Source organism: Sphingobium amiense, from assembly GCF_003967075.1.
Taxonomy (GTDB): domain Bacteria; phylum Pseudomonadota; class Alphaproteobacteria; order Sphingomonadales; family Sphingomonadaceae; genus Sphingobium; species Sphingobium amiense.
In genome coordinates this window covers 3322435-3377904 of sequence record NZ_AP018664.1, presented here as the reverse complement: position 1 = coordinate 3377904, position 55470 = coordinate 3322435, and the positions used below count along the sequence as shown (strand labels likewise).

Genomic DNA, 55470 nt, shown 5'->3' with positions numbered 1-55470 from the left:
GCTGGGACGGCAAGTTCCGCCGCCCCGACCTGCTCTGGACACCCGACTTCAATGTGCCGATGCAGGACAATCTCCTCTGGGTCTACGAAGGGCAGACGCAGTTCTGGGGCTATGTGCTCGGCGCGCGGTCGGGGCTGTTCTCCAAGCAGGAGACGCTCGACGCCTATGCCCAGATCGCGGCGAAGCTCGACACGGCGGTCGGCCGCCAGTGGCGTCCGATGGAGGATACCACGCACGATCCCATCATCTCCGCCCGGCGGCCCAAGGGCTGGGTGAGTTGGCAGCGGTCGGAGGATTATTATAACGAAGGGCTGATGATCTGGCTGGAGGCCGACGCGATCATCGCCAAGGCGACGCGGGGCCGGAAGGGTCTGGACGATTTCGCCAAGGCCTTTTTCGGTATCAATCCGGGCGACTGGGGACAGGTCGTCTATAATCGCGGCGACGTCATCCGGACGCTGAACGGCATCGCGCCCTATGACTGGGCGGGCTTCTTCGACAAATATGTCGACCAGCCCACACGTGAGACGCCCAAGGGCGGATTCATCCTCGGCGGATATAATCTCGTCTACGGGGAGGAGCCGAACAGCATCACCAAGGCATCGGAAAGCGCGAACAAGGTCGTCGACCAGAGCTTCGGCATCGGCGCGGTCGTCAAGAATGACGGTGAGGTAGCGAGCGTCGTCTGGGACAGCGCAGCGTTCAGGGCAGGGCTGGCGACGGGTGCCAAGATCATCGCGGTCAATGGCGACGAATTTTCTGGCGATTCATGGAAAGCGGCGATCAGCGCCAAGTCACCCATCCAGATTATCCTCAAACAGGACAAATATTACCGCACATTGACGCTCGATTATTCGGGTGGCCTGCGCTATCCGCGCCTCGAAAAGACAGGAGGGGGCGAAGGCAGTCTCGACCGGCTGCTCAAGCCAAGGACATAATCGCTTTTAACGCAACAGGTAGGACAAGGGCGTTTTTCCATGAATATCGAACTGATTCCCGTCGGCGACGATCCGCCCAACAGCCTCAACGTCGTCATCGAAGTGCCGACCGGCGGCGAGCCGGTAAAATATGAGTTCGACAAGGCGTCGGGCGCACTGTTCGTGGACCGCATCCTGCACACGCCGATGCGCTATCCGGCAAATTATGGCTTCGTGCCGCACACGCTCTCGCCCGATGGCGATCCGCTCGATGCGCTGGTGATCGCGCGCTCGCCCTTCATCCCCGGCGCGGTCGTGGCCGCGCGCCCCATCGCGGTGCTCAATCTGGAAGACGAAGCGGGCGGCGATGAAAAGCTGGTCTGCGTGCCTGCCGACTCGGTCTTCCCCTATTATTCCAACGTGTCGGAAAAGGACGATCTGCCCGGCATCGTCATGGAGCAGATCGAACATTTCTTCACCCACTACAAAGATCTGGAGAAGAAGAAATGGGTCCGCGTCGGCACCTGGGGCGGGGCCGAGGATGCCAAGCGCATCACGATCGAGGCCATCGAACGCTATCAGGCGAACAAGAAGGCGGCGTAATCCGCTTTCTGTGACCGGATGAGAAGGCCGCGCGGACCTTGAGGGTTCGCGCGGCCTTTTCTGTTGTGTTCAGATCAGCCGGTCGGCCTCCAGCGCCATCGCCAGCGAATCGCGCATCCTTGGCATCCGCGCATGCAGGCGGGCGTCCGCCTCCGCCAGCCGCTCGACCGCGACCTCCAGCATCGGCTCGTCGAGCGTAAAGGGCAGGCGCAGGAAACGCTCGAACGCGCCGCCGACGCCGAATTTCGGCCCGGCCGCCACGCGCACGCCCATGCTCTCCGCCAGCGCCGCCAGCGCGGTCGCTTCGGCGCGCGGCAGTTCGGCCCAGAGCGAGAGGCCGCCCGCGGGCACATCGACCTGCCAGTGCGGCAGACGCTGCTCGATCAGGCGGACGAGATGGTCCCGCCGCGCGCGCAGGCTCTGCGCACGGTCGCCCAGCCCCACATCGGCGTCGATCAGATGCGCCGCTGCGATCTGCTCCACGACCGGGCTGGCCATGTCCGTCGTGGTGCGCAGGCGGCCCAGCGCCGCGACGGTCTGCGCATCGGCCCGAACCCAGCCGACGCGAAGGCCGCCCCAGAAGATCTTGCTCGCCGACCCTATCGAAATGACCTGCCGTCCCGCCGGATCGTGGATCGCGACAGGGGGCGGGGGCGCCGAATCGAGACCCATCGCCACCATCGTTTCGTCGATGACGAGCGGCGTGTGGGTCCGGGTCGCGGCGGCGACCAGCGCGCGGCGCGTGGCCGGGTCCATGCTGCGCCCGGTCGGATTATGGAAATCCGCGATCACATAGGCGAAGCGCGGGCTGGTCTGGCGGAACGCCGCTTCCATCGCGTCCACGTCCCAGCCGATGCGGGGCAGGCCCACTGGAACCGGCACGACATGGTTCCGCTGCAACGCCTGAATCGCATTGTGATAGGTCGGATGGTCGATGACGACGCGGTCGCCTGGCCCGGCCAGCCATTTGAGGATCAGCGAAAAGCCCTGCTGCGCGCCGTTCGTCACCATGATCTGATCGGGCGAGGTCGGACAGCCGCGCCGCTCATAATGGGCCGCGATGGAACGGCGCAGCACCGCGAGGCCCAGCGCGTCATAGCCCAGATCGCCGAGATAGGCGGGCAGTGCCTCGACCGCATGGGCATAGGCGCGCGCAACGCCGGGCGCGGCGGGCAGGGCGGCATGGGTCCAGTTGAGGATGTTGCCCCCCGGCGCCATGTCGATGTCGATGGCTGGCGGCGCGACGCCGCCCGCCGGCAGCCGCGTGACGCTGCCCGATCCCTGACGGCTTTCGAGGAAGCCCTCGTCGCGCAGCCGGTCGAAGGCGGCGGCCACCGTGGTGCGCGAAAGGCCCAGGGCTGCGGCCAGTTCCCGCTCGCCGGGCAGCCGGACATTGAGGCCTACGCGCCCGTCGAGCACCAGCATCCGCAGCGCCTGCGCGAGCTGGCGATAGGCAGGCTCCGCGCTGTCATGCGCGCGCCATGCACCCAGCAGGCGGAGAAGGGATGGGGGACGTAGCAGCGAAGTGGACATCGGACTGGCTCCTGCCATCAGGCTTTCGCGCGTCCACTTAGCGGAAAATGGCTTTTGAGGAAAAGGCCAGTTGCGCACAACCAGCCTGATCGCTTCATCCCGCGATCAGCCGCACATAGGCGCTCGACACCCAGCCGCTGGGGCAGGGGCCGTCATAGGGCTGACGGCGATCCACGGGCGAGGACACACCGCAATCGGGCGCTTCCGTGGCATTGCCCTCCGCCGGGGCCGGCTGGACGACGACGCCGAGCCATTTCTGGTCGAGACTGCGGGTGCAGATCCAGGCCCGCTGCCCTTCGCCAAGCCGCGCCAGTTCCTTCGCATCGGCGAAGGGAGCCGCCCGCAGGCTGAGGCCGTTCCCGCCCGCGCGCGCCACCTGCCCCAGTGCGCCGCAGGCATCGAGCCGGGGACCGTCCTCCCCGATCGTCACCGGGCGCGCGACGGGCGCGTCCATCCGGCTTTCGGGCACCTCCTCGCGCGGCGCGCCGGCGAGCGAGCTGTTGGGCAGTTCCTCATAAATGTCATTGCTCCGGGAACAGGCCGACAGCAGCAGGATCGGGATCAGAAGCGCGCGCATTGCATGGTCATAGACCGCCCCGGCCCACGCCGGAAGATGCCATGTTTCGCTTTAGTTTCGTGGGGCTTTTCCCTATATGCTCGTCCATGAGCGAAGAACCCGTGAACACCCCCAACAGCAACGATTATGGCGCGGACAGCATCAAGGTGCTGAAAGGTCTGGACGCCGTGCGCAAGCGGCCCGGCATGTATATCGGCGACACCGACGATGGCAGCGGCCTGCATCACATGGTGTTCGAGGTCAGCGACAACGCCATCGACGAGGCGCTGGCCGGGCATTGCGACCGGATCGTCATCACGCTCAACCCCGATGGGTCGGTCAGCGTAGAGGATAATGGCCGCGGCATTCCGACCGGCATCCACAAGGAAGAGGGCGTATCGGCGGCCGAGGTCATCATGACCCAGCTCCACGCGGGCGGGAAATTCGAAAACACGTCCGACGACAATGCCTACAAAGTGTCGGGCGGCCTGCACGGCGTCGGCGTCTCCGTCGTCAACGCCCTGTCCGAATGGTTGGACCTCAATATCTGGCGGGACGGCAAGGAACATTATATGCGCTTCGCCTATGGCGATGCGACCGCGCCGCTCAAGGTGATCGGCGACGCGCCGGAAGGCAAGAAGGGCACGCGCGTGACCTTCCTCGCCTCGACCGAGAAAGTGCCCGGCGACGGCGGCACCTTCAAGAACCAGACCGACTATGACTTCGACAAGCTGGAACATCGCTATCGCGAGCTGGCTTTCCTCAACAGCGGCGTGCGCCTGTTCCTGGTCGATGCGCGGCATGAGGAGAAGAAGGAAGTCGAACTGTTCTACGAAGGCGGGATCGCGGCCTTCGTCAAATATCTCGACCGCAACAAGAATGCGCTGATGCCCGATCCCATCGCGATCGCGGGCACGCGCGACGATGTGACCATCGACGTCGCGCTGGAATGGAACGACAGCTATTATGAAAATGTGCTGTGTTTCACGAACAACATCCCGCAGCGCGATGGCGGCACGCATCTCGCCGCCTTCCGCGCCGCGCTGACCCGCACGCTCAACAATTATGCGGAGAAGTCGGGCGCGCTGAAGAAGGAGAAGGTCTCTCTCACCGGCGAGGATATGCGCGAGGGGCTGACCGCCATTGTGTCGGTAAAGCTGCCCGATCCCAAATTCTCGTCGCAGACCAAGGACAAGCTGGTTTCATCCGAAGTGCGCCAGCCGCTCGAAAGCCTGATGGCGGACAAGATGGCGGAATGGCTGGAGGAGAATCCGGCGCACGGGAAGATGATCGTGCAGAAGGTGATCGACGCCGCCGCTGCACGCGAAGCCGCCAAGAAGGCGCGCGAACTCACCCGGCGCAAGGGCGCGATGGACATCGCCTCGCTGCCGGGCAAGCTCGCCGACTGTCAGGAGCGCGATCCCGCAAAGTCCGAACTCTTCCTTGTCGAGGGCGATTCGGCGGGCGGATCGGCCAAGCAGGGGCGCAACCGCCACAATCAGGCGATCCTGCCGCTGAAAGGCAAGATCCTCAACGTCGAACGCGCCCGGTTCGACCGGATGCTGTCCTCCAAGGAAGTCGGCACGCTCATCCAGGCGATGGGCACGGGCATCCGCGACGACTTCAATCTGGAAAAGCTGCGCTACCACAAGATCGTCATCATGACCGACGCGGACGTGGACGGCGCCCATATCCGCACGCTGCTGCTGACCTTCTTCTACCGCCAGATGCCGCAGATCATCGAGGCCGGGCATCTCTACATCGCGCAGCCGCCGCTCTACAAGGCGACACGGGGCCGGTCCGAGGTGTATCTCAAGAATGAGGCGGCGCTGGAGCAGTATCTGGTCGACAATGGCGTCGACACGATGGTGCTGGAAACGGGCGGCGGGGCGCGCAGCGGCGATGACCTGCGCCACCTGATCGAACATAGCCGCCGGATGCGCGCGGTGATGCGCTATGTGCCGCGCCGCTACAACCCGCAGATCATCGAGGCGCTGAGCCTCAACGGCGCTCTCGATCCCGAACTGTCGCAGGACGCGCAGGCGGAGCGGCTGGCGGCGACCGTCGCATGGATGGACGCGCAGGATGCCGAAGGCCGCTGGTCGGGTCGCATCGCCGAAGAGGGCGGCTTCCATTTCGAGCGGCTGTGGCGCGGCGTCACCGACCATCATGTGATCGAGGGCGGGTTCATCGGTTCCGCCGAAGCGCGCAAGCTGCACAGCATCGCCAGCGAGGAAGCGGCAAGCTACGCCAGCACGGGAAGGCTCGTCTCTGCCAAGGCGGCGGCGGCAGCCGGAGAGGCGGGCGAGGACGAGCTGCCGATCCCCACCAAGGGCGTGACGATCACCTCGCCCACCGCCCTTCTCGACGCGATCCTCGCCTCGGGCCGCAAGGGTCTGGCCATTCAGCGCTACAAGGGGCTGGGAGAGATGAATGCGGAGCAGTTGTGGGAAACCACGCTTGATCCCGACAATCGTTCGATGCTGCGCGTCGAAGTGGAGCAGGCGGATATTGCCGATGAAATCTTCAGCCAGCTTATGGGCGATGTGGTCGAATCGCGGCGGGAGTTCATTCAGGACAATGCGCTGAACGTCGCCAATCTGGACGTCTAGGCCGTGGAGCGCGTCCGTTGCCGCTGGGCCGGAAGCGACCCGCTTTACTGCGCCTATCATGACGCGGAATGGGGCGTCCCGGAGCATGATTCGCGCATGCTGTGGGAAATGCTGATGCTGGAAGGCTTTCAGGCCGGGCTGTCGTGGATCACGATCCTGCGCAAGCGCGAGGCGTTCCGTGCGGCTTTCGCCGGATTCGACCCGGACAGGGTGGCGACTTATGGCCCGGAGGATGTCGAGCGGCTGATGGGCGATCCGGGCATCGTGCGCGCACGGGCGAAAATCGAGGCCACGATTGCGGGCGCCCGCATCTTCTGCGCCATGCGGGAGGCGGGGAAGGATTTCAGCGCCTATGTCTGGTCCTTCGTCGATGGGAAGCCGATTGAAGGCGACGGCATCCACGTTCCGGCGCAGACAGACCTGTCAGCCGCCATTTCGAAAGATCTCAAGAAGCGCGGTTTCAAGTTCGTCGGGCCGACCATCGTCTATGCGTGGATGCAGGCAATCGGCATGGTCAACGATCACGCAGCGGACTGCTTCCGCCGGACGGAGCTTCAAAGGTGAGGCGCGCGGCGTTCGTCGCCCTGTGCCTTTCGGCCTGCGGCGGAGAATCGCCGCTCCCCACGACGAATGCAACCGCGCCGGGGGCGGGCAAGGCGATCAAAGCGCCGATCGCTGCCGCGCCCTCACCCGCCGTCGCAACGCAACCGCCCCGTCCGACGCCTCCACCACTCGCCAGGTCACCGGTTTCACGTGAAACGCCAGAATCGCAACGGCCAACCCCGAACTATCGCGCCATCGGGACCGAACCCTTCTGGGCCGTCACCGTTCGGGGCGATACGCTGATTCTGGAGCGGCCCGGTCAACCCGCGCGCCGCTATCGGGTCGCGCTCGACGATGACGGACGCGCCCTTCGCTATGTCGGAGATGGCATGACGATGACCGTGACGGAAGGACCGTGCAGCGACGGCATGAGCGACAGCATCTGGTCGGATCGCGCGCAGATCGCCTTCGCGGACGGAGCGCTCAAGGGTTGCGGCGGAGAGCGGGTCGATCCCGACGCCGCGCCTTAATCGGCGCGCATCGCTTCGTTCACCAGCGCTTCGGCCTCCATCAGCAATGCGTCCTCCGCCGCGCTCTGCGCCACCTGCTCTCGCCCGATCAGGATCAGCACCGGCACCGCCAGCGGACTGACCCGGTCGAGCGTCACATGCAGCATCGTGTTCGCCGCCCGGTCGATCAGGTCGCCCAGCCGCCCCACATCGGTCATGCGCGCGCGCGCGTCGGCCCATGCGGCCTTCAGCAGCAGATGATCGGGCTGATATTTGCGCAGCACATCGTAGATGAGGTCGGTCGAAAACGTCACCTGCCGCCCCGTCTTGCGCTTGCCCGGATGCTGCCGTTCGATCAGGCCGGAGATTACCGCCACGTCGCGAAAGGCGCGCTTCAACAGGCTGGACTGCTCTACCCAGTCGATGAACTCATGGTCGAGGATGTCGGCGGAAAACAGGCTTTGGGGATCGGTGACGGGCTTCAGCCCATAGACCGCCAGCGCATAGTCGTTGGACACGAAGCCCAGCGGCATCAGACCCTGGCTCTCCATGCGGCGGGTCAGCAGCATGCCCAGCGACTGATGCGCGTTCCATCCTTCGAAACTGTAACAGACCAGATAATGCCGCCCCTCGTGCGGAAATGTCTCGATCAGGAGCTGGCCGGGCTGGGGCAGGGCGGAACGGAGCTTCTGCATCTCCAGCCATTCGCGCACATCCTGCGGGAAGCGGTGCCATTCATCCGGTTCGGCGAGGAAATGACGGACCCGGTCGGCCAGCCGCGTCGACATCGCCATGCGCGTGCCGCCCCAGCTAGGGATGCGCGCCTGCTTCGACGTCGCACGCACGAGAAGGTCGGTGGTGTCCATCCGCACCACCTCCAGCGCCGCGCCCGAGAAAAAGAAGCTGTCGCCGGGGCGCAACTGCGACGCGAAGCCTTCCTCCACCGTGCCGAGCTTCCGCCCATTGGCGAAACGGACATTGAGCACGGGCTGATCGACGATGATGCCGGCGTTGAGCCGGTGCTGCTGAACGAATCGCGGGTGGGACACGCGCCAGGTGCCATCCCCCTCCTGCGTCAGCCGCTTGAACCGGTCATAGGCGCGCAGGGCATAGCCGCCGCCCTCGATGAAGTGCAGCACATGGTCGAAGGCTTCGTCGGTGAGCGCGCTGTAGGGCGTCGCTGAACGAACCTCCGCCAGCAGCGCCTCCGCGCGAAAGGGACCGGCGCAGGCAAGGCCCATGACATGCTGCGCCAGCACGTCGAGACTGCCGGGCCGGAAGTCATCGGCATCGCGCTCCCCCGCCTCGACCGCATCGAGCGCCGCACGGGCCTCCAGATATTCGAAGCGGTTGCCGGGAATCAGGATCGCCTCGCTCGCCTGATCGAGCCGGTGATTGGCGCGGCCGATGCGCTGGAGCAGGCGGGAACTGCCCTTGGGCGCGCCCATCTGGATCACACAATCCACATTGCCCCAGTCGACACCCAGATCGAGCGACGCCGTTGCAACCAGCGCGCGCAGCCTGCCCGCCGCCATGGCCGATTCAACCTTGCGCCGTGCCTCGATGGACAGGCTGCCATGGTGGATGGCGATAGGCAGATTATTCTCGTTCGCCTGCCACAGTTCCTGAAAGATGAGTTCGGCCAGCCCCCGCGTGTTGCAGAAGACGAGCGTGGTGCGCCGCGCCTCGATTTCCGCCATGACCTGCGCCGCGGCATATTTGCCCGAATGGCCGGACCATGGCACGCGGCCTTCGGGGATGAGGATGGTGACATTCGGGTCCGCGCCGTCTTCGCCCATCACCGGAGTCACGCGGTCGATGTCGCCATCGGGGGCCAGCCACGCGCGATAGGCGTCCACATCGGCGACCGTCGCCGACAGCGCCACGCGGCGCAGATCCGGATTGATCGCCTGCAATCGCGCCATCGACAGGCTGAGCAGGTCACCCCGCTTCTGCGTGGCAAAGGCATGGACCTCATCGACAATCACTGTCTTCAGCCGCTCGAACAGCAGCGCTGCGTCGGGATAGCTGAGCAGCAGCGACAGCGACTCCGGGGTCGTCAGCAGGATGTGCGGCGGCCGGACGCGCTGGCGCGCCTTGCGGTCGGACGGCGTGTCGCCCGTGCGCGTTTCGACCTGGATGGGCAGGCCCATTTCCTCGATGGGCGTCAGCAGGTTGCGCCGCACGTCCACGGCGAGCGCCTTGAGCGGCGACACATAAAGCGTGTGCAGTCCTTCGGCAGGATCGTCGATAAGGTCGGTCAGGGTCGGCAAAAATCCCGCCAGCGTCTTGCCCGCTCCGGTCGCCGCGACCAGCAGCGCATGCTCGCCGCGACCGGCTGCCTCCAGCATGGCGATCTGGTGCCGCCGTGGCTTCCATCCCCGGCTCTCGAACCAGCTTTGCACAATCGGGGGGAGAGCCGTCATAGACCGCATGTAGGGTGCGGGCAGGGCAGCGCAAAGATCATCGGCGGTCGTGCAACATAGATGCCGTCCGGCGAAATATTATGTCTCACCCCTCTGGCATCGATCCGGCCGCCTGCGTTACACTCCGCCTATAGGAGCGGCGCATCAGACGCCGCGAACCCGGATGCAGGAGAATCACATGACTGGCGAAACCGAAGCCGATCTGACCGGCGTCGAGCCGACCCACAACCGCCGCCGCCCCAAGGCTCCAATTATGGAAATCGAAGGCCGCAGGCTGAAGCCCGCGACGCTGATGATGGGCCATGGCTATGATCCCACGCTGTCGGAAGGGTCGCTCAAGCCGCCGATCTTCCTCACCTCTACTTTCGCTTTCGAGAGCGCGGCGGCGGGCAAGCGCCATTTCGAAGGCGTTACGGGCATCCGTCCCGGCGGTGCCGAAGGACTGGTCTATTCGCGCTTCAACGGTCCCAATCAGGAAATCTGCGAGGATCGCCTGTCCGTTTGGGAAGAGGCGGAGGACGCGCTGCTCTTTTCCAGCGGCATGTCCGCCATCGCCACCACCCTGCTGGCGCTGGTGCAGCCGGGCGACGTGATCGTCCATTCCGCTCCCCTCTATGCGGCGACCGAATCGCTGATCGGCCGCATCCTCGGCAAGTTCGGGGTGCAGTGGCTCGATTTTCCGGCCGGCGCGACGGAAGAGGACATCGGCGCAGTCATCGAAAAGGCCAGGGGACTGGGGCGCGTGGCGCTCATCTATCTGGAAAGCCCCGCCAATCCCACCAACGTGCTCGTTGATCTTGAGGCCGTTGTTGCGCGGCGCGACTCGCTGTTCGACGGCGATACCCATGTCCCGCCTATCGCCATCGACAACACTTTTCTGGGGCCGCTTTGGCACAGGCCGCTCGCGCACGGCGCCGATCTCGTCATCTACAGCCTCACCAAATATGCGGGCGGGCACAGCGATCTGGTGGCGGGCGGGGTGCTCGGCAGCAACGCGCTCATCAATGCGATCCGGCTGATGCGGAATACCATCGGCACGATCCTCGACCCGCACAGCGCATGGATGCTGCTGCGCAGCCTCGAAACGCTGGAGCTGCGGATGAGCCGCGCGGGGGAGAATGCGGCGAAGGTCTGCGCCTGGCTCAAGGACCAGCCTCAGGTGGAGAAGGTGGTGTATCTGGGCTTCCCGGAAACGGAGCGGCAGGCGGACATCTATCGTCGCCATTGCACCGGCGCGGGATCGACCTTCTCGCTTTACCTCAAGGGCGGCGAGGCGGAAGCCTTCGCCTTCCTCGACGCCCTCAAGATCGCGAAGCTGGCGGTCAGTCTGGGCGGAACCGAAACGCTGGCGAGCCATCCGGCCGCCATGACGCATCTGTCGGTTCCGGCCGAGCGCAAGAAAGCGCTCGCCATCGGCGACAATATGGTGCGGATTTCCATCGGATGCGAGGATGCCGACGATCTGATCGCCGACTTCGCGCAGGCATTGCGGCAGGTGGGCTGAAGCGATGGCGAAACCCGTTGTGCTGGTGGGCCAGCCCTTGCTGGCCCCCATAGTGCCGCTGTTGCGCTCCGCCTATGACGTCATGGCGCTGTGGGAACAGCCCGATGACGACGTGCTGGCGCGGGTCGATGCGGTCGTCTGGGCGGGCGAATTTCCGCTTGAACGGGCGCTGCTCGACCGCATGCCCGCCCTGCGCCTCATTGCCTGCTTCACCGTGGGCTATGATGGCGTCGATCTCGCCCTTGCGAGGGAGCGCGGCATCATGGTCGCGCATGGCGGCAGCGCCAATGCGGAGGATGTGGCGGACCATGCCATCGGCCTCATGATCGCGTACCGGCGCTGGATCGTCGAAGGCGATCGCCAGTTGCGCGCGGGCCAATGGACGATCGAGGCGAAGACGCGCACGCATTCCATGCGCAGCGCGCGGCTCGGCATCGTGGGCATGGGTTCGATCGGCGTCGCGGTCGCGGAGCGGGCGCAGACCATGAAGATGGCCGTGCGCTGGTGGGCGCCCCACGAAAAACCGGGGCTGGTCTGGCCCCGCGCCGACAGCCTGATCGCACTGGCGAAGGAAAGCGACGTCATGGTGATCGCGGCGCGGGCGGATGAGAGCAATCGCGGCTTCATCGACGCCGCCGTGCTCGATGCGCTCGGCCCGCAGGGGCTTTTGGTCAATGTCGCGCGCGGGCAACTGGTGGATGAAGCTGCACTGATCGCGGCGCTCAGGGCGGGCAGGCTGGGCGGCGCGGCACTCGATGTCTTCGATCCGGAACCCACCGATCCGGGCCGCTGGCGCGATGTGCCCAATGTGGTGCTGACGCCGCATACGGGCGGTGCCACGCATGAAGCGGTGGCGCAGATGGCGGACACCATGATGGGCAATCTGGCGGCGCATTTCGCGGGCCAGAAGCTGCCGTCCCCCGTGCCGGAAATGGCCTGATGCCGGGGACGATGACGGCGCTCTCTCCCTGTCAGGAGAGAGCGGTCATGCTATCAGAATTTGAAGATGGTGCCGAGATAGACGGCCTGGCTGTCCTGCCGCTCGTCGGTCATCGGCGCGAGGCGGCCCGCAACGCTGTTGTTGTAGCGCACACCCGCCGTCACGTTGAGATTGCGGGTCAGCGAATAGGAGCTGGCCAGATCGAGCGAATAATCCTTGTCCGCCGACGGATTGCGAACGGTCGGGGCAGCGCCCGGCTCACGCCGCGTTTCCAGCAGCACCTTGGTGCTGAAACGGTCCTTCTTGCCGTCTTCCAGCGCGAAATTCTTCGCGCTCGCCAGCGTTTCGACCGGCACCGGATCGAGCGCCTTGCGGCCCATGCTGTCGGGCAGGGCGAACTTGCGCCAGTTATGGCCCCCGCCGTTCAGGCTGAAGGCGAAAGGCTTGATGTCCAGTTGCGCCAGCGGCCGGTTCACGGTCCGGTCCTCGCTGGCGCGCACCATCACGGTGATCGAGCGCTGCCCGCTCAGCGATCCGCTGGTCGGCGTGAAACGAAAGCCGTCATTACCCGCGCGCGCAGCGATGCGCGCATAAGCAGCGGCAAGGCGGGGATCGCGGATCGTGGGCGTGAAGGAGGAAATGCTGCCGAGCGCGCCGAGCGAAACGGCTTCGCCGCGTGTGCGGACAAGGTCGGTTGCCGCGCCGAATGCGGGAGACAGCATGAATCCGGCCACGGCGATTGCCGCTCCCGTTCCTGCCAGATGTCCCCGTTTCAGCCGCATGTTACCGAATCCGTCCCCGCTCACACATATCTCATAACGCACTACACCCACAAAGCCGCCAATGACTAGTGCCTCCAACGCCTTTTTTGTCAGGCTGTTGCATGGAACACACAACCCCGCGGCGTGGCCAGCGCGCCCCTGTCGCGCCTCCCGTGCTGCGCCCCCTTGCTCCTCCCCGCACGCCCACTATAGAAGCGGGCAGTTTTTCGTCTTTTCAAGCTAGGACATGCCTGATGGTCCGCCGCCCTTCCAATGCCCTTTCCACCGGCCTGCTGCTGGCCGCGCTCCTGCCGCTTGGCGCGTGCGGCGGCGGATCGAAGGATCGCCCGAAGGCGGATCTCGCCGCGTCGAAGGTGACGACGATCGGCGTCAACGCCTATCTGTGGCGCGCGGCGCTCGACACCCTGTCCTTCATGCCGATGGTGCAGACCGATTCGAACGGCGGCGTCATCGTCACCGACTGGTATGCCAATCCCAACTCGCCGGGTGAACGGATGAAGCTGACCGTGTCGATCCTCGATCAGGATCTGCGCGCCGACGCGGTGCGCGTGGCCGCCAGCCGTCAGGTGAACCAGAACGGCCAGTGGATCGACGCCCCGGTTCAGGCGGCGACGACGCAGAAGCTGGAGGAAATCATCCTCACCAAGGCGCGCGATCTGCGCCGCTCGGCCATCGCGGGCTGATTCCCGCCCCGGCGGAAGGCGCAGGCGCTTTTCGCGACCGACATGATCCGGGGCCGGGCTTTGCGACAAGGCCCGGCCCGTTCGTATTTTGACAAGGACGATACATGCAGAGGCGCTTCAACCCGCTGGAGGCGGACGCCCGCTGGCAGGCGGTCTGGGACGAACGGCAGAGCTTCCGGGCGGACGACGGGTCGCCCAAGCCCCGCTCCTATGTGCTGGAGATGTTCCCCTACCCGTCCGGGCGCATCCATATCGGCCATGTCCGCAACTATTCGATGGGCGATGTGCTGGCCCGATTCCGCCGGATGACGGGGCATGAAGTGCTTCACCCGATGGGCTGGGACGCGTTCGGGATGCCGGCGGAAAACGCCGCGATGGAAAAGAAGGTGCATCCCGGCGAATGGACGCGGTCCAACATCACCAACATGCGCGCGCAGTTGAAGAAACTGGGTTTCGCGATCGACTGGAGCCGCGAACTCGCGACCTGCGAGCCGGACTATTACGGCCACGAACAGGCGCTGTTCCTCGACATGCTGGAAGCAGGCCTCGTCTATCGCAAGGAGAGCGCGGTCAACTGGGACCCGGTCGACATGACCGTGCTGGCGAACGAACAGGTGATCGACGGTCGCGGCTGGCGCTCCGGCGCGCTGGTGGAAAAGCGCAAGCTTTCCCAGTGGTTCCTCAAGATCACCCAGTTCGCCGACGACCTGCTGGAGGGGCTGAAATCGCTCGACCAGTGGCCCGACAAGGTGCGGACCATGCAGGAAAACTGGATCGGCAAGTCGGTCGGGCTTCAGTTCCGCTTCGACTTCGCGCCGTTCCCGGAGCGCGAGGCGCTGGAGGGACTGGACGCGGGCGCGGGGATCGAGGTCTATTCAACCCGCCCCGACACCATCTTCGGCGCGAGCTTCGTTGCCATCGCGGCCGATCATCCGGTGGCGCAGGCGGTGGCGGCGAACGATGCGGACGCCGCCGCGTTCGTCGAAAAGTGCAAGGAAGGCGGCACCACAGCGGCGGAACTGGAAACGGCGGAAAAGCTCGGCTTCGACACCGGGCTTTCGGTCACGCATCCCTTCGATCCCGAATGGCAGTTGCCCGTCTTCATCGCCAATTTCGTGCTGATGGATTATGGCACGGGCGCTGTCATGGGCGTACCCGCGCACGACCAGCGCGACCTCGACTTCGCGCGCAAATATATGCTGCCCGCCGAACGCGTGGTCGCCGCAGAGGGTGAAGCGGACAGGCCCATCCATGACGAGGCCTATACCGGCCCCGGCAAACTGGTGAACAGCCGCTTCCTCGACGGCATGAGCGTGGAAGAAGCCAAGGCCGCCGTCATCGCGCGAGCCGAATCCGAAGGCTGGGGGCAGGGCAAGACCGTGTTTCGCCTGCGCGACTGGGGCGTGTCGCGCCAGCGTTACTGGGGCACGCCGATCCCGGTCATCCATTGCGAGGACTGCGGCGTGGTGCCGGTGCCCAAGGCGCAGCTTCCGGTGGTGCTGCCCGAGGACGTCAGCTTCGACATTCCCGGCAACCCGCTGGACCGGCATCCGACCTGGAAGCATGTCGACTGCCCGCAATGCGGCAAGCCCGCGCGGCGGGAGACCGATACGCTCGACACCTTCGCCGATTCGAGCTGGTATTTCATCCGCTTCGCCAGCCAGCCGGACGACAGGCCGTTCGACCGGGCGACGGTCGAGCAATGGCTGCCGGTCGGGCAGTATATCGGCGGCGTGGAACATGCGATCCTGCACCTGCTCTACGCGCGTTTCTGGACGCGCGCGCTCCGGCATATGGGGCAACTGGGCTTTGCCGAGCCGTTCACGGGCCTCTTCACGCAGGGCATGGTGACGCATGAGACCTACAGGGCCGGGGACGGAAGCTGGCTGTCACCCGGCGAGGTGAAGAAGTCGGGCGACGATTACACCCATATCGAAAGCGGCGCACCGGTCACGGTCGGCCGCGTCGAGAAAATGTCCAAGTCCAAGAAGAATGTCGTCGATCCCGACGATATCATCGCCCAATATGGCGCGGACGCGGTGCGCTGGTTCATGCTGTCCGACAGCCCGCCCGAGCGAGACCTGCCGTGGACCGAAAGCGGCATCGAGGGGAGCTGGCGCTTCGTCAACCGCGTCTGGCGGCTGTTCGGGGAAGCCGACGCGGGCGCGGAAGGTCAGGACAAGGCGCTCGACCGCAAGCTGCACCAGACCATCGACGGCGTGGCGAAAGACATCGAGGCGCTGGGCTTCAACAAGGCCGTCGCCAAGATCTACGAACTGGTGAACGCCATCGAAAAGGCGCAGCCTTCGGCCAGCCGCACCGCCGCGATCCGCGCGCTCGCTTTGCTGGTCGCGCCGATGACGCCGCATCTGGCCGAGGAAGGTTGGGCGGAGATGGGCGGCGAGGGGCTGATCGCCGAAGCAGCATGGCCCGCCGTCGATCCCGCCCTGCTGGTCGAGGATGAAGTCACCATCGCCTGTCAGGTGATGGGCAAGCTGCGCGACACCATCACCGTGCCCAAGGGAACGGCGAAGGAAGAGCTTGAAAAGCTGGCGATGGCCGCACCCAATGTCGCGCGCATCCTCGATGGCGCGACGCCGAAGAAAGTGATCGTCGTGCCGGACCGTCTGGTCAATCTGGTCATTTGATATAGGACTGGCGTCATGAAGCGCATCCTTCCCCTGCTCGTCCTGCCGATGATCCTCACCGCCTGCGGCCTTCGCCCGGTCTATGGCGGCGGGGGTCAGGGTCCGGTGGCGCAGGCGCTCGGCAATGTCGAGGTTGCGCCGATTCAGGGGAAGGGCGGCTGGCTGGTGCGCAATGCGCTCCACGACCGGCTGGCGGCGATGCAGGGCGGCAGCGGCCCGCGCTACCGGCTGGTGGTGAAGCTGGACGACGACATCAGCGGCTTCGGCCTGCGCGCCGACGCCGCCATCACGCGCGAGCGGCGGACGCTGCGCGCGCGCTACCAGCTTATCGACGAAGCGACGGGCGCTCAGGTGCTGGACGACACCGCCGGGTCGGACGCGGGCATCGACGTGACCTCCAGCGAATATGCGACCATCGCAGCGGAGGACACGGCGCTCGAACGCCTGTCTCAGACGGTGGCGGACCAGATCGTGACCCGGCTCGCGCTTTTTTCGCGCCGAGCCGGGCAGTGAAAGCCAATCGCGGGCAGATCGAGCGCGCGCTCGACGCCCCGCCGCCCGACATCCGCTTCTTCTTGCTTTACGGCCCTGACGAAGCGGGCAGCGCCGCCATTGCCAAGAGGCTGGAGCGCGCCATGGGACCGCAGGCCGAGCGCGTCGATCTCGACGGGGCAACGCTGAAGGACGACCCTGCCCGGCTGGCCGACGAGGCCGCCTCCTTTTCCATGTTCGGCGACAAACGCTGGGTGCGGGTCAGCAGCATGGGCGACGAATCCGCCCCCGCGCTGGCCGCGCTGCTGGAGGCGGAAGCGGCGGGGAATCCGGTTATCGCCGTCACCGGCGCGCTCAAGCCCACGTCGAAGCTGCTGAAGCTCGCGCTCGACCACAAGGGCGCGATGGCCTGCATCTCCTACCAGCCCGACGCGCGGGAAGCGGAGCAGATCGCCATCGGCATCGCGCGGGAAGGGGGGCTGCGCCTGTCTACCGAACTGGCGCGCCGCATCGTGGACCTTGCCAATGGCGACCGCGCGCTGATGGCGGGCGAGGTCGAAAAGCTGATCCTCTACCTCGACGCCGTGCCCGATCGCCCGCGCGAAGCGACGGCAGAAGCGCTCGACGCGCTCTCCGCCGACAATCCGGACACGGAGATCGGCCCGCTGGTGAACGCTGTGCTCGGCGGCGACATGAAGGCGATGCACAAGGAAATGCTGCGCCTGACCGAAACCGGCGCGGCGATGGCGTCGGTGATCCGGCCGCTGCTGACCCGCGCGATGCTGATCGCCAATATCCGCGCCGATTTCGACGAAAGCGGGCGGCTGGAGACGGCGGTCGAATCGGCAGGCAAGGCGGTGTTCTGGAAGGAGAAGGGCACCGTATCGCGGCAGGTGCGCATCTGGGACGCGCCGGGCGCCGCGCGAGTGATCCAGCGCCTGCTGGAAGCCGAACGCGCCAGCCGGGGCGGGCGCGGGGCGGGCGACCTCATGGTCCGGCACGAACTGCTCGCCATCGCCCGGCAGGCAGCGAGGGAGCGGGCTTGATCGTTCCTTCGCACGGCACCATATTGCCGCGCATGGACAAGATGACCCTTTCCGAAGCCGAATGGCGCGACCGCCTCTCTCCCGAACAATATCATGTGCTGCGCGAAGCGGGCACGGAACGCGCCTTCACCGGCAAATATAACGGGAATAAGGCGGACGGCGTCTATTATTGCGCGGGCTGCGGCGCGGAACTGTTCGACGCGGACGAAAAATATGACAGCGGATCGGGCTGGCCCAGCTTCACCGCTCCCGTGGACATCGACGCGGTGGAGGAAATCCGCGACAGCAGCCATGGAATGATCCGCACCGAGGTGCGCTGCGCCAAATGCGAGGGGCATCTGGGCCATGTTTTTCCCGACGGTCCGGGCGTCAATGGCCTGCGCTACTGCATGAACAGCGCCAGCCTCGACTTCAAGCCGCGCGACGAGACCGCCTGAACCGGGATCGTTCAGCCTGCATAAAGCGCCATGGCGCATGAAGACGCCCGGCGCGACTTTCGCCCGCCGCGTGATTTGCGCTGGCGAGCGCGGGGATTAGCGCCTATTCGGGGCGGCACAGATGGCTGGATCAGGCAAGAGCAAGGCGGCGCGCACGGGCGTCAGGAAATGGCTGGTGCGCGGGGCCAAGATCGCCCTTGGCGCGGCGGTCGCGGGGCTGCTTGCGATCGTCATCGCCGTGGTGATCGCGATGCAGTCGCTGCCCGGTTACGACAGCCTCAAATCCTCCCCCAACGGCCAGATGATCCGCGTCCACGCCGCCGATGGCAGCGTGATCGTGTCCCTCGGGCCGAGCTTTGGCCAATGGCTCTCCTATGACCAGATCCCGCAGGTGATGGTCGACGCCATGATCTCCACCGAGGACAAGCGCTTCTACCTGCACCCCGGCGTCGATCCGGTCGGCATGGCGCGCGCGGCATGGGTCGCCGTCGAGCGGCGCGGATCGGGCCGCCGCTGGCAGGGCGCGTCGACCATCACGCAACAGGTGACGCGCAACATCTTCCTCAACAACAGCTACAGTTTCGGGCGCAAACTGCGCGAAATGGTGCTGGCGATGGCGATGGAGCGCAAATTCTCGAAGCGCCAGATCCTCGAACTTTACCTCAACAAGGTCTATTTCGGCGGCGGCGCCTATGGCATCGACGCCGCCAGCCGCAAATTCTTCGGTCATCCCGCCACCGGCCTCAGCCTGCCCGAAGCCGCCATTATCGCGGGCCTCGTCAAGGCGCCGTCCAGCTATTCGCCCACCGCCGACGCAGACGCCGCGATCGGGCGCGCGAGCGTGGTGCTCGACCTGATGCAGGAAAATGGCAAGATTTCGGCGTCGCAGCGTGCAGACGCGAATCTGTCCTCCGTGAAGATGGCGCCCGAGCCGCCGCAGAACAGCGTGCGCTACTTCACCGACTGGGCGCTGCCGCAGCTCGACGTGCTGATCGACGAACCCAATGAGCCGCTCGAAGTCTACACGACCATCGACCTTGGCATGCAGAATGCCGCGACCGCCGCGATCAAGGCGAATGTGCCTTCGGGCACGCAGGGCGCGCTCGTCAGCCTCGACCGCGACGGAGCCGTGCGCGCCATGGTCGGCGGCCTCGATTATGTGACCTCCAACTATAACCGCGCCACCACCGCGACGCGCCAGCCCGGATCGGCGTGGAAGATCTTCGTCTATATGGCCGCGCTCGAAGCGGGCTACACGCCCGACACCGGCGTCACGGACGAGCCCGTGACGATCAACGGCTGGAGTCCGCGTAACAGCAATGGCAAGTTCGCGGGTGACATCGACGTGCGCACCGCCTTCGCCTATTCGATCAACACCGTCGCGGCGAAGCTGGGCGTGGAAGTCGGCTTCCCGACCGTCGCCGACATGGCGCGCCGGTTCGGCATCACGACGCCGGTCAACACCCATCCATCCATGGTGCTGGGCACATCGGACGTGCGCCTGATCGACATGACCCGCGCCTTCGCCTCCATCGCGCGCAAGGGGATCGCGGTGACGCCCTATGGCATCACCAGGGTGACGACCGCCGATGGCCGCCTGCTCTACAGTCATCAGGACGACACCAGCCGGGTGCTGGTCGCGCCATGGGTGGCGGCGGGGATGACCGACCTCATGCAGACCGCCGTGTCCACCGGCACCGGCCGCGCCGCGCAGATCGGACGGCCCGTCGCAGGCAAGACCGGCACAACCAGCAGCAACAAGGACGGCTGGTTCCTCGGCTTTTCCAGCGGTATCACGACCGGCGTCTGGATGGGCCGCGACGACGCCCGCGCCGTGTCGGTGCTGCAGGGGGGCCGCGCCCCCGCCCGCGCCTTTGCCGATTATATGAAGGTCGCGGTCGCCAGACGCCCGGTCGAACAGTTCGAAACCGAAGTGACGCTGCCCGAATGGCAGTTGGAACCGGACGAGGAGGCCTATTACAACACGCCCGATCCCGGCATGATGGTCGATGAAAACGGCCTGCCCATCGAACGGTCGCAGCCGCGTGATGCGGAGCCGCAGGATGACGAACCCCAGATGGACGTCGATCCGCAGGACCGCCCGCAGCCGCCCCGCATCGACCAGCAGTGGATCGACAATGTGCTGGGCCGCGACCGCCAGCGCCAACAGCAGCCTCCGCGCCCCGCGACCAACCCCTGACCCGGCCTCAGTCCGCCGACGCCAGCCGCGTCGTCACTGGCGCCATGGCGTCGGGCATCAGGAAATCGACCCTGCCCCGCCCGAAGTCGATCGCCACCCGGTCGAACACCCGCAATGCGCTGATGCCCAGAAGCAGCGCTGGCTTGTCCTCCAGCCCGAGTTCCGCGAACGGGCTGGCGTCGGCGAAAAGCACCGGCAGGTCGACAAGCGTGACGCCCCCCATGCGCGCCGATTTGATCCGCCCGACCTGGCCCACCAGCGTTCCCCCGGTCACGCTCGTCAGGACCGCGGTCAGCAGCTCGGGCGCGCGTTTCTTCGCCACCAGCCGGTCGCGCAACGCCAGATTGCCGATGCTGACGGTCGCGCCGGTGTCGAGCATGATGTTGACCCGCATCCCGTTCACATCGGAATGAAGCAGGATGAGCTGCCCGCGCTTGCGCCGCGCCTCAACCACGATGGTGTCGCGGTCGGCCGGGGCAGTGCGCAACGGTCCGCCGCTGCGCGCAATTTCCATCTGCCCGGTGCGGAAATTCAGCGTCACCCGCTTTTCATGCAGGCTGTCGAGACCGAGCAGGCCGGGCGCGCCCAGATTTTCGCCTTCCAGCACCGGCGCTTCGATGTCGCGGACGCGTCCGCCGCCGAAGTCGATGTCGGGCAGCGCGACCGTGCCCGCTTCGGACCGGCCCGTCATGCTGAGGATCGTGACACTGGCGCGCGCCGGCAAAGCGAGCCGCTGCGCCAGATCGCGCGCGATCACCGTGCGCTGCGACCCGGTGTCGATGACGAAGTTCCACGGCCCCTTGCCGTCGATCCGGATGGGAATCGTGACCCGCTCGTCATGGGAAGGGCCGGTGCGGACCACCGCGGGCGGGTCGACGGGATCGGGCGAGGCCGTATCCTGCGCCGCGCAGACCGAAGCGGCGGTGGCCATGGCCAGCCCGATCAGGAGGTGCAACCGTCCCATATCCTCGTCCCTCGACCTGTTATCGCCGCCTTATACCACCGCCGGGCCGCCTCTAGCCATAGCAGCCGCACATGGCGCCGCGATTTCCCGCCCTGTCGCCGCGCTCCCGCCTTGACTTGGGATGGCGGCCGCCGGTAAATGCCCCAGCGACCATCCCGCCCGTCCGGAGCGGGGTGCGCCTCGGGCCTTCAGCGTCCGCATCCCTCCTTCCTTTCCGGCCGCTCTCTCCTCTTCCCTATCGGACCCATTCGACCATGCATCTCAAGGACCTCAAGAAAACCGTCCCCGCCGACCTCGTCACCATGGCTGAGGAACTGGGCGTGGAAGGCGCATCGACGCTGCGCAAGCAGGATCTGATGTTCGCCATCCTCAAGGCGGAGGCCGAAAATGGCGAACAGATCATGGGCGAGGGCACGATCGAGGTGCTGGCCGACGGCTTCGGTTTCCTTCGTAGCCCCGAAGCCAATTTCCTCGCCGGTCCCGACGACATCTATGTTTCGCCCAATCAGGTCCGCAAGTTCGGCCTGCGCACCGGCGACACGGTGGAAGGCGAAATCCGCGCGCCCAAGGATGGCGAGCGCTATTTCGCGCTGACGAAGCTGAACACCGTCAATTTCGACGATCCCGATGCCGTCCGCCATCGCGTCAATTTCGACAATCTGACGCCGCTCTATCCCGAACAGAAGCTGCGGCTCGACACGCTCGACCCGACCATCAAGGACAAGTCGGCGCGCGTCATCGACATCGTATCGCCGCAGGGCAAGGGCCAGCGCACGCTGATCGTCGCGCCGCCCCGAGTCGGCAAGACCGTGATGCTCCAGAACATCGCCAAGGCGATCACGGACAATCATCCCGAAGTCTTCCTGATCGTCCTCCTCATCGACGAGCGCCCCGAGGAAGTCACCGACATGCAGCGCAGCGTGAAGGGCGAGGTCGTTTCCTCCACATTCGACGAGCCTGCCACCCGCCACGTGCAGGTCGCTGAAATGGTGATCGAAAAGGCGAAGCGCCTTGTGGAACACAAAAAGGACGTCGTGATCCTGCTCGATTCGATCACCCGCCTCGGTCGCGCCTACAACACTGTGGTGCCCTCCTCGGGCAAGGTGCTGACCGGCGGCGTCGACGCCAATGCGCTCCAGCGGCCCAAGCGCTTCTTCGGCGCGGCGCGCAATATCGAGGAAGGCGGCTCGCTCTCCATCATCGCCACCGCGCTGATCGACACCGGCAGCCGCATGGACGAAGTCATCTTCGAAGAGTTCAAGGGCACCGGCAACTCCGAAATCGTGCTCGACCGCAAGGTGGCCGACAAGCGCATCTTCCCGGCATTGGATGTCGGCAAGTCCGGCACCCGCAAGGAAGAACTGCTGGTCGAAAAGCCGACGCTCAGCAAGATGTGGGTGCTGCGCCGCATCCTCATGCAGATGGGCACGGTCGATGCCATGGAATTCCTGCTCGACAAGATGAAGGATTCCAAGACCAACGAGGATTTCTTCGCGACGATGAACCAGTAAGCGCGAAGGACGTCAGCCGCGATGTTCGATCTTCTCGCCACTGCCGCGTCCGCGGCGCAGGGTCTCGGTTCTCCGACCGAGATCTGGCAGCATATCCTCAACGATTTCAGCAACATCACGTCACCATCGGCCCTGTCCGCCTTCGTGCAGGTGCTGATGATCGACGTGCTGCTGGCGGGGGACAACGCCATCGTCGTCGGCGCGCTGGCCGCAGGCCTTCCCGCCGAGCAGCGCAAGAAGGTGATCCTGATCGGCATCCTTGCCGCGCTGGTCCTTCGCATCGCCTTCGCGCTGGTGGTCAGCCAGTTGATGCAGATCGTCGGCCTCATATTGGCGGGCGGGCTGCTGCTGCTGTGGGTAAGCTGGAAGATGTGGCGCGAACTACATCCCAGGCGCGGCGCGGACACGCCGGACGACCCGAGCGACGACGACATATCGGGCCTGCGCCCCGCCAAGAGTTTTGCCGGGGCGGCATGGGCCGTCGCCGTCGCGGACGTGTCGATGAGCCTCGACAATGTGCTCGCCGTCGCGGGCGCGGCGCGCGATCATCCGGGCATCCTGATGATCGGGCTGGTCCTGTCCGTGGCGCTGATGGGCATCGCCGCCAACGTCATCGCCCATTATATCGAGCGCTTCCGCTGGATCGCCTATATCGGCCTTGCCGTCATCGTCTATGTCGCCGGCAAGATGATCTACGAAGGCATCGTCGACCAGAATGTCGGGCTTCTGACCCTGTTCGCCTGATGGCCGGACGCCGCCCGCCTGGTGGTCGGCGGCGTCCTTTTTCGTCAGGGAATCAATATGGTAGCGCCTGTCGTCTGCCGTGATTCCAGCGCGCGATGGGCATCGGCGACATCGGTCAGCGCGAACCGCTGATTGACCGCAGCGCGCACCACGCCTCTTTCGATCCGGTCGAACAGCCGCGCCGCTGTCCGCTCCAGTTCCTCGCGCGTCCCGACATAATCGAACATGGTCGGCCGCGTTACGAAGAGCGATCCGCCACGGCTGAGATCGAGCAGGCTGATCGGCGGCACCGCGCCAGACGCATTGCCGTAGCTGACGATCATGCCGCGCCGCCTGACGCTGGCGAACGATGCGGGCCAGCTATCCTTGCCCACCCCGTCATAGACGATGTCGACGCCCAGCCCCCCGGTCAGTTCCCGCACCGCAGGCGCAAGATCGGCCAGATCGCCGTGCAGGCTGTGGTCCGCGTCGACGGCAGCGGCCTTGGCCGCCGAACCGCTATGCGCGATGATCTTCACGCCCTTGTCCCGCAGCCAGGGAACCAGCACCGATCCCACGCCGCCCGCCGCCGCATGAACCAGCGCCACCTGCCCCGCCCTGAGCGGCAATATATCTTCCGCAAGGAAGCAGGCGGTCATGCCCTTCAGCATCAGCGCGGCGGCATCTTCCGCAGACACTGCGTCGGGGAGGGCGATCACCTGCGCGGCGGGCACGGTCCAGTGGGTCGTATAGCTGCCCTGCAACGTGCCGCTCGCCACGCGGTCGCCGACGCGGAACGCATTCACGCCGTCCCCGACCGCCGCGACGCGGCCCGCCGCCTCGAACCCCAGCGTCAGCGGAAGGGCGGTCGGGTAAAGGCCGCTCCGGAAATAGGTGTCGATATAGTTCAGCCCGATCGCTTCGGTCTGAATAAGGATGTGGCCAGCCGGCGGGGGAGCGGGATCGAACCGCTCCTGCTCCATCACCTCTGGCCGGCCGTGGGAGCGGACGACGATCCGCAGGCCCGTGCCGCTCATGCCAGCGCCCGCGCGAAGAAATCGGCCGTGCGGCGGTCGGCGAGTTGCGCGGCCTCCTCGACCCGCCGCTTGCCCATTTCTGCCGCGAAACCGTGGTCCAGCCCCTGATAATCGTGCAGCGTCACATGGCGATTGTCCTTCAGCCCTTCGTGCATCGCCCTTTGCACATCCGCGGGCACGAATCCGTCATCGGTCGGGATATGCAGCATCGTCGGCTTGCCGATGGCGTGCTGCTCCCCCAGCAGATTGTCGATGCCGACGCCATAATAGCCGACAAAAGCGTCGCCATCGGTGCGGCAGGCCGACATGAAGGCCAGTCGTCCGCCCAGACAATAGCCGACGACCCCGACCTTGCCTTCCCCGCCCAGCGCGTCCCGCGCGACCCTGATCGTCGCCTCGATGTCGCGGATCGCCCGATCCTGATTGAACTTCGGGAAATAGCTGAGCGCCGTCTGCATTTCTTCCGGCACATCCGCGTCCAGCTCGATATGCGGTTCGAACTGCCAGAAGAGGTCCGGCGCATAGGCGGCATAGCCCGCCTTTGCCCAGCTGTCGCATTTGCGGCGGATACCTTCGTTGACGCCGAAAATCTCCTGAATGACGACGATGGCTGCGGTCGCTTCCCCTTCCGGCAGGGCCACATAGATATCGAAACTCTCGTCGCCCGCCAGCGTCCTGATCGGTTTGAATTCGCCCATTGAAATCGCCTCTCGCCATGAATGCATTGCCGCATATTGGCCGAACGGCGCGGGCTTGCAACCACGGGTCGATGTTAAAAATTTGCGTTTCCTGCGCGATTTGCGGCATGAGGAGGTCGGCACTCGCGCCGGTGCAGGAAGGGTCTGGCTATGAAAGTTACCGTCGATGTCGATTGCTCCCCGGCGGAGGCGCGGGCTTTTCTCGGCCTGCCCGACGTAACGCCGATCCACGACAAATATATCAAGACCATGCTCGACGGCTTCGATGGCATCGGCAGCGCGGAGCAGATGGAGACGCTGTTCAAAAGCTTCTCGCCCATGGGCGACGCAGGCATGCGGCTGTTTCAGCAGATGGTCAATCTGGGTCTTTCGGGCATGGGGTCCCCCGCGAAGGAAGACAGGAAGTAACGTCTACCCCGTGCCGGACGCCACCATCTTCGCCCTGTCGAGCGGCGCGCCGCCGGCGGGGATCGCCATCATCCGCGTCAGCGGGCCGCTCGCCGGAGAGGCGCTGCGCCGCCTGTCGGGCCGGGCGCTGCCGCCGCCGCGCACCGCCAGCCTGCGTCTGTTGCGCGACGCGGCGGCGGAGCCTCTCGACCGCGCGCTCGTCCTCTGGATGCCCGGCCCCGCAACCGTGACCGGCGAGGATATGGTCGAGCTTCATTGCCATGGCGGCCGGGCGGTCATTGCAGCGGTGGAAAAATCGCTTGCCGGCATGCCGGGCCTGCGCCGGGCAGAGGCGGGGGAGTTTACGCGCCGGGCTTTTGCAAACGGACGCATGGACCTTAACGCCGTCGAAGGCCTCGCCGACCTGCTCGCGGCGGAAACGCAGGGACAACGCCGCGCCGCGCTGATGATGGCGGAAGGCCACTTCTCGCGCCGGATCGCGGCCTGGCGGGAGGCGTTGCTGCAACTGTCGGCGATGGCGGAGGCGGCGCTCGACTTTTCGGACGAGGATGACGTGCCCGATGCCGCCATCGGGGATCGGATAGGCGACGGCATCGCAGCTCTGGAGCGCGAGGTTGGGCAGGCGCTCGACGCGCCCTCTGCCGAACGGCTGCGCGACGGCGTGCGGGTGGTGCTGGCAGGGCCACCGAATGCGGGCAAATCGACCCTCCTCAACGCCCTCGTCGGCAGGGACGCCGCCATCGTATCGGACATCGCCGGAACGACGCGCGACCGGATCGAGGTGCCCGCCGCCATCGGTGGCGTCGCCTTTCTGCTGACGGACACCGCCGGTCTGCGAAGCGACAGCGACGATCCGGTCGAAGCCATCGGCATCGCCCGCGCGCGCGCCGCGCTCGAAGCCGCCGACATCATCCTGTGGCTGGGCGACGGCAAGGATCTGCCGCGCGAAGACGCGATCCTGATTTCCGCGCAGCGGGACCGGCAGCCCGCCGATCGCCCCGGTCTCAACCTGTCCGCTGTCACCGGTGAGGGGATGGACAGGCTGATCACGCAACTCCTCGACCGGGCAAGCCACCTGCTTCCGGGGCCGGGCGATGTCGCCCTTCATGCGCGGCAGAGACAGCGCGTGCGACAGCTTCATGGCCATCTCACCGCAGCCGCGCGGCACACGGACCTCCTCGTCATCGCCGAAGAACTGCGCCTCGCGCGCGCCGCAATCGACGCGCTGACGGGACAGGCGGGCACCGAAGACATGCTCGACCGCCTGTTCGGGAGCTTCTGCATCGGCAAATAATGTTCCACGTGGAACGCTTTTGACCCGATGGCCGCTGTTCTGGTAAGGGCACGTCATGCAGACAAGCTATGACGTGATCGTGGTCGGTGGCGGCCATGCCGGATGCGAAGCCGCAGCAGCGGCGACGCGGAAAGGCGCGAAAGTGGCGCTCGTTACTTTCGACCGCATAACCGTGGGAGCGATGTCCTGCAATCCTGCCATTGGCGGCCTTGGCAAAGGCCACCTCGTCCGGGAAGTCGATGCGCTGGACGGCCTCATCGCGCGCGCCGCCGATGCAGCTGCCATCCATTATCGCATGCTCAACAGCAGCAAGGGCGCTGCGGTTCAAGGTCCGCGCATTCAGGCCGACCGGAAGCGTTACCGTCAGGCCATTCATGCTCTGCTGGACGATTTCCCCGATCTTCATAGCGTCGAGGGCGAAGCCGCAGAACTCGTGATGCATAACGGCCGAGTAGTGGGTGTCGACCTCTCGGACGGACGGCGGATGCACAGCGGCGCAGTCGTCCTCGCCACCGGCACCTTTCTGGCGGCGCGCATGTTTCGCGGCAGTGAGCGCGAGGAGGGCGGTCGCATCGGTGAGCGGGCGGCGACTCGCCTCGGGCTTCAGCTTCGTGCGCTCGGCCTCCCCATCGCTCGCCTGAAGACGGGAACGCCGCCGCGCATCGACGGCCGCACTATCGACTGGGGCGCGCTTGAAGCCCAGCCGTCGGACGGGCTGGACTGGACGATGTCGTCCATGTCGGCGGGCCGCCCGCTGCCGCAACTCGCCTGCGCCATCACCCGCACCACCGCCGCCACGCATGACATCATCCGCAACGGGCTGGACCGGTCGCCCCTGTTCAGCGGCGCCATTGAGGGGCGGGGGCCGCGCTACTGCCCGTCCATCGAGGACAAGGTGCTGCGCTTCGGCGACCGCGACGGCCATCAGATATTTCTCGAACCGGAGGGGCTGGACGACCCCCTCGTCTATCCCAACGGCATCAGCACGTCGCTTCCCGCCGATGTGCAGACCGCGATGGTGCGGTCGATGGCTGGCCTTGAACGGGCGGCCATCGTCGTTCCGGGCTATGCGGTCGAATATGACCATGTCGATCCTCGTGCGCTGACCGCTACGCTTGAATCGCGCGCCATTTCCGGACTGTTCTGCGCAGGACAGATCAACGGCACGACCGGCTATGAAGAAGCGGCAGCGCAAGGCCTGATCGCGGGGGCCAACGCTGCCGCATCTGTTGCGGGCGAAGAGCCGCTCATCCTTGACCGGGCCAGCTCCTACATCGGCGTCATGATCGACGATCTCGTGCTGCAGGGCGTGCCGGAACCCTATCGGATGCTTACAGCGCGCGCGGAGTATCGGCTCCGCCTGAGAGCCGACAATGCGGAAACACGGCTCGCCGACATCGGGCTGGATCATCGCCTGATCGGACCGGAGCGGCAGTCGCGGATCGAGCGGCGGCAGGCAGAGCGCGGGCGGGTGGAGGCCGATCTGGCGAGGATGGCGACGGCCACCGAAATGGCGCGCGCGGGCGCGGCCGTGCGACAGGACGGCGCGCGGCGATCTCTTTTTGAGTGGGCGCGGTTTCCGGAAGTAACTCCCGAACTGCTCATGCACGCCAGCCCCGCCCTGCGTGCTGCTTCGCCCGGCCTTCGCGCCGAAATATTGGAGGACGCCCATTACGCGCCCTATCTCGAAAGGCAGGAAGCGGAGATTGCCGAGCTTCGGCGGAACGAGCGCGTCATCATTTCCCCCGATTTCGATTTCGCGTCCGTCGGCGGCCTGTCGACCGAAATGATCGAACGCCTCGACGCCGCGCGTCCGGACAGCCTTGCCGCGGCCGGGCGGGTGCGTGGTGTCACCCCCGCCGCGCTGGCGGCGATCCTTGTCCATGTCAGGCGGCAGGCGGCGTGACCGAAGACGAAGCGAGGGCATGGCTCGATAGCAACTTTGATGTTTCACGTGAAACAGCGGCAAAGCTGGAACGCTATGTCGACCTGCTTCTGAAAGGCATGGCGGAGCAGAACCTCATTTCCGCTTCCACCGTGCCGCATCTCTGGGCGCGCCACATCGTCGATTCGGCCCAGCTTTTGACACACGCGCGCAACGACGGCGATGGCGCCTGGATCGATCTCGGCTCCGGCGCAGGGCTTCCCGGCATCGTGGTGGCCTGCCTGTCTAACCGCCCCATCCTGATGATCGAAAGCCGGCGCAAGCGTATAGACTTCCTCCAGCATGTGATCGACGACGTGGGCCTTGGGCATGCGAAAATATTCGGCGGCCGCGTCGAAAATGCACCGCCATGCAACGCAGCCATCGTCAGCGCCCGCGCCTATGCGCCGCTGCCGCAGTTATGGGCGTCCGCGCTCCATCTTTCTAATGCAAAAACGGTCTGGGTTCTGCCAAAGGGCCGAAATGCGCAAAATGAACTGGAGGCGGCGCGCCCGGCGTGGCAAGGTGTGTTCCACGTGGAACCGAGCGTCACCGATCCGGAAAGCTCGATCATCGTTGCGCGGGGCGTCGTCCCTCAAGGCAGGAAGAAAGGTCGTTCATGATCCGCATCGCCATCGCCAATCAGAAAGGCGGCGTGGGCAAGACGACCACGGCGATCAACCTCGCCACCGGGCTGGCCGCCACGGGATTGCGCGTCCTCCTGGTCGATCTCGACCCGCAGGGCAATGCGTCCACCGGCCTTGGCATCGACCAGTCGCAGCGGACGCAGTCCAGTTACGATCTGCTCGTCGGCAATTGCGCGCTGGAAGACAGCATCGTCTCCACCCGCGTGCCCAAGCTCGACATCGTCCCCGCAACACAGGATCTCTCCGGCGCCGAGATCGAACTCATCGAATATGAGGAGCGCACGCACCGTCTGGAGCGCGTCCTTGCGGAGGCGCAGCCCGGCCGGTGGGACATCTGCCTGATCGACTGCCCGCCTTCGCTCGGCCTGCTCACGATCAATGCGATGGTCGCGGCCCAGTCGCTGCTGGTGCCGCTGCAATGTGAATTTTTCGCGCTGGAGGGACTGTCGCAACTGCTCCTTACGGTCGACCGGATTCGCGGGCGTTTCAATCCGACCCTGTCGATCATGGGGGTGGCGCTCACCATGTATGACCGGCGCAACCGTCTGACCGATCAGGTCGCCGACGATGTGCGCGCATGTCTGGGCGATCTCGTCTTCTCGACCGTGATCCCGCGAAACGTTCGCCTGTCCGAAGCGCCCAGCCATGGCGTCCCGGCACTGATCTACGACTTCCGCTGCTCGGGATCGGAAGCCTATATGCGGCTCGCGCGCGAACTCATCGCCCGGCTGCCCCAGCAGGAGGTTGCCGCTTGAGCGACGAAACGACCGAAAAGCCCAAGAGCGCCAAACGTCCGCAGGGGCTGGGCAGAGGACTGTCCGCGCTACTGGGCGACGCGACGCGGGACGAGCCGGTTGCCGCCAATCCTGCTCAGGCGAACGGGAAAACCGTCCAGAGCATCGAAGTCGCTTTGATCCATCCGCACCCCGAGCAGCCTCGCCGCCATTTCGATGATGCCGCCCTGCAGGAACTGGCTGACAGCATCGCCAAGCGCGGCGTCATTCAGCCGATCATCGTCCGGCCCCATGGCGGGGGGTTCCAGATCATCGCCGGTGAGCGGCGCTGGCGCGCAGCGCAGCGCGCGCAGTTGCACCGCATCCCGGCAATCGTCCGCGACTTCGATGAGCAGGAAACGCTCGAAATCGCGCTCATCGAAAATATCCAGCGCGAAGACCTCAATCCCATCGAGGAAGCCGAGGCCTATCGCAAGCTCATCGCCGAATTTCATCACAGTCAGGAAGCGCTGGGCCGGATCGTCGGCAAGTCGCGCAGCCATGTCGCCAACCTGATGCGCCTTCTCGAACTGCCGCAGGCGGTGCAGACGCAGGTCATGCACAGCCGGATCAGCATGGGCCATGCCCGCGCATTGATCGGCGCGCCCGATTGCGAGCGCCTTGCGCAGCAGGTCGAAACCAAGGGGCTGTCCGTCCGCGATACAGAGCAACTGGTTCGCCGCGTCAAGACCGGCTCCGATGCCTCGACCCCGCGCACCACGAAAAGCGCAACGGGAACCGCGAAAGATCCGGACATCGCCGCGCTCGAACAGCATCTGGCCGACATATTGGGCCTGCGCGTCGACATCGTGCATGAAGGCGGCGGGGGCGGCGCATTGTCGCTCCGCTACTCCAATCTGGACCAGCTCGACATGCTGTGCCAGCGCCTGTCGGGCGAACGTATCTAGGGGCGAGGCAAGCGGAGCTTTTGCGTCGGATGCTCTGGCGTTTTGGCGACCCGCCACCTAGGTTGCGGCATGGCCGACATCATCGCTCCCCAAACCGCCTCCCCCGCTGTCATCCGCCGTTCCGACTATCGGCCGCCCGCATGGCTGGTGCCGGACATCGAACTCGACTTCGCCCTCGACCCTGCCCGGACGCAGGTTCGCGCGACCCTGACCGTCGAGCGCAACGGCGCGCATGACGGGCCGCTGCGGCTGGATGGAGACGGGCTGGTTCCGGTGGCGATCCGCGTCGATGGCAAGGTGCTGAAACAGGATCAGTGGCATCTGGAGGACGGCACGCTGGTGCTGCCCCTGTGCGGCGACCGGCATGAAGTCGAAACGCTGGTCGAAATCGCGCCGCAGGACAACAGCAAGCTGATGGGCCTTTATGCCAGCGGCGGCCTGCTCTGCACCCAATGCGAAGCGGAAGGCTTCCGTCGCATCACCTTCTTCCCCGATCGCCCCGACGTGCTGTCCCGTTATCGCGTGCGGATGGTCGCGGACAAGTCGGCCTACCCCATCCTGCTCGCCAACGGGGACCCGGTCGAAAGCGGCGATCTGGGCGATGGCCGCCATTATGCCGTATGGACCGATCCCTATCCCAAGCCCTGCTATCTTTTCGCGCTGGTGGCGGGCGACCTCGCCTGCAATGCCGACCGGTTCGTAACGATGAGCGGGCGGCAGGTCAGGCTCGGCATCTGGGTCAAGGAAGCCGATATTCCGCGCACGGCGCACGCGATGCAGGCGCTCAAAAACAGCATGGCGTGGGACGAACGCGTCTATGGCCGCGAATATGATCTCGATGTTTTCAACATTGTTGCGGTCGACGATTTCAACTTCGGCGCGATGGAGAATAAAGGCCTCAACATCTTCAATTCGCGCTACATTCTGGCCGACCCGGAAACCGCGACTGACCTCGATTACGATGGCGTCGAAGGGGTGGTGGCACACGAATATTTCCACAACTGGTCGGGCAACCGCGTCACCTGCCGCGACTGGTTTCAGCTCAGCCTCAAGGAAGGCTTCACCGTCTTTCGCGATCAGAATTTCTCCGCCGACATGGGCAGCCATGCGGTCAAGCGGATCGAGGATGTCCGCATCCTGCGCGCCGGTCAGTTCCAGGAGGATAACGGCCCGCTCGCTCACCCCGTGCGACCCGAATCCTATATGGAAATCAGCAACTTCTACACCGCCACCATCTATAACAAGGGCGCGGAGCTGATTCGAATGATGGCCCTGATGGCGGGGCCGGAGCGGTTCCGCGCAGGGACCGACCTCTATTTCGACCGGCATGACGGGGAAGCGGCAACCTGCGAGGATTTCGTCGTCGCGATGGAGGAGGGGGCCGATCTCGACCTGCGGCAGTTCCGCCTCTGGTATGAACAGGCCGGCACACCGCGCGTCAAGGCGCTGTTGTCGCATGATCCGGCCACAGCCACCGCCACGCTGACGCTGGAGCAGCAGATTCCGCCCACGCCCGGCCAGCCGGACAAGAAGCCGATGGCGATCCCGCTGCGCACAGCCCTGTTCGATTCCGCGACGGGCGCGCATGGCAGGGACGAAGTGCTGATGCTGACCGAAGCGCGGCAGAGCTTCCTGTTCGAAAATGTCGCCCACGGCCCGATCCTGTCGATCAATCGCGGCTTTTCCGCGCCGGTGATCGTCGAAACCAACCTCAGCCAGCCCGATCTCGCCTTCCTCGCCGCGCATGACGACGACCCCTTCGCCCGTTATGAGGCGATGCAGCAGCTCATGGTCAACGTCCTCATCGGCCGAATCGCGGGCAGCCCTGTCGGCGAGGATGCCGTGATCGAAGCCGTCCGCGGCGCAATCACCAATCCGGCGCTCGACGCGGCGTTCGTGGCGGAAGCCGTGCGCCTGCCGAGCGAAGCCTATCTCGGCGACCAGATGGAGCGGGTCGATCCCGACGCGATTCATGCCGCCCGCGACGCGCTTCAGCAACGGATCGGCGCGGCGCTGGAGCCTCTGTGGCGCGACATCCATGCGCGCACCGGAGCCGCCAGCTTCTCCCTCTCCCCGGCCGCCAAGGGCGCGCGCAAGCTGCGCAACGCCGCGCTGCATTATCTGGTGGCGTCAGGCGCTGCGGACGGTCCCGCCATCGCCTTCGCCCAGTTCAGCGAGGCTGACAATATGACTGAGCGGCAGGCAGCGCTCGCCACGCTTGCCAATGGCGGCAGCGAGGAACGCGAAGCCGCGCTCGACATCTTCTATAACCGTTATGCATCCGACCCGCTGACGCTCGACAAATGGTTCCAGACGCAGGCGTTCGCGCTCCATCCCGCCATCGTCGATCAGGTCGCCGAGCTTGGCCGTCACAAGGACTTCACGCTCGCCAACCCCAACCGCGTCCGCGCGCTGATTGGCGCTTTCGCGGCGAACCAGTGGGGTTTCCATCAGGCATCGGGCAGAGGCTATGCGCTGGTGGCGGACTGCATCGTCGCGCTTGACCGGATCAATCCCCAGACCGCCGCCCGTCTGGTGCCGCCGCTGGGTCGCTGGCGGCGCTTCGACGGCGCGCGGGCGGCGATGATGCGCGAACAGTTGCAGCGCATCCTGGCGACGCCCGGCCTTTCGAAGGACGTGATGGAACAGGCGGGCAAGAGCCTCGACTGAACCCCGTCAGTTCCGCGCGGCAACCCACGCCGCCACTTCGGCGGCGACGCTGTTGGCGGCGGCGTTGAGCGGCGCGCCCACCGTCGCGGCGTCGATCTTTCCGCCCACGGGCGCGCTCGCGGTGAAGCGCTGCCGCGCCAGCACCTTGCCGCCGGGGTTGGTCAGCGCCGCGTCATAGGTGACGACCGCGCTGTTGCTCGCCTGATCTATGGAAAAGGCGACCAGTTCCCCGGTGAGCCGCTCTCCCGCCTCGTCCGAAAACTGCCCGCTGTCCAGCACGACGCGGCTGGTGCTCGCGGAAATCGTTTCGGCGACCAGGCGGCGGAACAGGTGGCGCGGCGTATCCGACCATTGCACCTTCATCACATAGGCGACGGAGGTGGGGCTGAGCTGCACCGGCACCCGCACCGTATCCAGCGCGCGCGGCGCTTCAGGATCGGCCACGATCAGCGTGCGGCCCGTTCCGTCCTGCGCCGCCCCCGCCGGAACCTTCCGAGCGGCGTCGAGCGTCAGCAGGCGCTGCGGCGGCTTCGGCCCGATGGACACGCATCCCGACACTAGCAGGGCAGCAGCCAGAGCGCCCAGCGCGCTCGCTTGTTTCATGGGGAACATCGTCCGCCTCTCTCTCGTCATGGCTTGTAATCCGGCAGCTTGGGCGATCCGACCAGCGAACCCGCGCCCTGCTGATCCAGCTTTTCGGCGACGCCGCGGAAGGACCGCGACATTTCGCGCAGATCGCGGACCAACTGGTTGACCTCCGGCATGGTCTGCGTGCTGAACGCGCGCACGCCCGGCTGCGCTTCGGCGATGGTCTTGTCGAGCGTGTCGATGCTGCGCGTCGCCGCCTGCACGCTCTTGCGCAGGTCGCCCATCAGCGGACGGCCTTCCTCGTTCAGCATGGTGTTGGTGGTGTCGGCGAGCTTGCCGATCTGTTCGACGGCGACGCCGGTGCGCTGCACGGCGATGCGCGCTTCGGCCAGCGTCGCGGCGATTTCGGGGCTGCGGTCGGCCAGCGCGCCCGACACCCGTTCGACATTGGCGAGGATGCCCGCAATCGACTGCTGGTTCTTGTCATTGAGCAGTTCGGTCAGCCGCTCGGTCAGCGTCGACAGCCGCTCCAGCAGTTGCGGCGCATTGTTGAGCAGTTCGCCCAGCGCACCCGGCTTGGTCGGGATCACCGGCACGCCGTCAGGGCAGGCCGCGAGGACATTCTCGACCGGACAGATGATCGGCGGCGCGCCCTTGACCGCGCCGTCCAGCACGATCTCGCTGACGCCGGTAAAGCCCACGCCCGAAATGGTGGCGGTCGTGCCCTGAAGCACGGGCGTGCCTTCCTTCACGGAAATGCGCACCTTCACGAAGCTCGGATCGCGTTTCCACAGTTCGATCTTCTCGACCTGCCCGGAAGGCACGCCCGAATAGTTGACCGACGATCCTTTCGCGAGGCCATTCACCGACTGTTTGAAGAAGATGTCATATTCGGTGCTGTCCCCCTGCGACAGGCGCGAGAACCAGAAGGCGGCGGCCATGATCGCCGCGATCAGCAGCAGCGTGACGGTGCCCACCAGCACATGGTTGGAGCGGGTTTCCATATCCTATCGCCTTCCGTCCGGCGCGCCGTCGGCGGCCCTGTTCTTCTCGCGTTCGACTGCGGCCGTCGCGGCCCGGCCGCGCGGGCCGTTGAAATATTCCTGAATCCACGGATGGTCCGTCGCCAGCAGTTCCTGAATGGTCCCGACCGCGATCACCTTCCTGTCGGCCAGCACCGCCACGCGGTCGCAGATCGAATAGAGCGTATCCAGATCGTGCGTGATGAGGAAAACGGTGAGGCCAAGCGTCTGTTGCAGCTTGCGCGTCTGATCGTCGAACGCCGCCGCGCCGATGGGGTCGAGGCCCGCCGTCGGCTCGTCGAGAAAAAGAAGGTCGGGGTCCAGCGCCAGCGCGCGGGCGAGGCCTGCGCGCTTCTTCATGCCGCCCGAAAGTTCGGCGGGATATTTGGGACCGGCTTCGGTCGGCAGGCCCGTCATGCGGATCTTGTAGGCGGCGATCTCGTCGCGCAGTTGCGGCCCGATATTGGGATAATATTCGCGGATCGGCACCTCGACATTCTCGGCCACCGTCAGCGTCGAAAAAAGCGCGCCGCCCTGAAACAGCACGCCCCAGCGCTTGCGCACGGCCAGCGCCTCATCGTCCAGCCGCCCGATCATGGATTCGCCGAACACATGGATGTCGCCTTCGTCGGGCGTCTGAAGCCCGATGATCGACCGCATCAGCACCGATTTGCCGGTGCCCGATCCCCCCACCACGCCCAATATCTCGCCCTTGCGCACGTCGAGGTCGAGATGTTCGTGCACGGTCTGGTCGCCGAAGCTGTTTTTGAGGCCGCGCACCTTGATCGCGATGTCCTCGCCCTCGATCGCCTGCTCGACGCGGGTTTCCTCGATCTCGCGCAGCTCCTCCTCGCTCATCATACCCACCCGACCCAGGTGAAGAACACCGCGAAGAAAGCGTCGATGACGATGACGAGGAAGATCGCCTGAACCACCGCCGCCGTGGTGCGCAGGCCGACTTCCTCGGCGTTGGCCTCGACCTGCAAGCCCTGAAAACAGCCGGCGAGCGCGATGATGATGCCGAACACCGGCGCCTTGATCAGGCCGACCCACAGGTCCGTGATCGGCACGACTTCCCGCAGCCGCTGGACGAAGGTGATGGGCGGAATTTCCAGCGCCACCGCGCACAGAAACCCGCCGCCGATGACGGCCATGACCGATGCGTAAAAGCCCAGCAGCGGCATCATGATGACCACCGCGAGCGTGCGGGGCAGGACCAGCGCCTCCATCGGCGACACGCCGATGGTCCGCATCGCGTCCACCTCCTCGGTCAGCTTCATCGTGCCGAGCTGCGCGGCGAAGGCGGAGCCGGACCGGCCCGCGACCATGATCGCGGTCATCAGAACGCCGAGTTCCCGAAACGTCAGCCGCCCGACGAGGTTGATCGTCAGCATCTCCATGCCGAACTGGCGGAGCTGAACCGAACCCTGCTGGGCGATGACGATGCCGATGAGGAAGCTCATGAGGCCGATGATGCCGAGCGCGGAAACGCCCACCACCTCGAACCGCTGGACCACGGCGTTGATGCGGAAGCGGCGGGGATGGCGGATGACGTTCCACGTCGCCACCAGCGTGCCGCCGAAGAAACCGATCAGCCCCAGCAGCGTGGCGAATGAATTGATCACCGCCTCGCCGATCTGGCCGACGACGCGGCGCAGCGCGGGAACATGATCCGGGCGGATCGCGACCGGCTCGTCCAGCGCGCCCACCGCGTCGATCAGCCGCCCCGCGTCCCCGCTCGCGCCTGTGATCTCCGCGCTGAGGCGCGTCGCGGCGCGATGCACCGTCCACGCGCCGATGGTGTCCATGTGCGTGACGTCCGCCAGATCAATCGCCGCCACCGGCCCCGACACCGCGTCGAGACGGTCGGGAAGGTCATGCAGACAGGCGATCGCCAGCGACCCGGACAGGCGCAGCACGCTGCCGCCTTCGCGCACTTCCTCGGCAAGATCGGCGGCCTTGTTCATGCGATGGGATTAGTGGTCCATTATCGGTTGCGCGGCAAGCCGAAACGGCCCATCCGCAAGCCAGAACGAAGGGTAAGCGGAAAAGTTTCGGAAACGGCATGATGGTGCACAGGCTGGCGATCTACGACATGGACCGCACGGTGACGGTGACGGGCACCTACACCGGGTTCCTGATCCACGTCGCGCGACGCATGGCGCCGTGGCGTCTGGCGCTGTTTCCCGGCGTCATCCTGCTGATGCTGGCCTATGTGCTGAAACTTGTGACGCGCCAGCGGCTGAAGGAACTCAATCAGGCGCTGATGATCGGCTTCAACGTCGAGCGCGCGAAGCTGATGCCCCATGTCGAAAGCTATGCCGACAAGGTGATGGCCACCAACGTGCGGCAGGGCGCGCTGGCGCAGATCGCGCACGATCGGGCGGACGGCTGCCGGCTGGTGCTCGCCACCGCTTCCTACCGCCTCTATGTCGAACCCATCGCGCGGCGGCTGGGTTTCGACGCAGTGATCGCAACCGATCATCTCAGTCAGGATCTGCGCTATGTGCGGGCGAAGATCGCGGGCGAGAACTGCTATGACACCGGCAAGCTGCGGATGATAAAGGGGTGGATGACGGCGGAGGCCATCGACCGCGCCCATGCCCACATCCGCGCCTATTCCGATCATGTGTCGGACGCGCCGATGCTGGAATATGCCGATCAGCCCTTCGCCGCCAACCCGCACCGGCCGCTGGCGAAGCTGGCGGCCGAGCGGGGCTGGCCGCGCGTCGACTGGTCCTGAAGCGTCAGCCCGTCAATCGCCGCCCAGCCGTCAGCGCCGATGCCGCGCAGCAGGCGGCGGTGGCAAGGCCTGACCCCGCCCAGCGCAATCACCGGCGGCGCTGACTGCCGGGCCAGCGCCGCGAAACGCGCCCGCCCCAAAGCATGCGCCCCCGGATGCGAGCGCGTGGGGAAAAGCGGGGAAACGAAAACCACATCCGCGCCGCGCGCAGCCAGCGCCTCCGTCGCATCATGCACCGGACGGCTGCGCAGCATCGGCCGGGCGGCGCGTCTCGCATCGCGTCCATGCGCCCCGTCCGCCCGCCATGCCGCCGCCGCCTGCGCCGTGCCGCCCAGCATCAGCACCAGCCGCCGCCGCCGCGCCACCCGGCGCAGCGCCTGGAACAGCGCGCGCCGCTCCGCCGCCGCCGTGCGATAATGGCGGAACACGATCCCCGCGCCTCCCCTGGGCAGCCGCTCCGCCGCCGCGATCAGCGCCGCCGCATCGACCCGCTCGTCGGTCATCAGCCAGAGGCGCGGCGGATTTTTGCGGTGGCGGGCGTCCATGGCCCTCGCCTATAGCAGCCCGCATGACGACCGACACCCATATCGCCGCCGACCGCCTCGCCGCCGTGCGCGAAGGCGTGGACCGCGCCGCCCGCCTGACGCAGCGGCAGGGCGACGACATCCGCCTGATCGCCATATCGAAGACCCACGCCGCCCCCGCCATCCGCCCGCTGATCGCCGCGGGCCAGCACGTCTTCGGCGAAAACCGCGTGCAGGAAGCGCAGGACAAATGGCCCGCCCTGCGCGAGGAACAGCCCGGCATCGAACTGCACCTCGTCGGCCAGCTTCAGTCGAACAAGGCCGCCGACGCCGTCACCCTCTTCGACGCGATCCACAGCCTCGACCGCCCCTCGCTCCTGACCGCGCTCGCCAAAGCCATGGACAGGGCCGACCGGCGCATCCCCTGCTTCATTCAGGTCAATATCGGCGCGGAGGAGCAGAAGGGCGGATGCCCCATCGCGGAAACCCCCGCGCTGATCGCGGCGGCGCGCGATGCGGACATCCCGCTCCTCGGCCTCATGTGCGTGCCGCCCGCCGATGTGGAGCCAGCGCCCTTCTTCGCGCTGCTCGCAAAAATGGCGCGGGAAGAAGGCCTCCCGCGCCTGTCGATGGGCATGTCGTCGGACTATGAAACCGCGGTCATGCTGGGCGCGACCGACATTCGCGTCGGGAGCGCCCTGTTCGGCGACCGCCCCCCGCCCGCTCGCCCGGTGCCGGGGAGCGGGCGGGGGATGGCCCGCAACTCCCTCGCCTAGAAACCGGCCCGCAGCGTGATGCCGTAGGTGCGCGGCTCGGCGAAGTAGGCGGAGATCAACTGGTTCGCCATCGGCGCGCCCAGCGCGAACTGGCCGGTCGTCGATGTCGCCGGGCTGCTCGACTGGAGCGGGCTGGAGAAGGCGACCTGCGTATATTTCTCGTTGAAGACATTCTGTCCCCAGAACTCGACCGCCCAGCGCTGGTCCGGGCCGCGGATGCCGACGCGCGCATTCACCACCGCAAAGCCGTCCTGCCGCTTTTCGGGGAACAGGTCGGACCCGGTGTTGAAGTCGCTCGTCATGCGCCCGTCGACGTAGAAGAGGGCGGACAGGCCGCTCGACCCCAGCGAAGGCGTCCATGAGGCGCTCGCCGTCGTCACCACCTGCGGCGCGTTCGAGTTGATCGAGCCGGGCAGCAGGAACAGCGCCGGGTCGAGCGGGACGCGCCCGTCGCTGCTGCCGACGAGGCGATTGGCGAACTTGGCCCGCGCATAGGTCAGGCCGCCCGATACGCGGAAATTGCGCGCGGGGCTGGCGGTCAGCTCCAGCTCGACGCCCTGGCTGATGAGGCCCGGCGACACATCGTCCTTCGCGCAGGTCCGCGTTGCCGACAGCGCGCTGTCGCACCCGTTGATATTCTGCACGACGAAGCTGGTGCCGTTGAAGGTGTTGAGCTGGAAATTCTTGAACTCCTGCCGGAACGCCGCGATGTTCGCGCTCCATTTGGGCTGGGCGTATTTCAGGCCGATTTCAAACGCATCGACCTTTTCCGCCGCGAAGCGCAGGCTGGCCGCATCGGCATTGGTGCGCGGCGAAAAGACCGCCGGAATGGCGTTGAGGCCGGTCGATCCGAGCTGGAAGCGGTCGAGATTATAGCCCCCCGCCTTATAGCCCTTCGAATAGCTGCCATAGAGCAGCAGGTCCTCAATGGGTTTCCACGACAGCACCGCCGTACCGCTGAACTCGCCGTCGCTGATGCGGTCGTTGAGGTCGAGCGCATTGAGGCTGGTCGATCCGTTGCCGAGGCAGCCCAGCGTCAGGATACCGCCCGCCAGCGTCGCCGCGCTGCCCAGCGCCGGGTTGGTGGCGATGGGGGCAAGGGCGGGCTGAAGCGCCGCGCAGGTCGCATTGTTGTTGTTGAGATCGGCGGAAAATCGCTTGCTCTCATGCGTGTAGCGCAGGCCCAGCGTCAGATCGAGCTGCCGGGTGATATGCACGATATTGTGCGTGAAGAGCGCCCAGTTCTTGCTCCGCTGATAATAGAGCGACCCGGTGTCGCCCGTCCCGGCGGGGATCGCCGCCAGCGCCCGCAGCCCGTTGCCGAGACCGGTGGAGATCGCCGCCGCCTGGCCATTGGCGATGGCGGTTGCCTGAGGCGCCGGAACGCCCTGCGCGATCAGGCTGGCGCGGATCGCGGGCGCGAGACCCGCATTGAGCTGCGCCTGCGTGCCGGTAATCAGCGCCTGCGTCGCAAGACCGCTGCCGCAGGCGGCAAGCTGCTGCGCGGTGAGGTTGCTGTTGACGCTCGCCCCCGCCATCAGGCGGCACGCCGCGAACCGGCCATAGTCCGCGCCGAAACGGATATTGTCCTGCAACGTCAGCTTCTCGTCGGCATAATAGCCGCCCACCAGCCAGTCGAGCGCATCGCCGAACGCGCTGCCCTGCAGGCGCAGTTCCTGCGTGAAGGTCTTGAACCGGCGCTGCGTGTTGGGATCGCGGTAGAGCAGGTCGGCGCGGTTATAGTCATAATCGCCATAGTCGCGCGAATGATAGTCGCGATAGGCGGTGATGCTGGTCAGCTTCGCTCCGCCGAAATCATAATTGACCTCGCCCGACAGCCCCCAGTCCTTGAGCTTGCTGACATAGTCGCGGCCGGGCGTAATGGTGAGTTCGCGGTCATAGGGATCGTCGGGGAACACGCCGCCCTGACCCGCCAATATGGCCGAGATGCGGTTGAACGGCGCGGTGCTGTATCCGCCGCCCGCGACGGGCCGCCGCTCGCGCGTTTCGATATAGGCCGCGCCGCAGCAGCTTTCGTCGCGATTGGTGTAATCGCCGATCAGGCGGATGGAGAGCGCGTCGTTCGGTTCGATCAGCGCCTGCCCGCGCAGGAAGTAGCGGTCGCGGTCGTTGGTGTCGCCGACCTTGTTGCCCGCATTGTCGAGCAGCTTGTAGAAGCCGTCGCGCTTGCTCCACACCCCGTCGAGCGCCAGCGCGATGCTGTCGCTGATCGGGCCGGTCACGCGTCCGGCGACGCGCCAGTAATCATAATTGCCGTAGGTCACTTCGCCGCGCGCGCTGAAGGTCTTTTCCGGCGCCTTGCTGATGATGTTGATGAGGCCCGCCGACGCGTTGCGGCCGAACAGGGTGCCCTGCGGCCCACGCAGCACCTCGACCCGCTCGATCTCGCCCAGTTCGTTGAGGCCCGCGCCCGTGCGCGAGCGATAGACGCCGTCGATGAACACCGCGACCGAACTTTCGAGGCCCGGATTGTCGCCCACCGTGCCGATGCCGCGGATACGCGCCGACGCATTGGCTTCCGATCCGGTCGAGGACACGAGCAGCGAGGGGGCAAGCTGGTTCAGCGTGCGGATGTCGCTCGCGCCGCTGTTCTGCATCGCCTGCGCGCTGACCGCCGACACCGCGATCGGCACATCGGACAAGGGGCTGGCGCGGCGGGTGGCGGTGACGATGATCTGCGCGTCGCCATTGTCGTCGGCGGCCTGCTGCGGCGCGGACTGAGGCGCGGCATCCTGCGCCATCGCGGGCGCGCCCGCACCCAGCGCCACAGCCGCCACGGTCGTCAACCAGAGACTCTTGTCGGTCATCATCTTTGCATCCTCTCCTGCCCGCATGGCTTTCTGCCACGTCAAGGTTGAGGAAGGATTATGCTGATACAACAAACTAAGTGCAAGAGATTGGCGCATTTCTGCGCTTTTTCCGCAAGTGCGGCACATAATCTGCGCCACCCGTTGCACAGCGGCAACAGCGTTTCGCCGCTTTACGTAAGGGAAGTTTACGCCAACGGAAAGCGCAGCAGCCGGTCGGCGACCGGCACCAACGCAGCCGCACCCGGCCCCACCGCCCGGCGAATCTCGCCATGGCCCGCGTCCAGCCCCCCGGTCAGAGCGCCGAGCGCGGGCAGGATGAGCTTCGTCGCCGACCCTACGAAGCAGCGCCGCGACACATGCCGCCCGCGCAGCGACAGGCGCAGTTTCGGATGAAAATGACCCGAAATTTCCGGTGCGGGATCGGCCGGGTCGGCTTCGTGCCGCAGCCGGATGCCCGCCACCTCCGCTTCCGCGACGCGCCGCCCGCCGGGCATCGCCGCCACGCCCGCATCATGGTTGCCGGTGATCCACACCCAGTCCAGACCCGCCGTCAGCGCCCCCAGCCGGTCGCGCGAGCGCCTGTCGAGCCGCGCTGCGCCATCGGCATCGTGGAAACTGTCCCCCAGCGACCAGACCCGGCGCGCGCCCGTCCGCGCCACCAGCATCTCGATCAGGTCCAGCGTCGCCGCGCTGTCATGCGGCGGCAGGAACTGGCCGAAGCGCGCGAACCAGCTCGCCTTCTCGAAATGGAGATCGGCGACCAGCAGCGCCTTCTGCGCGGGCCAGTAAAGCGCAGCCTCGGGCAGCGCGAGAAACTCCTGACCGGCGAACGAAAGGGGAACCATGCCCCGCCTATGCGCCCGTCCGTCCCGCCTTTCAAGAGGGCGCAGCTGCCCCTATAGCGCGCCTCATGTCCTTCACCATCGCCGCCCTCTACCGCTTCGCCCGCTTCCCCGATCCGCAGGCCATCGCCGCCGGCCTGCGCGAGCGGACAGCCGCGCTCGGCACCTGCGGCACGCTGATCGTCGCGGGGGAGGGGATCAACGGCACCGTCGCGGGCGACAGCGACGCGATTACCGCGCTGGTCGATCATATCCGCGCGCTCCCCGGCTGCGCCGACCTCGACGTCAAATATAGCCACAGCGACGATGCGCCCTTCGCCCGCATGAAGGTGAAGGTGAAGGCGGAAATCGTGACGCTGGGCGCAGGCGACCTCGATCCCGCGACGCAGGCGGGCATTCACCTCGATCCCGTCGACTGGAACGCGCTGATCGCCGATCCCGACACGGTCGTCATCGACACGCGCAACGCCTATGAGGTCGCTTGCGGCACGTTCGAGGGCGCAATCGACCCCGAAACCCGCTCCTTCCGCGACTTTCCGTCATGGTTCGACGCCTTCGCCGGGGATCTGCGCGCGCAGGGACGCACGCCGAAGATCGCGATGTTCTGCACCGGCGGCATACGTTGCGAAAAATCGACCGCTCTGGTGAAAGCGCGCGGCTTCGACGAGGTCTATCATCTGAACGGCGGCATATTGCGCTATCTGGAGGAAATGCCCGAAAGCGAGAGCCGCTGGCAGGGCCAATGCTATGTTTTCGACGAGCGGGTGAGCGTCGGCCACGGCCTCGTCCCCGGCGATCACGTCACCTGCCGCGCGTGCGGCCTGCCGCACCCGCGCGACGCCGTCCATGACTGCCCCGGCGACGGCGCATGGCCGCATCGGGCCTAGCTGTCGCTCTCCACCAGTTCGGCGATCTCGAACGCATAGCTTTTCCAGCCCCGCATCCGCGCCCCGTCCGCCGCCGGTCCCTGCAGCTTCTTCGCTTCCGCCAGCGAGCGGCTGTGGCCCCAGAAGACTTCGGTCTTCCCGTTTTCCAGCACGGCGACGATGCGCCAGTAATGGGTGAGCGCGTCGGCGGTCGGGCCGATCCGCTTCACATAGCCATCGGGCATCGTCGCCGTGAGATAGCGTTTGCGCCGCGCCACCTGTCTCACTCGCTGTAGCGGTGCAGCCCCGCGCCCTGCGCACGCAGCCAGGCGCGGGCGGGGCGGGGATCGCCGCCCAATATGCGGGCGTGGGCAGCGTGGAAGGCCGGGCTGTGGTCCATATGGAGCAGATGCGCCAGTTCGTGCGCCACCGTCGCGCGGCGCACGTCGGGCGGGGCGAGGATCAGCCGCCAGCTATAGCGGATCGCGCCCGACGAAGTGCAACTGCCCCAGCGGCTGCGCGGATCGCCCACACCCACCGATGCGACAGTGAGGCCATATTCGCGCGCCATCGCCCGCGTTTCCGCCTCCAGCACCGCCTTCGCCCGCGCCCGCAGCCATCGCATCACCCGCGCGCCCACCGACTCCGCCGCGCCGCCGAGCATCAGCCGGTCGCCCTCCAGCCGGATCGTCCGGGTCGCCCCTGCGATCCAGCAGATGCGCACCTCCCGCCCCTCGAGCGGGAATGTCGCCCCGTCGATCAGCCGCATCGCTGCGGGCTGCCGCGCCATCTGCGCGCGCACCCAGCCTTCATGGTCCTGCGCCCAGAGCAGCGCTTTCCTGAGGTTCGCCCGCGTCGGCATCGACAGGCGCAGTTCGCCCCGCGCGCTGTCGATGGTCAGACGATAGAAGCGCGCCCGTGCCGAGCGCCGCACGCGCACCGGCATCGCCGCGCCGTCGATCAGGATGGTCGCGCCGCTCTCAAAGCTCGCGGTCGACAAGATGATTCTCCCAGTCGCCCGCATCGGCTTCCGCGACCGTCCAGCCGCGCACCGATTCGCCCGCGCGATGCACCGCTTCGCGGTCGCCGCAGATCAGGTAATGCCACTCCGGCAACGGCAATCCCTCGCCGCGCAGCCGATAGGCGCATGTCCGGGGCAGCCAGCCGATCTGCCTCACCTTGGCCGGGGTCAGCCGCACGCAGTCGGGCACGAATTTGCGCCGGTCCTTATAGTTGCAGCATTGCCCCGATTGCCGGTCGAGCAGGCGGCAGGCGACATTGGTCGGATAGATGCGCCCCGTATCCTCGTCCTCGGCCTTGTGCAGGCAGCATTTGCCGCACCCGTCGCACAGCGCTTCCCATTGCGCGCGGTCGAGCTGGTCGAGGGGTTTTTCCCAGAAGGGCGTCACTTGATCCATGTGTCGAGAAACGCCTGAACCTTCTCCGGCGCGCCTTCGTCCACGTCCGCCGTCGCCGGATCGTCCACGGGCACCAGCGCCACCGGCTTGCCTTGGGGATCGAACAGATAGGGGGTGCGGCTGTGGCTGACCAGATAGTCGCTCGCGCCCTTCTGCCGTTCGGGCGAATAGACGACGACGAAATCCTTCGCGACCTTCGCGATCTCGTCCTTCGTGCCGGTAAGGCCGATGAGGCGCGGGTGGAAGGCGGCGACATAATTTTTGAGCACGGCGGGCGTATCCCGCTCGGGATCGACGGAGATCAGCATCGGCTGCACCTTGGCGGCGAGCTTGGGCTTTTCCTTCTCGAACCGCGCAAAGCCCTGCATGATGCGTTGCAGGTCGACCGGGCAGATGTCCGGGCAATAGGTGTAGCCGAAATAGACGATGCGCCACTGGCCGGTGAAATCGTTCCAGCGGGTCGGCTTCCCGTCCTGATTAGTGAGGGTGAAGGGCGCGCCGATCTTCGCGCCGACCAGTTCGCCCGGCGCGCTGTCGCTTGATGCGTTGCCCGCGCCTCCCATATTGCAGGCGGCAAGCAGGGCGAGGGCGGGCATCAGCGCGGCGGTGACGTGTTTGTTCATGGCAAGGCCAGCCATGCCCTGCTAGGTGGGCATTTGCAATCCAGTGGGACGCATCATGAAGAACCGCATCCTTTCCGCTTTCTTGGGGTCGATCGCCCTGGCGCTGCTGGCGCCCGCCCCGGCGCAGGCGCAATTTTCCGACGCCTATAATTTCCTCAAGGCCGTGAAGGACAAGGACGGGCAGAAAGCCACCGACCTGCTCCAGAAGCCCGGCTCCACCGTGGTCAACAGCCGTGACGTCAACAGCGGCGAAAATGCGCTGCACATCGTCGTCGCCCGGCGCGACGCGACCTGGCTTGCCTTCCTGCTGGCGAAGGGGGCCAATCCCAACCTGACCGACAATGGCGGCAACACGCCGCTGATGGATGCGGTGCAGGGCCGGTTCGAGGAAGGGGTGCGCACGCTCCTGACCTTCAACGCGCAGGTCGACAAGGCGAATGACAGCGGCGAAACCCCGCTGATCCGGGCGGTGCAGTTGCGTGATCTCGGCCTCGTCCGCCTGCTGGTGGCGCAGGGCGCGAACCCGGCCAAGCGCGACACCATCGCGGGCATGTCCGCGCGCGACTATGCGCAGCGCGACAATCGCACCCCCGGCCTCGTCGAAGCGCTCGACGCGGCGAAGGCCAGCAAAAAGCCCAGCGGCCCGGTGCAGGGTCCGGTCTTTTAAGGGCGGTCGGCGCGCTCTACCAGCCCAGCTCCGCGGCATGATCGGGATCGCCGATCGCGGTCAGCCGCCGGGCCGCGCGCCGCGCGAAGCGCAGCGTTTCCGCCTTGCGCCGCGCCGCCGCCAGCGGTTCGACCGGGGCGGGGCGGACCAGTTCGGCGTCATATTGATCCGCGACGATCAGGCCGGTGCGCCCCGGCCATAGCGCCTCGCTGTCGAACAGGGCGATGTCGAACCCCGCCGGCACCGCCCAGAAGAAACGGTCGCAATAGTCGAAATAGTCGGGCCACTTCATGTCGCCCAACAGGTCCGCGCGGCTGCACTTGATCTCGACGATGGTCAGCCGCCCCGCCCCGTCGATCGCCATGATGTCGGCGCGCCGCCCGTTGGGCAGCGGCACTTCCAGTATCCCGCTCATGTCGTGCCGGAAGAAAAGCCGCAGCGTGCCCCGCGCCACGGCGAGCGCGGTGCCATCCGTCAGCGGCGAGCAGCTATCGGGGAGGGCGCTGTCCATCCCCGATCATTAGAACAGGATGGGAACAAATGAAAAGGCCGATTCGGATCGCTCCGAACCGGCCTGTCGCATTTCAGGGCCGAAAGGTTGCGCGGCGGGGCGCAGCGGGTCAGCGGTAAAAGATATGATTGTCGATCGACGCGAGCCGGGTCTTGCCCCAGCCCGGCGACACGCGGCGCGCGTGGAAGAACAGCGCGCCTTCGGCCTGGCTGTCCCATTCGTCCTCTGCGGCGATCTGGGCGATGGCGACGGCCTCGCGCCAGTCACGGCTCTCGGTGCGGATCGGGGGCATCCCGCCGCCGCGCACGAAGCTGAACTGGCTGGGCTGATAGACGACGCCGCACAGGCTGCTGGCGAAGCGGCCCGACCGGGCGCGATTGATGATGACGCGCGCAACGGCCAACTGGCCTTCGAGGCTTTCGCCCTTCGATTCGAAATAGACCGCTCCGGCCAGGCACTTCATGTCGCCGTCCAACTCCTCGGGCGCGCCTTGCGCATCGACCAGAGCAGCGAGGCTGCGTGCGGGAACTTCGGAAGGGGTGGAATTGTTTACATTGCCAAGCGGCTGCGCGATTTCACGCGGCGCGGCAAAGACGACAGCGGACGATCCGGCTGCGGGCGCCTGCGGAAGCGCTGTAGAAAGGGAAATGGCCGACGGGATCGCTTCCCCTGCGATCGACATGTCGGACGCCGTGACCGCAGCGATGGCGGACAGGGCAAACGCCGCGGTGATCGCGGCTTTCAGGCGGAAACTCATCTTTACTCAAAATAAGGCGGTTCTTGGCCGGGGCGTCGATTCTTAACCCATATTCCCGTTCGACGTCAGGCCGCCTCCCGTCTGCGTGTTTACCGCGCCCGCCCCCCGTTGGGCGAATGCGACAACCTGCGCGTTGGCGTGGCGGGCGCTCTGGACGAACCGTGACGGGGAGTCAACGATCAGCAGATCGTTTCAGCGGCGAACCGTTCTGCATCCGGGATATCGAGTTCGACGATCCACAGGTCGGGGTCCGACCGCCGCCGACGCCCCAGATATTGATCGACGGCCTCCGCCGCCTCATCCCCGCCCGGTCCGCAGCGCATCAGTTCATAGCCGCCGTCGACCCGCGCGACCCGCTCGAACAGCCCGCAATAGCGCCCCTTTTCAAGTGCCTGGATGAGGATGACGCCGCTTAACTCATCCCCCTTCGCCACCACGGTGGCAAAGCCGCCCTGCTCCCCCACGCGCCGCCGCAGCGCGCCGACCAGCATCGCGCTGGTCAGCCGCGCCTCAGCCGCCATAGCCCGGCAGCGACGACAGCGCGAATTGCGACCGCATGAAAGTGCCGGTGCCGCGCCCGACTTCTTCCCCGTCCGAATCGATCAGACTCGCCTCGGCGACATAGACGCGGCGCTTGCCGCTGATCCATCGGCCCTCGGCGCGGATTCGGCCCGGCCCGATAGGGCGCGTGAACAGCAGGTTGAACGCGGTGGTCAGAAGGAAACGGTCGCTGACCAGACTGTTGGCGGCATAGAAGGCCGCATCGTCCAGCATCTTGAAATAGACGGTGCCGTGCACCGCGCCCGCCGCGTGGAACTGGGTCTCATCCACATCGAAGTCGATGACCGACCGCCCAGCCTGCGGGATCGTCAGCTCCGACCGGAACAGGCGATTGATCGGCGCGGACCGGTAAAGCTGTTCGAGCGCGCGGAAATGCGCTTCCTCGCCCGACAGGCCTTCAGGCGGCGTCACGCGCGCCCGCGCCCGAAAGCAGCGCATGCAGCGCGCCCGTCGATTTCGCGCCGCGCAGCCGCGTCACCACCGCCTCGTCGCGCAGATAGCGCGACACCCGCGCCAGAGTCTTCAGATGCTCGGCCCCGCTGTCGACGGGCGACAGGAGCGCGAAGACGACATCGACCGGCGCATCGTCCACCGCATCGAACGGCACCGCCGGATCGAGCAGCACGACCACGCCGCACATCCGGTCGAGGCCCGCGATCTTGGCATGGGGAATGGCGACTCCGCCGCCGAAACCGGTCGATCCCAGCCGCTCCCGCTCGAACAGGGCGTCGCCCACCTCGTCGGCCTCAAGGCCGTAGGCGCAGGCCGCAAGCGACGCGATCTTCTGGAAAAGCGCCTTCTTCCCATTGGCGGCAACGCCCGTAGCCAGCGCTTCGGGTGAAACGATGTCGTTGAAATCAACCATGAGCAATCCGAAACCGCCGAGCCGCGCTGACAAAAAAGGGGCGCGCTTGTTCTCGGGTTGTGAAAGCCCGGCCCCATAAGCCGCCTGCGGGTTCAGGTCAACAGCGGGGCCGGGCGGGGGAGGGGCGCATCGCCCCTCCGGTCTGGGAAGATCAGGCGCGGGGTTCCACCCAGCCAATCGTGCCGTCGTGGCGGCGATAGACCATATTATAGGCGGACGTGCCCGCATTCAGGAACAGGAGCGCGTTGGTGTTGCGCAGGTCCAGCATCATCACCGCGTCCGACACGCTGGCTTCGGGGATGTCGACGCGCGTTTCCGCGACGATCAGGGGCGCGTCCTGCGCTTCCTCCTCCTCGCTGCCGCCCGCGAAGATGGTGTAGCCCGCGCCGTCTATCTCATCGACGCTATAGCCGTTCTCCCGCTGCGCCTCGGCGGCGGCGGCCTGCGCGCTGCGGTCCTTGAGGCGGCGCATATAGCGGCGCAACTGCTTTTCGATCCGGTCGGCGGCCTGGTCGAAGGCGGGATGCGCATCCTGCGCTTCGCCCGCGCCTTTGAGGATCAGCCCGGTCATCACATGGCAGACGATGTCGCAATGGAAAGCGCCGTGCGGCGCGGTGCGGAACGTGACCTGGGCGGAAAGCGCGCGGGAAAAATATTTCTCGGCCACGGCCTGCAAACGATCGGTGACGTGGCTCTTGAGCGCGTCGCCCGTTTCGACCTGATGTCCGGAAACACGAATATCCATATGCCTTCTCCTTGTTCTTGCCGGCCCGCCAGAACGGCGGCCCGGTTCCTTCCGGGAGGCATAGGCCACTTCGATAAGGGTCTATGCCTCCTGCAACCAGAGCGGCTCTTTCAGCGTCGCGACGAACGCTGCATGCCGCTCCAGCTCCGCCGCGCTGGCCGTAAAGACCCGCGCGGGACGCACAGGGCGAACCACGGCGTCCGCCGTCAGTTCCACCCTGACGATCTCAATGCCTTCCTCCTGTGCAAGACCAAGGCCGATCTGACGGCCGCCGGTCAGTTCGATGTAAAGTTGCGCGAGCAGTTCGGCGTCGAGCAGCGCGCCATGTTTGACGCGGTGGCTGCGGTCGATGCCATAGCGCGAGCAGAGCGCGTCGAGGCTGTGCTTGGCGCCCGGATGCAGTTGCCGGGCGATGGCGACGGTGTCGATCATCCGGTCCATCGAAACTTCGGGATGGCCGCACAGGCGCAGTTCATGGTTGAGGAAGCCGAAGTCGAACCGCGCATTATGCGCGACCAGCGGGCTGTCCTCCAGAAAGTCGAGCAGCTCCAGCGCGCCTCTGGCGAACACCGGATGTTTGGCGAGGAAGTCGGCCGACAGACCGTGCACGGCAAAAGCGGCGGCGGGCATGTCGCGCTCGGGATGATAATAAGCGTGGAATGTGCGCCCGGTGGGCACCCGGTTCACCAGTTCGATGCAGCCGATCTCGACCATCCGGTCGCCGGAAGCAGGATCGAAGCCCGTCGTTTCGGTGTCGAAAATAACCTCGCGCATCGCCTCTTCGCATCGAGTCTATGGCTGACCCTTATCGGCCTGTCTTGGCCCCAAGGCAAGCGACGAGACGGCGAACCTGTGCCTGCGTCGCGGCGAAGGTGGTGCCGGTATGGATGATATGGTCGGCGCGGCGGCGCTTTTCCGCGTCGGGGGTCTGGAGCCGCCTGATCTGCCGGAATTTGCCGGGAGTCATGCCGGGCCGCGCCAGCACGCGCTTGCGCTGCTTCCACGCCGGAGCGGTCACGACGATGATGCCGTCGAGCCATTTATGCCCATGGGTTTCGAACAAGAGCGGTATGTCGAGGATGACGAAGGGGCGGGAGCGGTTGCGGCGCAGGAACTTTTCCCGCGATTCCCGCACCGCCGGGTGGACGATGGCTTCGAGCGCGCGCCGCTCGCCCGCATGGCCGAACACCGCCGCGCCCAGCTTCGCGCGGTCGACGCCCATGGGACCGGTCGTGCCGGGAAAGCGCGCCTCGATCGCAGTCAGCAGCGCGCCGCCCGGTCCCTGCAGGCGATGCACTTCGGCGTCGGCGTCGAACAGCGGCACGGCGAGGCGGCGGAACATGGCGGCGACCGCCGACTTCCCCATCCCGATCGAGCCGGTGAGGCCGTAGACCTTCATTCCCCGCCCGAAAGCAGCAGCGCGCGCAGCTCCGCGTCCAGCTCGCGCGGCGCCTGCGCGTCGAAGAAGATGTCGAACGCGAGCGCCGCCTGACCGATCAGCATTTCCAGGCCATCGAGCGTCTTCAGGTCACGCGCCCGCGCCGCCTTCAGCAGCCCTGTCTCCAGCGGCGCATAGACGATGTCGTAGACCGTCGCGCTGGCGGGCAGAGGCGACAGGTCCAGCTCCAGCACCGGCTGCCCCACCATGCCGAGCGAGGTGGAATTGACCAGCAGATCGACGGGCGGCAGCGCGTCGGCCATGCCGATCACCCGGCCCTTCACCCCGGCCCGGTCGAGCAGCGCCTGCCCTTTCCCCGCATCGCGCGCCATGATCGTAATGTCGGACACGCCCAGAGTCGTCAGCGCAAAAAGGATCGCCCGTGCCGCGCCCCCCGCACCGACCAGCACCGCGCTCTCGCCCTTCCACTTGTCGCGCAGCAGTGGCTGGAGGAAGCCGCCCGCATCGGTATTGGTGCCGATCAGCGGCCCGCCCGTTTCGCTCGCGATAGTGTTGACCGCCCCGATCCGCTCGCGAACCCCGCCCGGATCGTCGACATAGTCCATCACAGCGATCTTGTGCGGAATCGTGATGTTGCACCCCAGCCAGTCGGGATCGGCCCGCCGCCGCAGGAAATAGCTGCCCAGTTCCTCCGCCCGTACATGGGTCTTGCGATATTCCGCCTCGATGTTGAGGGCGTCGAGCCAGAAATTGTGGATCAGCGGCGATTTGCTGTGCGCAATCGGATCGCCGATGACTTCAGCATAGGGAAGGGCGTCGCTCATGCCGCCAGAACGCCGCGCACACGCAGAAAGTCAAGCAAAGCGAGCAGCGGCAACCCCTGAATCGCGAACTGGCTGCCCTCGACCCTGCTGAAAAGCTGCGCCCCCGGTCCCTCGATCCGGTAACAGCCCACGCACCAGCGCAACTGGTCCCAGTCCGCATCGAGATAGGCGTCGATGAAGGCGTCCGACAGCGGCCGCACCGTCATCCGCACCCGCTCGACATGACGCCAGATCGCTTCGCCGTTCAGAGCCATTACCGCCGCGCTGTGCAGGTGATGCACCCGCCCGGAAAGAAGTTTCAGGATGCGGCGCGCGTCCTCGCGGTCCACCGCCTTGTCGATCATGCTCCCGTCGTCGAGCGAGAGCGTCTGGTCGCATCCCAGCACCAGCGCGCCCGGCACCCGCCGCGACACCCTGAGCGCCTTCAGTTCGGCCAGCGCATCGGCGAGCGCCCGCGCGTCGATGCCATCGCCGCGCAGCGCTTCTTTCGCCGCTTCCTCGTCCACGCCCGGCGACAGCGCCTCGAACGGCACCTGAGCGGCGGTCAGCATCGCCCGGCGGCTCGCGCTCTGCGAAGCGAGCACGATCATCCTTCCGCCTCCGCCAGTTCGCGGTCGTTGAACAGGTTGATGATCGCGGCGGCAGCCTCCTCGATAGAGCGGCGCGTCATGTCGATCACCGGCCAGCCATTGTCGGCGAACATCCGCCGGGCAAAGGCCAGTTCCGCCTGTACCTTGTCGATATCGACATAGGCGGTCTCGGGCGCCTGATTGAGCGACAGCAGCCGGTTGCGCCGGATCTGGATCAGCCGTTCGGGGCTGACGGTCAGGCCCACGACCATCGGATGCCGCAGATTGTAGAGGCAGCGCGGCGGCGGGGATTCGGGCACCAGCGGAATATTCGCCGTCTTGTAACCGCGATTGGCGAGGTAGATGGAGGTCGGCGTCTTCGACGCGCGCGACACGCCCGCCAGCACGATGTCGGCCTCCTCCCAATTTTCGTGCCCCACGCCGTCGTCATGGGCGATGGTGAACTGGATCGCCTCGATCCGCGCGAAATAGGCTTCGTCGAGAATATGTTTGCGCCCCGGCCGCGTGCGCGTTTCCTGCCCCAATATGTTGGACAGCGCGTCCGCCACGCTGTCGAGCGCGGCGACATGCGGCAGGCCCAGCGTCCGGCACCGCGCCTCCAGCCGCTTGCGCAGCAGATGGTTGGTGAGGGTGAAGAGGACGAGACCGGGATTGGCGGCGATTTCCTCCATGATCCGGTCGAGATGGACTTCGGACCGGACCATCGGCCAGAAATGGCGGATCGCCTCGACATTTTCGAACAGGCCGATCGCCGCCTTGGCGATATTCTCCAGCGTCTCGCCGGTGGAGTCGGAGAGGAGGTGCAGGTGGATGCGCGCCATGGGACATCTCTGTGAGGGGGCTGTGGATAAAGCAAGGGATGAAATTGTGGACAGCTTTGCCCCATCGCCCTGTCCCCGGAGCCGGGATTCTTATCCACAGACCCCCAACAGACCCACTTTTCCATCCACATGCTGTGGATAACGGGGGTAACTCTCATGACTCGGACGGCAAAGCGCGCCCTGCGGGAGTCAAGCTGTTGGCAAAATCGGGCGCTGCGCATAAACCCCGCTGCCAACGGAGCATCTATCTCCATCATCCTTTGAATCTAAATAATGAAGAGAGAGTGAGAGCATATGGACGCTCCGTCCGGCCCGATCGAAAAGCCGCTGCTCGGCGTCCTGCGCGGAGAGATTCCCGTCGTCCCGCCGATGTGGCTGATGCGGCAGGCGGGACGCTATCTGCCCGAATATCGCGCGCTGCGGGCGCAGAAGGGCGGCTTCCTGGAACTCGTCTATGACAGCGAAGCGGCCGCCGAAGTCACGCTCCAGCCGCTGCGCCGCTTCGGCTTCGACGGCGCGATCCTCTTTTCCGACATATTGATCGTCCCTTACGCCATGGGACAGGATCTGTGGTTCGAGGCAGGCGAAGGCCCGCGCCTCGCGCCGATCCTCGCCGAAACGGAGCTGTCGGCGCTGACCCCTGACTTCTCCCGCTTCGAGGCGGTCTATGAAACCGTGCGCCGGGTGAAGGCCGCGCTCGACCCTTCCGTCACTTTCCTCGGCTTTGCGGGCAGTCCGTGGACCGTCGCCACCTATATGGTCGCCGGGCAGGGCAGCAGGGATCATGGCGCGGCGCGGCGCATGGCCTATCAGCAGACGGACCGCTTCGCCGCGCTGATCGACGCCATCGTCGACGCCACCGTCACCTATCTCTCCGGCCAGATCGACGCGGGGGTGGAGGCGGTGCAGCTCTTCGATAGCTGGGCGGGCAGCCTCGCCCCCGCCCAGTTCGAACGCTGGGTGATCGAACCCAATCGCCGCATCGTGGAGAAGCTGAAAGCGACCCATCCTTCCATCCCGGTCATCGGCTTCCCCAAGGGCGCGGGCGCGAAGCTCGCCGATTATGCGCGGGCTACCGGCGTGGATGCGGTGGGTGTCGATGAAACCATCGACCCGCGCTGGGCGAACGAAGCGCTGCCCTCCGGCATGCCGGTGCAGGGCAATCTCGATCCGCTTGCCCTAATCGCGGGCGGGGCGGCGGTGGAGCGGGCGGTCGACACTATCCGCGCCGCCTTCGCGGGCCGCCCGCACATCCTGAACCTTGGCCACGGCATATTGCCCGACACGCCCATTGCGCATGTCGAGGCATTGCTTAGCTATGTGCGGCGATAAGGAGTCCTGACGCATGGCCTATCTCGGCGCTGCCTATCTCTGGGTCAAAGCGGCCCATGTGATCTTCGTCATCTTCCTGATGGCAGGGCTGTTCATGATGCCGCGCTTCTTCGTCTACCATCAGGAAACCGCGCCGGGTTCGCCCGAGGACCGAAAGTGGATCGAGCGGGAAACCCG

At 66.2% G+C, this 55470-nt stretch carries 57 protein-coding genes (2 of these 57 cut by a window edge); 28 read left to right on the top strand and 29 right to left on the bottom strand.

The annotated features are described in order from the left end of the window. Positions 1–938: the end of a M61 family metallopeptidase gene (locus tag SAMIE_RS16485; protein WP_066700716.1), read on the top strand. Its footprint begins 982 nt before the window's first position; 938 of the gene's 1920 nt are visible here — the last part of the coding sequence; its start codon lies beyond the left edge, outside the window; it ends in the stop codon at positions 936–938. Positions 939–977: 39 nt separating this feature from the next. Then, on the top strand, positions 978–1520 hold the full coding sequence (ppa, locus tag SAMIE_RS16480; RefSeq protein ID WP_066700717.1) for an inorganic diphosphatase: 543 nt from the start codon (positions 978–980) through the stop codon (positions 1518–1520). 69 nt (positions 1521–1589) lie between these two features. Here ppa and yczR read toward each other — a convergent pair whose 3' ends face one another. Together yczR and SAMIE_RS16470 are read right to left on the bottom strand one after the other, a co-directional pair. Continuing rightward, positions 1590–3053 carry a MocR-like transcription factor YczR gene (yczR, locus tag SAMIE_RS16475; protein WP_066700718.1) on the bottom strand — a complete coding sequence of 488 codons (1464 nt, stop codon included), beginning with the start codon at positions 3051–3053 and terminating at the stop codon, positions 1590–1592. Positions 3054–3147: 94 nt separating this feature from the next. Continuing rightward, complete coding sequence (locus tag SAMIE_RS16470; protein ID WP_066700719.1) at positions 3148–3630, bottom strand: hypothetical protein; 483 nt, start codon at positions 3628–3630, stop codon at positions 3148–3150. A gap of 86 nt (positions 3631–3716) precedes the next feature. Here SAMIE_RS16470 and gyrB point away from each other — a divergent pair, with 86 nt between their 5' ends. Genes gyrB through SAMIE_RS16455 form a run of 3 tightly spaced genes read left to right on the top strand, consistent with a single transcriptional unit; the run spans position 3717 to position 7294 of the window. Then, entirely contained in the window at positions 3717–6221 is a 2505-nt protein-coding gene (gene gyrB, locus SAMIE_RS16465) for a DNA topoisomerase (ATP-hydrolyzing) subunit B (RefSeq protein WP_066700792.1), read from the top strand. A 3-nt stretch (positions 6222–6224) separates the two neighbouring features. Further along, complete coding sequence (locus tag SAMIE_RS16460) at positions 6225–6785, top strand: DNA-3-methyladenine glycosylase I (protein WP_066700720.1); 561 nt, start codon at positions 6225–6227, stop codon at positions 6783–6785. Beyond that, positions 6782–7294: a hypothetical protein gene (locus SAMIE_RS16455; RefSeq protein WP_066700721.1), complete on the top strand. Its 513-nt coding sequence runs from the start codon at positions 6782–6784 to the stop codon at positions 7292–7294. Before SAMIE_RS16460 ends, SAMIE_RS16455 begins: the two co-directional genes overlap by 4 nt. Here the strand turns inward: SAMIE_RS16455 and SAMIE_RS16450 are convergent. Next, positions 7291–9699 carry a ligase-associated DNA damage response DEXH box helicase gene (locus SAMIE_RS16450; RefSeq protein WP_066700722.1) on the bottom strand — a complete coding sequence of 803 codons (2409 nt, stop codon included), beginning with the start codon at positions 9697–9699 and terminating at the stop codon, positions 7291–7293. The genes SAMIE_RS16455 and SAMIE_RS16450 overlap by 4 nt on opposite strands. Before the next feature lie 178 nt (positions 9700–9877). Between SAMIE_RS16450 and SAMIE_RS16445 the strand changes: the two genes are divergently transcribed. Both SAMIE_RS16445 and SAMIE_RS16440 read left to right on the top strand, forming a co-directional pair. Further along, positions 9878–11203: a cystathionine gamma-synthase family protein gene (locus SAMIE_RS16445; RefSeq protein ID WP_066700723.1), complete on the top strand. Its 1326-nt coding sequence runs from the start codon at positions 9878–9880 to the stop codon at positions 11201–11203. Positions 11204–11207: 4 nt separating this feature from the next. Next, positions 11208–12143 carry a 2-hydroxyacid dehydrogenase gene (locus tag SAMIE_RS16440; protein WP_066700724.1) on the top strand — a complete coding sequence of 312 codons (936 nt, stop codon included), beginning with the start codon at positions 11208–11210 and terminating at the stop codon, positions 12141–12143. A 53-nt stretch (positions 12144–12196) separates the two neighbouring features. On the opposite strand, the gene SAMIE_RS16435 is transcribed toward SAMIE_RS16440, so the two are convergent. After that, the gene (locus SAMIE_RS16435) at positions 12197–12925 is read right to left on the bottom strand and encodes a hypothetical protein (RefSeq protein WP_066700725.1); all 729 of its coding nucleotides are present in this window, start codon (positions 12923–12925) and stop codon (positions 12197–12199) included. A gap of 233 nt (positions 12926–13158) precedes the next feature. On the opposite strand from SAMIE_RS16435, the gene SAMIE_RS16430 reads away from it, so the two are divergent. From SAMIE_RS16430 to SAMIE_RS16405, 6 genes are all read left to right on the top strand, one after another. Next, complete coding sequence (locus SAMIE_RS16430; protein WP_066700726.1) at positions 13159–13608, top strand: DUF3576 domain-containing protein; 450 nt, start codon at positions 13159–13161, stop codon at positions 13606–13608. A gap of 104 nt (positions 13609–13712) precedes the next feature. After that, positions 13713–16256: a leucine--tRNA ligase gene (leuS, locus tag SAMIE_RS16425; protein ID WP_066700727.1), complete on the top strand. Its 2544-nt coding sequence runs from the start codon at positions 13713–13715 to the stop codon at positions 16254–16256. Positions 16257–16271: 15 nt separating this feature from the next. Beyond that, positions 16272–16769 (top strand): LPS assembly lipoprotein LptE, encoded by a 498-nt coding sequence (gene lptE / locus SAMIE_RS16420; protein ID WP_066700728.1) that lies wholly within the window; start codon positions 16272–16274, stop codon positions 16767–16769. Continuing rightward, entirely contained in the window at positions 16766–17794 is a 1029-nt protein-coding gene (gene holA, locus SAMIE_RS16415; protein WP_066700729.1) for a DNA polymerase III subunit delta, read from the top strand. The genes lptE and holA overlap by 4 nt, the downstream gene beginning before the upstream one ends. Positions 17795–17826: 32 nt before the next feature. Further along, positions 17827–18231, top strand: a complete 405-nt coding sequence (gene msrB, locus SAMIE_RS16410; protein WP_066700793.1) for a peptide-methionine (R)-S-oxide reductase MsrB — start codon at positions 17827–17829, stop codon at positions 18229–18231. Between the two features lie 121 nt (positions 18232–18352). Then, the gene (locus SAMIE_RS16405; protein WP_066700730.1) at positions 18353–20431 is read left to right on the top strand and encodes a transglycosylase domain-containing protein; all 2079 of its coding nucleotides are present in this window, start codon (positions 18353–18355) and stop codon (positions 20429–20431) included. Positions 20432–20438: 7 nt separating this feature from the next. Here the strand turns inward: SAMIE_RS16405 and SAMIE_RS16400 are convergent, their stop codons facing one another. Further along, positions 20439–21395, bottom strand: a complete 957-nt coding sequence (locus tag SAMIE_RS16400; RefSeq protein ID WP_066700731.1) for a retroviral-like aspartic protease family protein — start codon at positions 21393–21395, stop codon at positions 20439–20441. 254 nt (positions 21396–21649) lie between these two features. Here SAMIE_RS16400 and rho point away from each other — a divergent pair, with 254 nt between their 5' ends. Beyond that, positions 21650–22906, top strand: a complete 1257-nt coding sequence (gene rho, locus SAMIE_RS16395) for a transcription termination factor Rho (protein WP_066700732.1) — start codon at positions 21650–21652, stop codon at positions 22904–22906. A 21-nt stretch (positions 22907–22927) separates the two neighbouring features. Beyond that, entirely contained in the window at positions 22928–23650 is a 723-nt protein-coding gene (locus SAMIE_RS16390; protein WP_066700733.1) for a YjbE family putative metal transport protein, read from the top strand. Positions 23651–23694: 44 nt separating this feature from the next. Here the strand turns inward: SAMIE_RS16390 and SAMIE_RS16385 are convergent, their stop codons facing one another. Beyond that, the gene (locus tag SAMIE_RS16385; protein ID WP_174522220.1) at positions 23695–24666 is read right to left on the bottom strand and encodes a quinone oxidoreductase family protein; all 972 of its coding nucleotides are present in this window, start codon (positions 24664–24666) and stop codon (positions 23695–23697) included. Then, positions 24663–25364 carry a dienelactone hydrolase family protein gene (locus tag SAMIE_RS16380; RefSeq protein ID WP_066700734.1) on the bottom strand — a complete coding sequence of 234 codons (702 nt, stop codon included), beginning with the start codon at positions 25362–25364 and terminating at the stop codon, positions 24663–24665. Before SAMIE_RS16380 ends, SAMIE_RS16385 begins: the two co-directional genes overlap by 4 nt. Positions 25365–25514: 150 nt before the next feature. Between SAMIE_RS16380 and SAMIE_RS16375 the strand changes: the two genes are divergently transcribed. The 7 genes from SAMIE_RS16375 (at position 25515) to pepN (ending at position 33988) form a co-directional block, all read left to right on the top strand. Next, positions 25515–25772: a DUF6489 family protein gene (locus SAMIE_RS16375; RefSeq protein WP_066700735.1), complete on the top strand. Its 258-nt coding sequence runs from the start codon at positions 25515–25517 to the stop codon at positions 25770–25772. Positions 25773–25782: 10 nt separating this feature from the next. Beyond that, positions 25783–27066: a tRNA uridine-5-carboxymethylaminomethyl(34) synthesis GTPase MnmE gene (mnmE, locus tag SAMIE_RS16370; RefSeq protein WP_066700736.1), complete on the top strand. Its 1284-nt coding sequence runs from the start codon at positions 25783–25785 to the stop codon at positions 27064–27066. Between the two features lie 55 nt (positions 27067–27121). Continuing rightward, a complete protein-coding gene (gene mnmG, locus SAMIE_RS16365; RefSeq protein ID WP_066700737.1) occupies positions 27122–28972 on the top strand; it encodes a tRNA uridine-5-carboxymethylaminomethyl(34) synthesis enzyme MnmG in 1851 nt (616 codons plus the stop codon). Continuing rightward, positions 28969–29613 carry a 16S rRNA (guanine(527)-N(7))-methyltransferase RsmG gene (rsmG, locus tag SAMIE_RS16360; protein WP_066700738.1) on the top strand — a complete coding sequence of 215 codons (645 nt, stop codon included), beginning with the start codon at positions 28969–28971 and terminating at the stop codon, positions 29611–29613. The genes mnmG and rsmG overlap by 4 nt, the downstream gene beginning before the upstream one ends. Further along, positions 29610–30392: a ParA family protein gene (locus tag SAMIE_RS16355; RefSeq protein WP_066700739.1), complete on the top strand. Its 783-nt coding sequence runs from the start codon at positions 29610–29612 to the stop codon at positions 30390–30392. The genes rsmG and SAMIE_RS16355 overlap by 4 nt, the downstream gene beginning before the upstream one ends. Further along, a complete protein-coding gene (locus tag SAMIE_RS16350) occupies positions 30389–31318 on the top strand; it encodes a ParB/RepB/Spo0J family partition protein (RefSeq protein ID WP_066700740.1) in 930 nt (309 codons plus the stop codon). The genes SAMIE_RS16355 and SAMIE_RS16350 overlap by 4 nt, the downstream gene beginning before the upstream one ends. A gap of 69 nt (positions 31319–31387) precedes the next feature. Beyond that, positions 31388–33988, top strand: coding sequence for an aminopeptidase N (pepN, locus tag SAMIE_RS16345; protein WP_066700741.1), 2601 nt, complete (start codon positions 31388–31390; stop codon positions 33986–33988). Between the two features lie 6 nt (positions 33989–33994). Here pepN and SAMIE_RS16340 read toward each other — a convergent pair whose 3' ends face one another. From SAMIE_RS16340 to SAMIE_RS16325, 4 genes are read right to left on the bottom strand one after another with little or no spacing between them, the layout of a single operon-like run. Continuing rightward, a complete protein-coding gene (locus SAMIE_RS16340) occupies positions 33995–34600 on the bottom strand; it encodes an ABC-type transport auxiliary lipoprotein family protein (RefSeq protein WP_066700742.1) in 606 nt (201 codons plus the stop codon). A 17-nt stretch (positions 34601–34617) separates the two neighbouring features. Further along, positions 34618–35580 carry an MlaD family protein gene (locus SAMIE_RS16335; protein WP_066700743.1) on the bottom strand — a complete coding sequence of 321 codons (963 nt, stop codon included), beginning with the start codon at positions 35578–35580 and terminating at the stop codon, positions 34618–34620. A 3-nt stretch (positions 35581–35583) separates the two neighbouring features. Continuing rightward, a complete protein-coding gene (locus SAMIE_RS16330) occupies positions 35584–36456 on the bottom strand; it encodes an ABC transporter ATP-binding protein (RefSeq protein WP_066700795.1) in 873 nt (290 codons plus the stop codon). Further along, on the bottom strand, positions 36456–37565 hold the full coding sequence (locus SAMIE_RS16325; protein ID WP_066700744.1) for an MlaE family ABC transporter permease: 1110 nt from the start codon (positions 37563–37565) through the stop codon (positions 36456–36458). Before SAMIE_RS16325 ends, SAMIE_RS16330 begins: the two co-directional genes overlap by 1 nt. A 101-nt stretch (positions 37566–37666) precedes the next feature. Between SAMIE_RS16325 and SAMIE_RS16320 the strand changes: the two genes are divergently transcribed. Beyond that, positions 37667–38341 (top strand): HAD family hydrolase, encoded by a 675-nt coding sequence (locus SAMIE_RS16320; protein WP_066700796.1) that lies wholly within the window; start codon positions 37667–37669, stop codon positions 38339–38341. On the opposite strand, the gene SAMIE_RS16315 is transcribed toward SAMIE_RS16320, so the two are convergent. Continuing rightward, on the bottom strand, positions 38260–38886 hold the full coding sequence (locus SAMIE_RS16315) for a thiamine phosphate synthase (protein ID WP_083952485.1): 627 nt from the start codon (positions 38884–38886) through the stop codon (positions 38260–38262). The genes SAMIE_RS16320 and SAMIE_RS16315 overlap by 82 nt on opposite strands. A gap of 23 nt (positions 38887–38909) precedes the next feature. Between SAMIE_RS16315 and SAMIE_RS16310 the strand changes: the two genes are divergently transcribed. Beyond that, the gene (locus tag SAMIE_RS16310; protein ID WP_066700745.1) at positions 38910–39641 is read left to right on the top strand and encodes a YggS family pyridoxal phosphate-dependent enzyme; all 732 of its coding nucleotides are present in this window, start codon (positions 38910–38912) and stop codon (positions 39639–39641) included. Here SAMIE_RS16310 and SAMIE_RS16305 read toward each other — a convergent pair. Together SAMIE_RS16305 and pdeM are read right to left on the bottom strand one after the other, a co-directional pair. After that, entirely contained in the window at positions 39638–42469 is a 2832-nt protein-coding gene (locus SAMIE_RS16305) for a TonB-dependent receptor (protein ID WP_066700797.1), read from the bottom strand. The two genes, SAMIE_RS16310 and SAMIE_RS16305, sit on opposite strands and share 4 nt — an antisense overlap. Before the next feature lie 188 nt (positions 42470–42657). Next, the gene (pdeM, locus tag SAMIE_RS16300; RefSeq protein ID WP_066700746.1) at positions 42658–43317 is read right to left on the bottom strand and encodes a ligase-associated DNA damage response endonuclease PdeM; all 660 of its coding nucleotides are present in this window, start codon (positions 43315–43317) and stop codon (positions 42658–42660) included. A gap of 65 nt (positions 43318–43382) precedes the next feature. Here pdeM and trhO point away from each other — a divergent pair, with 65 nt between their 5' ends. After that, a complete protein-coding gene (gene trhO, locus SAMIE_RS16295; protein ID WP_066700747.1) occupies positions 43383–44201 on the top strand; it encodes an oxygen-dependent tRNA uridine(34) hydroxylase TrhO in 819 nt (272 codons plus the stop codon). Here trhO and SAMIE_RS16290 read toward each other — a convergent pair. Genes SAMIE_RS16290 through SAMIE_RS16275 form a run of 4 tightly spaced genes read right to left on the bottom strand, consistent with a single transcriptional unit; the run spans position 44198 to position 46236 of the window. Then, on the bottom strand, positions 44198–44458 hold the full coding sequence (locus SAMIE_RS16290) for a hypothetical protein (protein WP_066700748.1): 261 nt from the start codon (positions 44456–44458) through the stop codon (positions 44198–44200). The two genes, trhO and SAMIE_RS16290, sit on opposite strands and share 4 nt — an antisense overlap. Before the next feature lie 5 nt (positions 44459–44463). Continuing rightward, entirely contained in the window at positions 44464–45204 is a 741-nt protein-coding gene (locus SAMIE_RS16285) for a M48 family metallopeptidase (protein ID WP_126516877.1), read from the bottom strand. Next, positions 45161–45598: a YcgN family cysteine cluster protein gene (locus SAMIE_RS16280; protein ID WP_066700750.1), complete on the bottom strand. Its 438-nt coding sequence runs from the start codon at positions 45596–45598 to the stop codon at positions 45161–45163. The genes SAMIE_RS16285 and SAMIE_RS16280 overlap by 44 nt, the downstream gene beginning before the upstream one ends. Then, positions 45586–46236, bottom strand: a complete 651-nt coding sequence (locus tag SAMIE_RS16275; protein WP_174522221.1) for an SCO family protein — start codon at positions 46234–46236, stop codon at positions 45586–45588. The genes SAMIE_RS16280 and SAMIE_RS16275 overlap by 13 nt, the downstream gene beginning before the upstream one ends. A 40-nt stretch (positions 46237–46276) precedes the next feature. Between SAMIE_RS16275 and SAMIE_RS16270 the strand changes: the two genes are divergently transcribed. Then, positions 46277–46888, top strand: coding sequence for an ankyrin repeat domain-containing protein (locus SAMIE_RS16270; protein WP_066700799.1), 612 nt, complete (start codon positions 46277–46279; stop codon positions 46886–46888). Positions 46889–46904: 16 nt separating this feature from the next. Here the strand turns inward: SAMIE_RS16270 and SAMIE_RS16265 are convergent, their stop codons facing one another. The 11 genes from SAMIE_RS16265 to SAMIE_RS16215 all read right to left on the bottom strand — a co-directional run bounded on the left by SAMIE_RS16265 (position 46905) and on the right by SAMIE_RS16215 (position 53961). Beyond that, a complete protein-coding gene (locus tag SAMIE_RS16265; protein WP_066700751.1) occupies positions 46905–47399 on the bottom strand; it encodes an MmcB family DNA repair protein in 495 nt (164 codons plus the stop codon). A 109-nt stretch (positions 47400–47508) separates the two neighbouring features. Continuing rightward, positions 47509–48156: a cell wall hydrolase gene (locus SAMIE_RS16260; RefSeq protein WP_066700752.1), complete on the bottom strand. Its 648-nt coding sequence runs from the start codon at positions 48154–48156 to the stop codon at positions 47509–47511. A 179-nt stretch (positions 48157–48335) separates the two neighbouring features. Beyond that, entirely contained in the window at positions 48336–48677 is a 342-nt protein-coding gene (locus SAMIE_RS16255) for a DUF1491 family protein (protein ID WP_066700753.1), read from the bottom strand. After that, positions 48667–49155, bottom strand: coding sequence for a PaaI family thioesterase (locus tag SAMIE_RS16250; protein ID WP_066700754.1), 489 nt, complete (start codon positions 49153–49155; stop codon positions 48667–48669). Before SAMIE_RS16250 ends, SAMIE_RS16255 begins: the two co-directional genes overlap by 11 nt. Beyond that, positions 49115–49582: a PTS sugar transporter subunit IIA gene (locus tag SAMIE_RS16245; protein WP_066700800.1), complete on the bottom strand. Its 468-nt coding sequence runs from the start codon at positions 49580–49582 to the stop codon at positions 49115–49117. The genes SAMIE_RS16250 and SAMIE_RS16245 overlap by 41 nt, the downstream gene beginning before the upstream one ends. 151 nt (positions 49583–49733) lie before the next feature. Next, positions 49734–50327, bottom strand: a complete 594-nt coding sequence (gene hpf / locus SAMIE_RS16240; protein ID WP_066700755.1) for a ribosome hibernation-promoting factor, HPF/YfiA family — start codon at positions 50325–50327, stop codon at positions 49734–49736. A gap of 81 nt (positions 50328–50408) precedes the next feature. Next, complete coding sequence (gene dnaQ, locus SAMIE_RS16235; protein WP_066700756.1) at positions 50409–51101, bottom strand: DNA polymerase III subunit epsilon; 693 nt, start codon at positions 51099–51101, stop codon at positions 50409–50411. Between the two features lie 31 nt (positions 51102–51132). Further along, complete coding sequence (gene coaE, locus SAMIE_RS16230) at positions 51133–51726, bottom strand: dephospho-CoA kinase (RefSeq protein ID WP_066700757.1); 594 nt, start codon at positions 51724–51726, stop codon at positions 51133–51135. Next, entirely contained in the window at positions 51723–52550 is an 828-nt protein-coding gene (aroE, locus tag SAMIE_RS16225) for a shikimate dehydrogenase (RefSeq protein ID WP_066700758.1), read from the bottom strand. The genes coaE and aroE overlap by 4 nt, the downstream gene beginning before the upstream one ends. Then, positions 52547–53140, bottom strand: a complete 594-nt coding sequence (locus SAMIE_RS16220; protein ID WP_066700759.1) for a Maf family protein — start codon at positions 53138–53140, stop codon at positions 52547–52549. The genes aroE and SAMIE_RS16220 overlap by 4 nt, the downstream gene beginning before the upstream one ends. Beyond that, positions 53137–53961, bottom strand: a complete 825-nt coding sequence (locus tag SAMIE_RS16215) for a pyruvate, water dikinase regulatory protein (protein ID WP_066700760.1) — start codon at positions 53959–53961, stop codon at positions 53137–53139. Before SAMIE_RS16215 ends, SAMIE_RS16220 begins: the two co-directional genes overlap by 4 nt. A 294-nt stretch (positions 53962–54255) precedes the next feature. Between SAMIE_RS16215 and hemE the strand changes: the two genes are divergently transcribed. After that, positions 54256–55293, top strand: coding sequence for a uroporphyrinogen decarboxylase (hemE, locus tag SAMIE_RS16210; protein ID WP_066700761.1), 1038 nt, complete (start codon positions 54256–54258; stop codon positions 55291–55293). Between the two features lie 13 nt (positions 55294–55306). Continuing rightward, a protein-coding gene (locus SAMIE_RS16205; protein WP_066700762.1) for a CopD family protein crosses the window boundary here: on the top strand, positions 55307–55470 show its beginning. It continues 277 nt past the right edge of the window; the window shows 164 of its 441 coding nt (coding positions 1–164); it begins with the start codon at positions 55307–55309; its stop codon lies beyond the right edge, outside the window.

Excerpts from the sequence above, each read along its gene's own strand:
- ppa (WP_066700717.1), top strand. The coding sequence starts at position 978 with ATGAATATCGAACTGATTCCCGTCGGCGACGATCCGCCCAACAGCCTC.
- yczR (WP_066700718.1), bottom strand. The coding sequence starts at position 3,053 with ATGTCCACTTCGCTGCTACGTCCCCCATCCCTTCTCCGCCTGCTGGGT.
- SAMIE_RS16470 (WP_066700719.1), bottom strand. The coding sequence starts at position 3,630 with ATGCGCGCGCTTCTGATCCCGATCCTGCTGCTGTCGGCCTGTTCCCGG.
- gyrB (WP_066700792.1), top strand. The coding sequence starts at position 3,717 with ATGAGCGAAGAACCCGTGAACACCCCCAACAGCAACGATTATGGCGCG.
- SAMIE_RS16450 (WP_066700722.1), bottom strand. The coding sequence starts at position 9,699 with ATGACGGCTCTCCCCCCGATTGTGCAAAGCTGGTTCGAGAGCCGGGGA.
- SAMIE_RS16445 (WP_066700723.1), top strand. The coding sequence starts at position 9,878 with ATGACTGGCGAAACCGAAGCCGATCTGACCGGCGTCGAGCCGACCCAC.
- SAMIE_RS16440 (WP_066700724.1), top strand. The coding sequence starts at position 11,208 with ATGGCGAAACCCGTTGTGCTGGTGGGCCAGCCCTTGCTGGCCCCCATA.
- SAMIE_RS16435 (WP_066700725.1), bottom strand. The coding sequence starts at position 12,925 with ATGCGGCTGAAACGGGGACATCTGGCAGGAACGGGAGCGGCAATCGCC.
- SAMIE_RS16430 (WP_066700726.1), top strand. The coding sequence starts at position 13,159 with ATGGTCCGCCGCCCTTCCAATGCCCTTTCCACCGGCCTGCTGCTGGCC.
- leuS (WP_066700727.1), top strand. The coding sequence starts at position 13,713 with ATGCAGAGGCGCTTCAACCCGCTGGAGGCGGACGCCCGCTGGCAGGCG.
- lptE (WP_066700728.1), top strand. The coding sequence starts at position 16,272 with ATGAAGCGCATCCTTCCCCTGCTCGTCCTGCCGATGATCCTCACCGCC.
- msrB (WP_066700793.1), top strand. The coding sequence starts at position 17,827 with ATGGACAAGATGACCCTTTCCGAAGCCGAATGGCGCGACCGCCTCTCT.
- SAMIE_RS16405 (WP_066700730.1), top strand. The coding sequence starts at position 18,353 with ATGGCTGGATCAGGCAAGAGCAAGGCGGCGCGCACGGGCGTCAGGAAA.
- SAMIE_RS16400 (WP_066700731.1), bottom strand. The coding sequence starts at position 21,395 with ATGGGACGGTTGCACCTCCTGATCGGGCTGGCCATGGCCACCGCCGCT.
- rho (WP_066700732.1), top strand. The coding sequence starts at position 21,650 with ATGCATCTCAAGGACCTCAAGAAAACCGTCCCCGCCGACCTCGTCACC.
- SAMIE_RS16390 (WP_066700733.1), top strand. The coding sequence starts at position 22,928 with ATGTTCGATCTTCTCGCCACTGCCGCGTCCGCGGCGCAGGGTCTCGGT.
- SAMIE_RS16385 (WP_174522220.1), bottom strand. The coding sequence starts at position 24,666 with ATGAGCGGCACGGGCCTGCGGATCGTCGTCCGCTCCCACGGCCGGCCA.
- SAMIE_RS16380 (WP_066700734.1), bottom strand. The coding sequence starts at position 25,364 with ATGGGCGAATTCAAACCGATCAGGACGCTGGCGGGCGACGAGAGTTTC.
- SAMIE_RS16375 (WP_066700735.1), top strand. The coding sequence starts at position 25,515 with ATGAAAGTTACCGTCGATGTCGATTGCTCCCCGGCGGAGGCGCGGGCT.
- mnmG (WP_066700737.1), top strand. The coding sequence starts at position 27,122 with ATGCAGACAAGCTATGACGTGATCGTGGTCGGTGGCGGCCATGCCGGA.
- SAMIE_RS16355 (WP_066700739.1), top strand. The coding sequence starts at position 29,610 with ATGATCCGCATCGCCATCGCCAATCAGAAAGGCGGCGTGGGCAAGACG.
- pepN (WP_066700741.1), top strand. The coding sequence starts at position 31,388 with ATGGCCGACATCATCGCTCCCCAAACCGCCTCCCCCGCTGTCATCCGC.
- SAMIE_RS16340 (WP_066700742.1), bottom strand. The coding sequence starts at position 34,600 with ATGTTCCCCATGAAACAAGCGAGCGCGCTGGGCGCTCTGGCTGCTGCC.
- SAMIE_RS16335 (WP_066700743.1), bottom strand. The coding sequence starts at position 35,580 with ATGGAAACCCGCTCCAACCATGTGCTGGTGGGCACCGTCACGCTGCTG.
- SAMIE_RS16330 (WP_066700795.1), bottom strand. The coding sequence starts at position 36,456 with ATGAGCGAGGAGGAGCTGCGCGAGATCGAGGAAACCCGCGTCGAGCAG.
- SAMIE_RS16325 (WP_066700744.1), bottom strand. The coding sequence starts at position 37,565 with ATGAACAAGGCCGCCGATCTTGCCGAGGAAGTGCGCGAAGGCGGCAGC.
- SAMIE_RS16320 (WP_066700796.1), top strand. The coding sequence starts at position 37,667 with ATGGTGCACAGGCTGGCGATCTACGACATGGACCGCACGGTGACGGTG.
- SAMIE_RS16315 (WP_083952485.1), bottom strand. The coding sequence starts at position 38,886 with ATGGACGCCCGCCACCGCAAAAATCCGCCGCGCCTCTGGCTGATGACC.
- SAMIE_RS16310 (WP_066700745.1), top strand. The coding sequence starts at position 38,910 with ATGACGACCGACACCCATATCGCCGCCGACCGCCTCGCCGCCGTGCGC.
- SAMIE_RS16305 (WP_066700797.1), bottom strand. The coding sequence starts at position 42,469 with ATGACCGACAAGAGTCTCTGGTTGACGACCGTGGCGGCTGTGGCGCTG.
- pdeM (WP_066700746.1), bottom strand. The coding sequence starts at position 43,317 with ATGGTTCCCCTTTCGTTCGCCGGTCAGGAGTTTCTCGCGCTGCCCGAG.
- trhO (WP_066700747.1), top strand. The coding sequence starts at position 43,383 with ATGTCCTTCACCATCGCCGCCCTCTACCGCTTCGCCCGCTTCCCCGAT.
- SAMIE_RS16285 (WP_126516877.1), bottom strand. The coding sequence starts at position 45,204 with ATGCGGGCGACTGGGAGAATCATCTTGTCGACCGCGAGCTTTGAGAGC.
- SAMIE_RS16280 (WP_066700750.1), bottom strand. The coding sequence starts at position 45,598 with ATGGATCAAGTGACGCCCTTCTGGGAAAAACCCCTCGACCAGCTCGAC.
- SAMIE_RS16275 (WP_174522221.1), bottom strand. The coding sequence starts at position 46,236 with ATGGCTGGCCTTGCCATGAACAAACACGTCACCGCCGCGCTGATGCCC.
- SAMIE_RS16270 (WP_066700799.1), top strand. The coding sequence starts at position 46,277 with ATGAAGAACCGCATCCTTTCCGCTTTCTTGGGGTCGATCGCCCTGGCG.
- SAMIE_RS16265 (WP_066700751.1), bottom strand. The coding sequence starts at position 47,399 with ATGGACAGCGCCCTCCCCGATAGCTGCTCGCCGCTGACGGATGGCACC.
- SAMIE_RS16260 (WP_066700752.1), bottom strand. The coding sequence starts at position 48,156 with ATGAGTTTCCGCCTGAAAGCCGCGATCACCGCGGCGTTTGCCCTGTCC.
- SAMIE_RS16255 (WP_066700753.1), bottom strand. The coding sequence starts at position 48,677 with ATGGCGGCTGAGGCGCGGCTGACCAGCGCGATGCTGGTCGGCGCGCTG.
- SAMIE_RS16250 (WP_066700754.1), bottom strand. The coding sequence starts at position 49,155 with ATGCGCTGCTTTCGGGCGCGGGCGCGCGTGACGCCGCCTGAAGGCCTG.
- SAMIE_RS16245 (WP_066700800.1), bottom strand. The coding sequence starts at position 49,582 with ATGGTTGATTTCAACGACATCGTTTCACCCGAAGCGCTGGCTACGGGC.
- hpf (WP_066700755.1), bottom strand. The coding sequence starts at position 50,327 with ATGGATATTCGTGTTTCCGGACATCAGGTCGAAACGGGCGACGCGCTC.
- dnaQ (WP_066700756.1), bottom strand. The coding sequence starts at position 51,101 with ATGCGCGAGGTTATTTTCGACACCGAAACGACGGGCTTCGATCCTGCT.
- coaE (WP_066700757.1), bottom strand. The coding sequence starts at position 51,726 with ATGAAGGTCTACGGCCTCACCGGCTCGATCGGGATGGGGAAGTCGGCG.
- aroE (WP_066700758.1), bottom strand. The coding sequence starts at position 52,550 with ATGAGCGACGCCCTTCCCTATGCTGAAGTCATCGGCGATCCGATTGCG.
- SAMIE_RS16220 (WP_066700759.1), bottom strand. The coding sequence starts at position 53,140 with ATGATCGTGCTCGCTTCGCAGAGCGCGAGCCGCCGGGCGATGCTGACC.
- SAMIE_RS16215 (WP_066700760.1), bottom strand. The coding sequence starts at position 53,961 with ATGGCGCGCATCCACCTGCACCTCCTCTCCGACTCCACCGGCGAGACG.
- hemE (WP_066700761.1), top strand. The coding sequence starts at position 54,256 with ATGGACGCTCCGTCCGGCCCGATCGAAAAGCCGCTGCTCGGCGTCCTG.